The sequence below is a fragment of the Streptomyces sp. NPDC018947 genome, from assembly GCF_044390505.1.
Classification (GTDB): domain Bacteria; phylum Actinomycetota; class Actinomycetes; order Streptomycetales; family Streptomycetaceae; genus Streptomyces.
On record NZ_JBIRZD010000009.1, the window covers coordinates 1 to 56,923 of the forward strand.

General features: G+C 73.4%; 49 protein-coding genes and 1 tRNA gene (1 of these 50 cut by a window edge). 21 read left to right on the forward strand and 29 right to left on the reverse strand.

Features of this window, described 5'->3' with window-relative positions:
• Window positions 1–301 precede the first annotated feature (301 nt).
• From ACH499_RS18155 to ACH499_RS18170, 4 genes are all read right to left on the reverse strand, one after another.
• Window positions 302–976 (reverse strand): LuxR C-terminal-related transcriptional regulator, encoded by a 675-nt coding sequence (locus ACH499_RS18155; protein WP_399016846.1) that lies wholly within the window; start codon window positions 974–976, stop codon window positions 302–304.
• Between the two features lie 319 nt (window positions 977–1,295).
• Window positions 1,296–3,152: a PQQ-binding-like beta-propeller repeat protein gene (locus tag ACH499_RS18160; RefSeq protein WP_399016848.1), complete on the reverse strand. Its 1,857-nt coding sequence runs from the start codon at window positions 3,150–3,152 to the stop codon at window positions 1,296–1,298.
• Between the two features lie 106 nt (window positions 3,153–3,258).
• Window positions 3,259–5,019 carry a PQQ-binding-like beta-propeller repeat protein gene (locus ACH499_RS18165; RefSeq protein WP_399016850.1) on the reverse strand — a complete coding sequence of 587 codons (1,761 nt, stop codon included), beginning with the start codon at window positions 5,017–5,019 and terminating at the stop codon, window positions 3,259–3,261.
• A gap of 239 nt (window positions 5,020–5,258) precedes the next feature.
• Window positions 5,259–7,073 (reverse strand): ABC-F family ATP-binding cassette domain-containing protein, encoded by a 1,815-nt coding sequence (locus ACH499_RS18170; RefSeq protein ID WP_399016852.1) that lies wholly within the window; start codon window positions 7,071–7,073, stop codon window positions 5,259–5,261.
• A gap of 157 nt (window positions 7,074–7,230) precedes the next feature.
• Here ACH499_RS18170 and ACH499_RS18175 point away from each other — a divergent pair, with 157 nt between their 5' ends.
• Window positions 7,231–7,827 carry a Uma2 family endonuclease gene (locus ACH499_RS18175; protein WP_399017187.1) on the forward strand — a complete coding sequence of 199 codons (597 nt, stop codon included), beginning with the start codon at window positions 7,231–7,233 and terminating at the stop codon, window positions 7,825–7,827.
• Window positions 7,828–7,837: 10 nt separating this feature from the next.
• On the opposite strand, the gene ACH499_RS18180 is transcribed toward ACH499_RS18175, so the two are convergent.
• The 6 genes from ACH499_RS18180 to rsmI form a co-directional block, all read right to left on the reverse strand.
• Complete coding sequence (locus tag ACH499_RS18180; protein ID WP_399016854.1) at window positions 7,838–8,731, reverse strand: 4-(cytidine 5'-diphospho)-2-C-methyl-D-erythritol kinase; 894 nt, start codon at window positions 8,729–8,731, stop codon at window positions 7,838–7,840.
• A 7-nt stretch (window positions 8,732–8,738) separates the two neighbouring features.
• Window positions 8,739–9,599: a 16S rRNA (adenine(1518)-N(6)/adenine(1519)-N(6))-dimethyltransferase RsmA gene (gene rsmA, locus ACH499_RS18185; RefSeq protein WP_356198619.1), complete on the reverse strand. Its 861-nt coding sequence runs from the start codon at window positions 9,597–9,599 to the stop codon at window positions 8,739–8,741.
• A 58-nt stretch (window positions 9,600–9,657) separates the two neighbouring features.
• A complete protein-coding gene (locus ACH499_RS18190; protein ID WP_399016856.1) occupies window positions 9,658–10,947 on the reverse strand; it encodes a ubiquitin-like domain-containing protein in 1,290 nt (429 codons plus the stop codon).
• A 99-nt stretch (window positions 10,948–11,046) separates the two neighbouring features.
• The gene (locus tag ACH499_RS18195) at window positions 11,047–11,937 is read right to left on the reverse strand and encodes a TatD family hydrolase (RefSeq protein WP_356198622.1); all 891 of its coding nucleotides are present in this window, start codon (window positions 11,935–11,937) and stop codon (window positions 11,047–11,049) included.
• A 30-nt stretch (window positions 11,938–11,967) separates the two neighbouring features.
• Window positions 11,968–12,399: a hypothetical protein gene (locus ACH499_RS18200; RefSeq protein ID WP_365597172.1), complete on the reverse strand. Its 432-nt coding sequence runs from the start codon at window positions 12,397–12,399 to the stop codon at window positions 11,968–11,970.
• A gap of 269 nt (window positions 12,400–12,668) precedes the next feature.
• Window positions 12,669–13,517: a 16S rRNA (cytidine(1402)-2'-O)-methyltransferase gene (gene rsmI / locus ACH499_RS18205; RefSeq protein WP_356198625.1), complete on the reverse strand. Its 849-nt coding sequence runs from the start codon at window positions 13,515–13,517 to the stop codon at window positions 12,669–12,671.
• Between the two features lie 96 nt (window positions 13,518–13,613).
• Here rsmI and ACH499_RS18210 point away from each other — a divergent pair, with 96 nt between their 5' ends.
• The 3 genes from ACH499_RS18210 to ACH499_RS18220 all read left to right on the forward strand — a co-directional run bounded on the left by ACH499_RS18210 (window position 13,614) and on the right by ACH499_RS18220 (window position 19,016).
• Window positions 13,614–15,359, forward strand: coding sequence for a dolichyl-phosphate-mannose--protein mannosyltransferase (locus ACH499_RS18210; protein ID WP_399016859.1), 1,746 nt, complete (start codon window positions 13,614–13,616; stop codon window positions 15,357–15,359).
• A 139-nt stretch (window positions 15,360–15,498) separates the two neighbouring features.
• Window positions 15,499–17,136: a penicillin-binding transpeptidase domain-containing protein gene (locus tag ACH499_RS18215; RefSeq protein WP_399016861.1), complete on the forward strand. Its 1,638-nt coding sequence runs from the start codon at window positions 15,499–15,501 to the stop codon at window positions 17,134–17,136.
• A 188-nt stretch (window positions 17,137–17,324) separates the two neighbouring features.
• A complete protein-coding gene (locus ACH499_RS18220; RefSeq protein WP_399016863.1) occupies window positions 17,325–19,016 on the forward strand; it encodes a penicillin-binding transpeptidase domain-containing protein in 1,692 nt (563 codons plus the stop codon).
• A gap of 27 nt (window positions 19,017–19,043) precedes the next feature.
• Here the strand turns inward: ACH499_RS18220 and ACH499_RS18225 are convergent, their stop codons facing one another.
• Window positions 19,044–19,421, reverse strand: a complete 378-nt coding sequence (locus ACH499_RS18225; RefSeq protein ID WP_356198630.1) for an SsgA family sporulation/cell division regulator — start codon at window positions 19,419–19,421, stop codon at window positions 19,044–19,046.
• A gap of 200 nt (window positions 19,422–19,621) precedes the next feature.
• Here ACH499_RS18225 and ACH499_RS18230 point away from each other — a divergent pair, with 200 nt between their 5' ends.
• The 4 genes from ACH499_RS18230 (at window position 19,622) to ACH499_RS18245 (ending at window position 23,499) form a co-directional block, all read left to right on the forward strand.
• Window positions 19,622–20,698 (forward strand): energy-coupling factor ABC transporter permease, encoded by a 1,077-nt coding sequence (locus ACH499_RS18230; RefSeq protein ID WP_399016865.1) that lies wholly within the window; start codon window positions 19,622–19,624, stop codon window positions 20,696–20,698.
• A gap of 1 nt (window position 20,699) precedes the next feature.
• The gene (gene cbiQ / locus ACH499_RS18235; RefSeq protein WP_399016867.1) at window positions 20,700–21,461 is read left to right on the forward strand and encodes a cobalt ECF transporter T component CbiQ; all 762 of its coding nucleotides are present in this window, start codon (window positions 20,700–20,702) and stop codon (window positions 21,459–21,461) included.
• Window positions 21,449–22,207, forward strand: coding sequence for an ABC transporter ATP-binding protein (locus ACH499_RS18240; RefSeq protein WP_356198634.1), 759 nt, complete (start codon window positions 21,449–21,451; stop codon window positions 22,205–22,207). The genes cbiQ and ACH499_RS18240 overlap by 13 nt, the downstream gene beginning before the upstream one ends.
• 77 nt (window positions 22,208–22,284) lie before the next feature.
• Window positions 22,285–23,499, forward strand: a complete 1,215-nt coding sequence (locus ACH499_RS18245) for a serine hydrolase domain-containing protein (RefSeq protein WP_399017189.1) — start codon at window positions 22,285–22,287, stop codon at window positions 23,497–23,499.
• 35 nt (window positions 23,500–23,534) lie between these two features.
• Here the strand turns inward: ACH499_RS18245 and ACH499_RS18250 are convergent, their stop codons facing one another.
• The 4 genes from ACH499_RS18250 to ACH499_RS18265 all read right to left on the reverse strand — a co-directional run bounded on the left by ACH499_RS18250 (window position 23,535) and on the right by ACH499_RS18265 (window position 27,597).
• On the reverse strand, window positions 23,535–23,810 hold the full coding sequence (locus ACH499_RS18250) for a DUF1876 domain-containing protein (protein ID WP_356198636.1): 276 nt from the start codon (window positions 23,808–23,810) through the stop codon (window positions 23,535–23,537).
• 162 nt (window positions 23,811–23,972) lie between these two features.
• Window positions 23,973–24,476, reverse strand: a complete 504-nt coding sequence (locus ACH499_RS18255) for a YbaK/EbsC family protein (RefSeq protein WP_399016869.1) — start codon at window positions 24,474–24,476, stop codon at window positions 23,973–23,975.
• Between the two features lie 142 nt (window positions 24,477–24,618).
• On the reverse strand, window positions 24,619–26,844 hold the full coding sequence (locus tag ACH499_RS18260) for an MMPL family transporter (protein WP_356198639.1): 2,226 nt from the start codon (window positions 26,842–26,844) through the stop codon (window positions 24,619–24,621).
• Between the two features lie 117 nt (window positions 26,845–26,961).
• A complete protein-coding gene (locus ACH499_RS18265; protein WP_356198641.1) occupies window positions 26,962–27,597 on the reverse strand; it encodes a TetR/AcrR family transcriptional regulator in 636 nt (211 codons plus the stop codon).
• A 147-nt stretch (window positions 27,598–27,744) separates the two neighbouring features.
• On the opposite strand from ACH499_RS18265, the gene ACH499_RS18270 reads away from it, so the two are divergent.
• A complete protein-coding gene (locus tag ACH499_RS18270; RefSeq protein WP_399016872.1) occupies window positions 27,745–31,263 on the forward strand; it encodes a S41 family peptidase in 3,519 nt (1,172 codons plus the stop codon).
• Between the two features lie 97 nt (window positions 31,264–31,360).
• On the opposite strand, the gene ACH499_RS18275 is transcribed toward ACH499_RS18270, so the two are convergent.
• From ACH499_RS18275 to ACH499_RS18290, 4 genes are all read right to left on the reverse strand, one after another.
• On the reverse strand, window positions 31,361–31,543 hold the full coding sequence (locus ACH499_RS18275) for a hypothetical protein (RefSeq protein ID WP_356198645.1): 183 nt from the start codon (window positions 31,541–31,543) through the stop codon (window positions 31,361–31,363).
• An 87-nt stretch (window positions 31,544–31,630) separates the two neighbouring features.
• On the reverse strand, window positions 31,631–32,524 hold the full coding sequence (locus ACH499_RS18280) for an SDR family oxidoreductase (RefSeq protein ID WP_356198646.1): 894 nt from the start codon (window positions 32,522–32,524) through the stop codon (window positions 31,631–31,633).
• Window positions 32,521–33,540, reverse strand: coding sequence for an alpha/beta fold hydrolase (locus ACH499_RS18285; protein WP_399016875.1), 1,020 nt, complete (start codon window positions 33,538–33,540; stop codon window positions 32,521–32,523). The genes ACH499_RS18280 and ACH499_RS18285 overlap by 4 nt, the downstream gene beginning before the upstream one ends.
• Window positions 33,537–35,069, reverse strand: a complete 1,533-nt coding sequence (locus ACH499_RS18290; protein ID WP_399016877.1) for a flavin-containing monooxygenase — start codon at window positions 35,067–35,069, stop codon at window positions 33,537–33,539. Before ACH499_RS18290 ends, ACH499_RS18285 begins: the two co-directional genes overlap by 4 nt.
• A gap of 187 nt (window positions 35,070–35,256) precedes the next feature.
• On the opposite strand from ACH499_RS18290, the gene ACH499_RS18295 reads away from it, so the two are divergent.
• Window positions 35,257–35,895, forward strand: coding sequence for a MerR family transcriptional regulator (locus ACH499_RS18295; protein ID WP_399017191.1), 639 nt, complete (start codon window positions 35,257–35,259; stop codon window positions 35,893–35,895).
• Here ACH499_RS18295 and ACH499_RS18300 read toward each other — a convergent pair.
• On the reverse strand, window positions 35,883–36,686 hold the full coding sequence (locus ACH499_RS18300; protein WP_399016879.1) for an exodeoxyribonuclease III: 804 nt from the start codon (window positions 36,684–36,686) through the stop codon (window positions 35,883–35,885). The two genes, ACH499_RS18295 and ACH499_RS18300, sit on opposite strands and share 13 nt — an antisense overlap.
• Before the next feature lie 68 nt (window positions 36,687–36,754).
• Between ACH499_RS18300 and ACH499_RS18305 the strand changes: the two genes are divergently transcribed.
• From ACH499_RS18305 to ACH499_RS18315, 3 genes are all read left to right on the forward strand, one after another.
• Window positions 36,755–37,240 carry a GNAT family N-acetyltransferase gene (locus tag ACH499_RS18305; protein WP_356198652.1) on the forward strand — a complete coding sequence of 162 codons (486 nt, stop codon included), beginning with the start codon at window positions 36,755–36,757 and terminating at the stop codon, window positions 37,238–37,240.
• A 123-nt stretch (window positions 37,241–37,363) separates the two neighbouring features.
• A complete protein-coding gene (locus ACH499_RS18310) occupies window positions 37,364–38,131 on the forward strand; it encodes an ABC transporter ATP-binding protein (RefSeq protein WP_399016881.1) in 768 nt (255 codons plus the stop codon).
• Window positions 38,125–40,581, forward strand: coding sequence for an ABC transporter permease (locus tag ACH499_RS18315; RefSeq protein ID WP_399016883.1), 2,457 nt, complete (start codon window positions 38,125–38,127; stop codon window positions 40,579–40,581). Before ACH499_RS18310 ends, ACH499_RS18315 begins: the two co-directional genes overlap by 7 nt.
• A gap of 82 nt (window positions 40,582–40,663) precedes the next feature.
• On the opposite strand, the gene ACH499_RS18320 is transcribed toward ACH499_RS18315, so the two are convergent.
• The 7 genes from ACH499_RS18320 to galU form a co-directional block, all read right to left on the reverse strand.
• Window positions 40,664–40,737: transfer RNA gene (locus ACH499_RS18320), tRNA-Ala, on the reverse strand.
• A gap of 74 nt (window positions 40,738–40,811) precedes the next feature.
• On the reverse strand, window positions 40,812–42,029 hold the full coding sequence (glpR, locus tag ACH499_RS18325) for a gephyrin-like molybdotransferase receptor GlpR (RefSeq protein ID WP_356198656.1): 1,218 nt from the start codon (window positions 42,027–42,029) through the stop codon (window positions 40,812–40,814).
• Window positions 42,030–42,196: 167 nt separating this feature from the next.
• Window positions 42,197–42,850, reverse strand: coding sequence for a GNAT family protein (locus ACH499_RS18330; protein ID WP_356198658.1), 654 nt, complete (start codon window positions 42,848–42,850; stop codon window positions 42,197–42,199).
• Between the two features lie 20 nt (window positions 42,851–42,870).
• Window positions 42,871–43,410, reverse strand: coding sequence for a MogA/MoaB family molybdenum cofactor biosynthesis protein (locus tag ACH499_RS18335; RefSeq protein WP_356198659.1), 540 nt, complete (start codon window positions 43,408–43,410; stop codon window positions 42,871–42,873).
• The gene (gene moaC / locus ACH499_RS18340) at window positions 43,407–43,919 is read right to left on the reverse strand and encodes a cyclic pyranopterin monophosphate synthase MoaC (protein WP_356198660.1); all 513 of its coding nucleotides are present in this window, start codon (window positions 43,917–43,919) and stop codon (window positions 43,407–43,409) included. Before moaC ends, ACH499_RS18335 begins: the two co-directional genes overlap by 4 nt.
• An 85-nt stretch (window positions 43,920–44,004) precedes the next feature.
• Window positions 44,005–45,360, reverse strand: a complete 1,356-nt coding sequence (gene glp, locus ACH499_RS18345) for a gephyrin-like molybdotransferase Glp (protein ID WP_399016886.1) — start codon at window positions 45,358–45,360, stop codon at window positions 44,005–44,007.
• 5 nt (window positions 45,361–45,365) lie between these two features.
• Entirely contained in the window at window positions 45,366–46,268 is a 903-nt protein-coding gene (gene galU / locus ACH499_RS18350; protein WP_356198661.1) for a UTP--glucose-1-phosphate uridylyltransferase GalU, read from the reverse strand.
• A 92-nt stretch (window positions 46,269–46,360) separates the two neighbouring features.
• Here galU and ACH499_RS18355 point away from each other — a divergent pair, with 92 nt between their 5' ends.
• Window positions 46,361–46,975 carry a 5-formyltetrahydrofolate cyclo-ligase gene (locus ACH499_RS18355; RefSeq protein ID WP_399016889.1) on the forward strand — a complete coding sequence of 205 codons (615 nt, stop codon included), beginning with the start codon at window positions 46,361–46,363 and terminating at the stop codon, window positions 46,973–46,975.
• A 73-nt stretch (window positions 46,976–47,048) separates the two neighbouring features.
• Here ACH499_RS18355 and ACH499_RS18360 read toward each other — a convergent pair whose 3' ends face one another.
• Window positions 47,049–49,868, reverse strand: coding sequence for a penicillin acylase family protein (locus tag ACH499_RS18360; RefSeq protein ID WP_356198663.1), 2,820 nt, complete (start codon window positions 49,866–49,868; stop codon window positions 47,049–47,051).
• Window positions 49,869–50,090: 222 nt separating this feature from the next.
• Here ACH499_RS18360 and ACH499_RS18365 point away from each other — a divergent pair, with 222 nt between their 5' ends.
• From ACH499_RS18365 to mscL, 6 genes are all read left to right on the forward strand, one after another.
• Window positions 50,091–51,734 carry a potassium/proton antiporter gene (locus tag ACH499_RS18365; protein ID WP_399016891.1) on the forward strand — a complete coding sequence of 548 codons (1,644 nt, stop codon included), beginning with the start codon at window positions 50,091–50,093 and terminating at the stop codon, window positions 51,732–51,734.
• 244 nt (window positions 51,735–51,978) lie between these two features.
• Complete coding sequence (locus ACH499_RS18370) at window positions 51,979–53,289, forward strand: MFS transporter (protein ID WP_356198667.1); 1,311 nt, start codon at window positions 51,979–51,981, stop codon at window positions 53,287–53,289.
• A 67-nt stretch (window positions 53,290–53,356) separates the two neighbouring features.
• Window positions 53,357–53,662, forward strand: coding sequence for an FmdB family zinc ribbon protein (locus ACH499_RS18375; RefSeq protein ID WP_356198668.1), 306 nt, complete (start codon window positions 53,357–53,359; stop codon window positions 53,660–53,662).
• 94 nt (window positions 53,663–53,756) lie between these two features.
• A complete protein-coding gene (locus ACH499_RS18380) occupies window positions 53,757–54,608 on the forward strand; it encodes an S-methyl-5'-thioadenosine phosphorylase (RefSeq protein WP_399016894.1) in 852 nt (283 codons plus the stop codon).
• A 197-nt stretch (window positions 54,609–54,805) separates the two neighbouring features.
• A complete protein-coding gene (locus ACH499_RS18385) occupies window positions 54,806–55,360 on the forward strand; it encodes an RcpC/CpaB family pilus assembly protein (RefSeq protein WP_399016896.1) in 555 nt (184 codons plus the stop codon).
• A gap of 111 nt (window positions 55,361–55,471) precedes the next feature.
• Window positions 55,472–55,942: a large conductance mechanosensitive channel protein MscL gene (gene mscL / locus ACH499_RS18390; RefSeq protein WP_356198671.1), complete on the forward strand. Its 471-nt coding sequence runs from the start codon at window positions 55,472–55,474 to the stop codon at window positions 55,940–55,942.
• Between the two features lie 40 nt (window positions 55,943–55,982).
• On the opposite strand, the gene ACH499_RS18395 is transcribed toward mscL, so the two are convergent.
• A complete protein-coding gene (locus ACH499_RS18395; RefSeq protein WP_356198673.1) occupies window positions 55,983–56,159 on the reverse strand; it encodes a hypothetical protein in 177 nt (58 codons plus the stop codon).
• 74 nt (window positions 56,160–56,233) lie between these two features.
• Between ACH499_RS18395 and ACH499_RS18400 the strand changes: the two genes are divergently transcribed.
• On the forward strand, window positions 56,234–56,923 hold the 5' portion of the coding sequence (locus ACH499_RS18400; protein ID WP_399016898.1) for a low temperature requirement protein A. The gene runs 555 nt beyond the window's last position; the window shows 690 of its 1,245 coding nt (coding positions 1–690); its start codon is at window positions 56,234–56,236; the stop codon falls past the right edge of the window.

Below are 56,923 nucleotides of genomic sequence, written 5' to 3' on the forward strand. Positions count from 1 at the left end.
TCCGCGCCGTTCCGAGGACGGACACCCCCCGACCCGGCCCCGACCCACAAGACCACCGAACGCGCTACGCGCACCCCCACCAAACCCGCACAGGCGCCGCAGGCACCCCACCCACCGGAGCCGCACAGGCGCCGCAGGCACCCCACCCACCGGAGCCGCACAGGCGCCGCAGGCACCCCACCCACCGGAGCCGCACAGGCCGCCGCAGGCACCCGCACTCCCCACCGAACCCGCACAGGCCGCCGCAGGCACCCCCACCCAAGCGCCGCAGGCACCCGCAGGCACCCGCAGGCACCCCCGCTCAACCGCCGGAGGCGCCCGCCCGGTCCAGCAGCCCCGTCCGCGCGGCCAGCGCCGCCGCTTCCAGGCGGGAGCCGACCCCCAGTTTCATCAGCACCCGCTGGACATGCGTCCGCGCCGTGGACGGTGCGATGCCCATGCCGGCCGCGATCAGCCGGGTGTCCTCCCCCTCGGCGACCCGGACCAGCACCTCCACCTCCCGGGGCGTGAGCATCGACAGCAGCCGCTGCCCCTCGTCGTCGGGCTGGGCCGCCGGATTCAGCAGCTCACCGAAGGCCCCCTGGAGCAGCGCCGGCGTCACCGCCGCCTCCCCGGCCCGCGCCTTCATGATCGCCCGCTCCACCCCCTCGATCCGCTCGTCGTGCCGCACGTACCCCGACGCCCCCGCCGCGAAGGCCGCCGCGATCCCGCGGGGGTTCGGCACGGGCCCCAGCACCAGCACCGCCACCTGCGACCGCTCCCGCTTGATCCGCACCACCGGATCGAAGGTCCCCGGCTCGGCCGGCGCCGCCGTCCCCCACAGGCACACCTCGGGCGCCCGGCTGATCACCAGCTCGGCCGCCCCCGCGGCGGGCGCCGCCGCCGCGAGCACCCGGTGCCCCCTCAGCTTCAGTGCCGAGGCCAGCGCCTCGGCGAGCAACCGGTGGTCGTCGACCACCATGAGCCGCACTCCCATCGAGCAACCCCCACTCCCCCCGGTCCCCCGGCACGGCCGGCACGGACGGCAGGAGAACCCCACCCGGCCCCCCGGCCCCGCCCCTCATGCCCCCGGAAGCTACACGCTGGTGCGCCGTCGCGCTGCCCCTACCGGCGAGAACTGCCCCGGAACGCCGAAATCCCCCGCAATACGGCGCACGACCGACGGCAGACAGCCACCGGCGGACAGCCGTCGGCAGACAGCCGTCGGCGGACACCCGCGCCCGAACGGCCCACGGCCCCGCCCCTGGACAGGGACGGGGCCGTGGGACACGGTCCGAAGGACGACGAGCCCGGCGTCAGCCGCTCGTGCCGAACGCGACCGCGAGGTACTCCTCGTCGGTCGAGCTGGACAGCGAGCTGGCGTACACCTCGGACATGTACAGCCGCCCCTGCGCGTAGATCAGCTCGGAGTACTCGGGCGACATGCTGGTCTCCACGTCGGACACCGCCTCGGTCGCCGGGTTCTCCAGCAGCGTCGTCTGCTTGAACGTCCCGCCGTCGATGCTGACGATCTGGCCGCCCTTGTCGTACGGCGGGCGCTTGTAGGCGATCACGTTGCCGCCGTCCATCCGCAGCGGGGTGATCGTGTAGCCCTCGCCGGCGTCGGCACGCTGGCCGGTCTGCTTGCCGGTGGCCAGGTCCAGCGCGACGACCTCGTTGGTCCGGCTGTACGACTTGCCGCCGCCCTCGTGCTCCTCGGTCGGGATGTAGAGCTTGTCGTTGCCGACGGCCAGCCCGTGGCAGTCCTCGACCTCTGTGATCGTCTCGCAGCTCGCCGCGTAGTCGTCGCCCGGCGCGGAGATGCGCGTGCGCAGCTTGCCGGTCTTGTTGTCGATGGAGAAGAAGTCCGAGATGCCGCTGCCGTCACCGGCGGAGTCGGCGACGTCGGCGACCACGACCAGCGGGTTGGTCGAGACGACGCCCGCGTACTCGATGCCCTGGGCCATCTTGTACTCGGAGAGCACCTTCCCGCTCTTGGGGTCGATGGTCTGGATGTTGAGCTGCCGCGCGCCGTACGTGCCGCACTTGCGGACCGCGACCAGCTTCTCGCCGCCGCCGTAGCCGGTGTCGTAGCAGGTGTCGGTGGCCTTGGGGGACCAGAGCACCTCGCCGGTGGCGATGTCCCAGGCCACGCCGCCGCTGGTGCTGCCCGCGGCGACGGTGCCGCCGCTGATGGTGACGTTGTTGAAGGAGATGGGCCGGCTGCCGTCGCCGGAGGTCTTGGTCCACACCTGCTTGCCCGCGTCCAGGTCGATCACGGTGACCTGCGTGCAGGACTGCGGGCTCGTCTTGGTCGGCATGGCGGGCTTGTGGATGATCACCGTCTTGTGGTCGTCGGTGACCCGCTGGGTGGCCTCGCAGACCGGGCCGGCGAGGTCGATCGTCCACAGCTTGGAGCCCTTGGCCGGGTCGTAGCCGACGACCTCGCCGATGCCGCTCTTGGCGTACACCTTGTCGGTGAGCCAGGAACCGGTCGTCGGGAAGCTCGACTGCTCCTCGGTGACCGGGGGCTGCGGGACCTGGAAGAGCACCTTGGCGCTGGGGTCGGAGGGGGCCTTCTCCTTGCCGCCGGAGGAGGTGCCGCCGCTGCCGCCCTTGCCCTCCGTGCCGCCGTCGCCGCCCGCGGTGGTGGTCTTGTCGTCCTTCTTGCCGGAGGAATTCGCGTACCAGACACCGCCGCCGACGATCAGCGCGATGACGACGACGGCCGACACGATGATCGCGAGCTGCGGGTTGATCTTCCGTCCGCCGCCCGGAGGGCCGGGCTGCGGAGACATGGGCATGGTCGGCGCCTGGTAGCCGTATCCGGGCTGGCCGGGCTGCTGGCCGTAGGGCGGCTGCTGCCCGTAGGCGGGGGTCGGCGCCCCGTACGGGCCGGGCTGCTGGCCGGGGTAGCCGTAGCCGGGCTGGGGCTGCGGCGGGGTCTGCGGGTATCCGTAACCCGGCCCGGACGGCGGCGTCGGCTGGGCCGTCGGCGCCGCGGGGGGCGTCTGGGGGTATCCGTAGCCCGGCTGGGGGGCCTTGCCGAGGTCCGGCGTTCCGCCCGGCGGCGGGCCGGCGGGCGGGGCCGGCTGCGGCGGCTGGTCCTGCGGCGGGCCGAACCCTCCCCCCTGAGGGGGCTGGTGGGGCGGCGGGGGCGGCGGCTGGGTCATGACGTGAGTACCTCGGGGAGCTCAGACGGCGGGGCCGGCCGGACGGACCGGCCCCGGCGGACGGCGAAGGCGCGGATCGCGCAGGAGGGGGAGGAGGCGGAGAAGGTCACTTGCCGTAGGCGAGCATCAACTTCTCCTTCGCGTCGTCGTTCCCGGTCAGGCGGGTGCTGGCGATGTAGAAGCGCCCGTCGGCCCAGTCGATGTCCCGCGAGTAGAAGCTGCCCTCGATGTCCGCGGCGCCCTGCGGGTTCTGCAGCAGCTTGGCCGGGGTGTGGGCGGTGCCGGTGGTCGGGATCGCCACGACCTGGCCGCCCGCGTCGTACGACGGCTCCACGTAGGCGATGAGGCGGCCGCCCTCGGCCTTCATGGGCAGCATCGTCTCGTCGACGGGGGACTTGGCGCGCCACTTCTCCTTGCCGTCGGCGAGGTTGACGGCGACGATCTCGTTGGCGCCGCTGGTCGCCTCGGTCGGCAGGTAGAGGGTGTTGTCGGCGACGACGACACCCGTGCAGCCCTGGAGGTCGCGCTCCAGGATGGCCCAGCCGCACTCGGGGGCGAAGTCCTCCTGGACGCCGACCTGCGCCTGGACCCGGCCGGAGGCGGTGAAGCTGGAGATGTTCCAGACCTTCTTGTCCTCGTTGGTCGCGTAGACGACGAGCGGGGCGACGGAGTAGGCGCGCTCGACCCGCCAGCCCTTCTCGTACTTGTACGTCCACAGGACCTTGCCGGTCTTCGGGTCGAGGCCCTGCACCTCGTCGTGCTCGTTGTCGCCGCCGGCGCCGCAGGAGGCGACCTGGACGAGGCTCGTCGCGTCGGCCGCGAACCCGGCGGGGAAGCAGGCGTCGCCGTAGCGCTTCTTGTCGTACAGCTTCTTGCCGCTGGTGACGTCGTAGGCCGTGCCGGACTGGGAGCGGGCGACCATCAGGGTGTTGCCGCTGACGCCCAGTTCGACGGAGAGCGTGGAGTCGAACAGCTCGCCGTCCGGGACGACCTGCTTCCAGCCCTGCTTGCCGGTGGCGAGGTCGATCTCCTGGAGCTGGTTGCACTCGGCGCGGTCGCTGGACCCGCTCATGTAGGCGACGACGATCTTGTCCTGGGCGGTCTTCTCGGGGGTGACCGCGCAGATCTTCTGCGGGAAGGTGATCGGCGCCCACGTGGGCTTGCCGTCGGTGACGTTGTACGCGAAGAGCTGCTTGTACGCCGCCTTCACCGCGGTCTTGTCGGTGATCCACATGCCCTCGGCGTCGGCGCCGGAACCGGGCGCGTCGGGCGCCTCCTTGTACCAGAGCACCTTGGACTCACCGGCCTGGCGGCCCTCGTTGAGGTCCGCGGTCTCCTCGTCGCCGTCGCCGCTGCCGTCACCGGGATTGACCGGGGCGCCGCCGGAGGCGGCGGGCTTGGCGTCGTCGCTCTTCTGAGCGACGGGCTTCTTCTCCTCGCCGTCGTCACCGGTGCCGGTGACCGCCCACACGGTGCCGCCGATGACGGCCAGGGCCGCGACCGCGGCGGCGATCACGAGGGCCGGCTTGCCCTTGAACGGGTTGCGGGATCCGGAGCCGCCGGGCGGCGGGGTGCCGGGTCCGCCGGGGAAGGGGGGCTGCTGCGGATAGCCGTAGCCGGGCTGCGGACCGTACGGGCCGGGCTGCTGGGGCTGGGCGTACGGACCGGAGTTGTACGGGCCGGGCTGGGCATATGGGGGCTGCTGGGGATAGCCGTATCCCGGCTGGGGCGGCCCGGACGGCGGCGGCGTCTGCGGCGCGCCCTGCGGGGGCGGCGGAGTCTGCGGTGCCCCGAAACCGCCGGGCGGCTGGTCCTGCGGTGCTCCGAAACCGCCCGGCTGCGGCGGCTGGTTGGGCGGCTGGCTCATCAGCGCGTTCCCCCTTATTGCTCACTGATTTTCCGCCACGGCCCGGGGTACGCGCTGGCCCCGGAGTCGTCTTCGGGCGGTCGCTCAGACAGTCTTCAGACGGCCCTTTCTATCACCCGGCCCCGACAGCACACCGGGCCGCGTCCGCCCCTGTTCCCAAGGGAGGACCGGCCCGTGATGCCCCTGTTACGCGCCTTCACGCCCTCTTCACGCAACGCGCGCCCCCCGCACGCGGAGCGTCAGGCGTCCTCGGCCAATTCCAGCCAGCGCAGCTCCAGCTCCTCGCGCTGTCCGGCCAAGGCGCGCAGCTCGGCGTCCAGTTCGGCCACCTTCGCGAAGTCCGTGGCGTTCTCGGCGATGCGCGCGTGCAGCTTGGTCTCCTTCTCGGAGACCTTGTCGAGCTGCCGCTCGATCTTCTGGAGCTCCTTCTTGGCTGCGCGCACGTCGGCGGCGCTCTTCTCGGGCACCTCCGCGGCCGGCTTCGCGGCCGCGGCGGGGGCGCTCGCCGCGGCGGCCTCCTCCATGCGCCGGCGCCGCTCCAGGTACTCGTCGATGCCGCGCGGCAGCATCCGGAGCGCGCCGTCGCCGAGCAGGGCGAAGACCCGGTCGGTGGTGCGCTCGACGAAGAACCGGTCGTGGGAGATGACGATCATCGATCCGGGCCAGCCGTCGAGCAGGTCCTCGAGCTGGGTCAGGGTCTCGATGTCGAGGTCGTTGGTGGGCTCGTCGAGGAAGAGGACGTTGGGCTCGTCCATCAGGAGCCGCAGGAGCTGGAGCCGGCGCCGCTCACCGCCGGAGAGGTCACCGACCGGCGTCCACTGCTTCTCCTTGCCGAAGCCGAAGGTCTCGCAGAGCTGACCGGCGGTCATCTCGCGGCCCTTGCCGAGGTCGACGCGCTCCCGGACGCGCTGCACGGCCTCCAGCACCCGCCAGTCGGGGTCGAGCTCGGCGACCTCCTGGGAGAGGTAGGCCAGCTTGACGGTCCTGCCGACGCGCACGCGGCCGCCCGCGGGCTGCTCCTCGCCCTCGCTGCGGGCGGCCTCGGCGAGGGCGCGCAGCAGGGAGGTCTTGCCGGCCCCGTTGACGCCGACGAGGCCGATGCGGTCGCCGGGGCCGAGCTGCCAGGTGACGTGCTTGAGCAGGACCTTGGGCCCGGCCTGGACGGTCACGTCCTCCAGGTCGAACACGGTCTTGCCGAGCCGGGAGGAGGCGAACTTCATCAGCTCGCTGCTGTCGCGGGGCGGCGGCACGTCGGCGATCAGCTCGTTGGCGGCCTCGACGCGGAAGCGGGGCTTGGAGGTGCGGGCGGGGGCGCCGCGCCGGAGCCAGGCCAGCTCCTTGCGGACGAGGTTCTGCCGCTTGGCCTCCTCGGTGGCGGCGATGCGCTCGCGTTCGGCGCGGGCGAAGACGTAGTCGGAGTAGCCGCCCTCGTACTCGTAGACGTCGCCGCGCTGCACGTCCCACATGCGGGTGCAGACCTGGTCGAGGAACCAGCGGTCGTGGGTGACGCAGACGAGCGCGGAGCGGCGTTCGCGCAGGTGCCGGGCGAGCCAGGCGATGCCCTCGACGTCGAGGTGGTTGGTGGGCTCGTCGAGGACGATCAGGTCCTGTTCCTCGATGAGCAGCTTGGCCAGCGCGATCCTGCGCCGCTCGCCGCCGGAGAGCGGGCCGATGACGGTGTCCAGCCCCTTGGGGAAGCCCGGCATGTCGAGCCCGCCGAACAGGCCGGTGAGCACGTCCCTGATCTTGGCGTTGCCCGCCCACTCGTGGTCGGCCAGGTCGCCGATGACCTCGTGGCGGACGGTGGCCGCGGGGTCGAGGGAGTCGTGCTGGGTGAGGACGCCGAGCCGCAGCCCGCCGGAGTGGGTGACCCGGCCGGTGTCGGGCTCCTCCAGCTTGGCGAGCATCCGGATCATGGTGGTCTTGCCGTCGCCGTTGCGCCCGACGACACCGATGCGGTCCCCTTCGGAGACGCCGAGGGACACGCCGTCGAGGAGTGCACGGGTCCCGTACACCTTGCTGACGTTCTCGACATTGACCAGGTTGACGGCCATTTCTCTCCTGCCTGGGGGATCGATCAGCCTTCAAGCGTAGGCCCTTCGGGGGGCGGGGTGACGCGGACGGGGGTCGTCACTCTTTGTGGTGACGCCTCTCCGACTGTGCGGCTACCGTGGGGAGCGAGGCAGCAGGATCCCGTCCATGGGAGGAACCATGACCGCCGAGTCCGTAGAGCACCGCCACCAGCGCTGGCCGGTGCCGCCCGTGGACGGCTACACCGTGGACGACCTGTTCACCCTGCCGGATCTCCCGCCGCACACCGAGTTGATCGACGGGAGCCTGGTTTTCGTGAGTCCGCAGCGCCGTTTCCACTACCTCGTGATCGACCTGTTGATCAATGGGTTGCGCAGCTCACTCGATCCGGGACTCAGTGTCGAACGGGAGATGACCGTCACCCTCGACAGCCGCAACGGCCCGGAACCCGATATCAGCGTGGTCCGGGCCGACGCGGTCACCGGACTGGATCAGACCAGCTTCCAGGCCAAGGACGTCCTGCTCGCCGTCGAGGTCGTCTCCCCCGACTCCGAGTCCCGCGACCGCACGACGAAGCCCCACAAGTACGCCGCCGCGGGCATCCCCAACTTCTGGCGCGTCGAGCAGGGCGGCACGGACGGCGGGCCGGTCGTCCACGTCTACGAACTCGACCCGATGACCCGTGCGTACGTGCACATGGGCATGCACCGGGACCGGATCAAGGTCGACAAGCCGTATGCCGTCGACATCGACCTGACCGCCGTCGACCGGCTCTGAGCACGGCCTCTCAGACCACGGTCGCCCCCGCCGCCGGCCCCGCCGCCGTGCGGACGTCGCGGCAGGTTCCCGAGGCCCGCAGCACCCCGGCGATGTCGGACGCCGTCCGGGCGTCGGAGGCGAGGAACGCCGTGGTAGGGCCGGAGCCGGAGACGAGGGCCGCCAGCGCGCCCGCGGCGCGTCCCGCGGCGAGGGTGTCGGCCAGTTCGGGGAAGAGGGAGAGCGCCGCGGGCTGGAGGTCGTTGGCGACGGCGAGGGCGAGGGCGGCGGCGTCCCCCTTGGCGAGGGCGTCGAGCACCGCCTGGTCGGCGGCCGGCTCGGGGATGTCCAGGTCCTCGCCGAGGCGGTCGAACTCGCGGTACACGGCCGGGGTGGACAGCCCGCGCGCGGCCAGCGCGAAGACCCAGTGGAACTCCCCGCCCACCTCCAGCTCCGTCAGCCGCTCGCCCCGTCCCGTGCCGAGCGCGGCGCCGCCGACCAGGCTGAACGGGACGTCGCTGCCCAGCTCGGCGCAGATCTCCAGCAGCTCGGCGCGCGAGGCGCCGGTGCCCCACAGGGCGTCGCAGGCGAGCAGGGCGCCGGCACCGTCGGCGCTGCCGCCCGCCATGCCGCCGGCCACGGGGATGTCCTTGGCGATGTGCAGGTGCACGTCGGGGGTGCGGCCGTGGCGCACGGCGAGCGCCTCGGCCGCGCGGGCGGCGAGGTTGGTCCGGTCGAGCGGGACCTGGGCGGCGTCCGGGCCCTCGCAGGTGATGCGCAGTCCGTCGGCCGGGGTCGCGGTGATCTCGTCGTAGAGGGAGACCGCGAGGAAGACGTTGGCCAGGTCGTGGAAGCCGTCGGGGCGGGCGGCGCCGACCGCGAGCTGGACGTTGACCTTGGCGGGGACGCGGACCGTCACGCTCACTTGCTCGTCACTCCTTGTGCTCGGCGATACGCGCGAACTCTTCCACGGTCAGCGATTCTCCGCGCGCCTGCGGCGACACGCCCGCGGCGACGAGGGCGGCCTCGGCGGCGGCGGCCGAACCGGCCCACCCGGCGAGGGCGGCCCGCAGGGTCTTGCGGCGCTGGGCGAACGCGGCGTCGACGACGGCGAACACCTCGCGCTTGGACGCGGTGGTCTTCAGCGGCTCGCTGCGCCGGACGAGTGACACCAGTCCGCTGTCGACGTTCGGCGCGGGCCAGAAGACGTTGCGGCCGATGGCGCCGGCCCGCTTCACCTCGGCGTACCAGCCCGCCTTCACGGACGGCACGCCGTACACCTTGGAGCCGGGTCCGGCGGCGAGCCGGTCGGCGACCTCGGCCTGGACCATGACGAGGGTGCGCTCGATGGTCGGGAAGGTGTCGAGCATGTGCAGGAGGACGGGCACGGCGACGTTGTAGGGCAGGTTGGCGACGAGCGCGGTCGGGGCGGGGCCCGGCAGCTCGGTGACCTGCATGGCGTCGCTGTGGACGAGCGCGAACCGGTCGGCGCGCTCGGGCATCCGGGCGGCGACGGTGGCGGGCAGGGCGCCGGCGAGGACGTCGTCGATCTCGACGGCGGTGACGCGGTCGGCGACCTCCAGCAGGGCCAGGGTGAGCGAGCCGAGACCCGGTCCCACCTCGACCACCACGTCGTCGGGGCGCACCTCGGCGGTGCGCACGATACGGCGGACCGTGTTGGCGTCGATGACGAAGTTCTGGCCGCGCTGCTTGGTGGGGCGTACGCCGAGGGCCGCCGCGAGTTCACGGACGTCGGCGGGACCCAGGAGGGCGTCGGGGGTGGGGCTGCTCACCCCGCAAGGGTAGCCGGGGGCGGCCCCCGCACCGTCCGGGGCGGCCGGGCACCGCCGGTCAGCCCCCCAGCCGTGCCCCGCAGTGCGGCCAGGCGCTCGCCCCGCTGCGCACGTAGAGCTTCTTCGCGCGGTACGTCTGCTCGGCCGGCGTCGCGTCCTCGGGCCGGCCCTCGCCGCCGAGGCCGTGCCAGGTGTGGGCGTCGAACTGGTACAGGCCGCCGTACGTGCCCGACGGGTCGACGGCGCCCGGGCGTCCGCCCGACTCGCACGCGGCCAGGGCCTGCCAGTTCAGGTGGTCGGTGCCCCGCACGGACCGCGGCCGGGGCCGGGTGCCGACCCGCACGATCCGCGGGCTGGGCTCGCGCACCGTCTCGGTGCGCAGCGGGCGCGGCCGCTGCCGGACGCCGTTGACGGTGCGCACGGCGTACGTGGTGCGGCGCAGTCCGGGCCGGCCCGTCTGCTGGACGACTTCGGTGCCCTGGGGCAGGGAGGGGTCTACGGTGCGCTGCTCGGCGAAGGGCAGGAGGTCCTCGCGGACCTCCGTGGAGTCGGTGATGCGCAGCACGGTGACGGTCTGCCCGTCGCGGGGGAAGGCGGCCGCCGGGACGGAGGTGGTGTCCCGGCCCCGCAGGGTGACCCCGGCCTGCTCGACGGCCTCGCGCACGGTCGCGGCGTTGGTGCGGACGGTGCGGGCGCGGCCGTCCGCCATGACGGTGACGACGCGTTCGGTGCGGACGTCCAGCGAGAGTCCCGCGGGGCCGATGCGCCGGGAGGGCGGGGTGGACAGGCGGGCGCCCTCGGCCCGGACGCCGAGCTGACGCAGCGCCCCCGCCACGGTGTCGGCGGTGGTCCACACCTGGCGCCGCTGGCCGTCGAGAGTGAGCAGGACGGGGCGTCCGTGGCGGACGGTGATCTCGTCGCCGCTGGTGAGCGGGGTGCCGGGGGCGGGTTCGACCACGTCGTGGGGCCCGACCCGGACGCCCTCCCCCGCGAGGAGTCCGGTCACGTCGTCGGCGAAGGTGTGCAGGGCGCGGGGCCGGCCGTCGACGGTCAGCTCGACGGCCTTGTCCTCGGCGACGAAGGCGGTGGTGCCGCCGGCCAGGAACGCCACGACCAGGGCCTGCGGCACCAGCCGGCGCACGGTGCCCTGCGCGGGCCCCGCGTACCGTGCCCGGCGCCGGTGGCCGCCCCGGCCGGCCGGGGCGGGGCGGACGACGCCCTGCCGGGGCACCGCGGCGCCCGCCTGTCCGGGGGCGGGCCGGCAGGTCTCCCCGTACGGCGGGGTCGGCGCGCCGTGCACGTCGTACGGTGCGCGGGTCTCGTACGTCTCGAACCGGGTACTGCTCACGCCGACACGCTCCAGGGGTCCGGATGGGCCCCCAGAACCTAGCGGAGCGTCCGTCACTCTCCAAAGCGACGCGACTACTCGGCGTGACGACCTGTCGGGTCAGTAGGCGAAGGCGCGGGCCGTGTTGGCCGCGAGGGCCGTCGCCAGGGTGTCCTCGTCGACGCCGCGCACGGCGGCCATGGCCCGCACCGTGACCGGCACCAGGTACGGGGCGTTCGGGCGACCCCGGTAGGGCACCGGCGTCAGGAACGGGGCGTCGGTCTCCACGAGGACCAGCTCCAGCGGGGCCACGGCGAGGGCGTCGCGCAGGTTCTGGGCGTTCTTGAAGGTGACGTTGCCGGCGAAGGACATGTAGTAACCGGCCTCGGCGCAGATCCGGGCCATCTCCGCGTCGCCGGAGTAGCAGTGGAAGACGGTGCGCTCGGGGGCGCCCTCCTCCTTGAGGACGCGCAGCACGTCGGCGTGGGCGTCGCGGTCGTGGATGACGAGGGTCTTGCCGTGCCGCTTGGCGATCTCGATGTGGGCGCGGAAGGACCTCTCCTGGGCCTCCTTGCCCTCGGGGCCGGTGCGGAAGTGGTCGAGGCCGGTCTCGCCGACGCCCTTGACCTGGGGCAGCGCGGCCAGCCGGTCGATCTCCGCGAGGGCGTCGTCCAGGGCCGCGTCGCCGCCGGGCCCGCGAGCGCCCTGCCTGGACCAGCCGTCGGGGTCGCCGTGGACGATGCGGGGTGCCTCGTTGGGGTGCAGGGCGACGGTGGCGTGGACGGCGTCGTACTCCGCCGCCGTCTCGGCCGCCCAGCGGGAGCCCGCGAGGTCGCAGCCGACCTGGACGACCGTGGTGACACCGACCGACGCGGCCTTCGCGAGGCCCTCGGCGACCGTGCCCGCCTGCATGTCGAGGTGGGTGTGCGAGTCGGCGACCGGTATCCGCAGGGGTTCGGGGAGCGGCGGAGCGTCGTTCCTGTCGGTCCGGTCCGAGGCGTTCGAAGGCATGTCCCGATCCTACGGAAGGTGCGTGCCGCCTCAGCCCGCCCTGCGCTGGAGGTGGAGCGCGCGCAGCAGGTCGGACAGGTGCGGGCGCCGGGGCGCGGGTGTGAGGCCGGGGGCGCCGGGGCCGGGCCGCTCGGGGACCTGCGGTACCTCCAGGGGTCCGGCCGGCGGTACCCGGTGCACGCCGTGGGCGGTGCCGCGCACCGAGGCGACGCGCCCCGGCCGCATGATCCGTACGACGTGGTTGTCGCAGTTGGCGCAGGTGGGCCGGGTCAGCGGGGAGGGCACGATGCGGCCGTCCGTCACGTAGAGCAGGAACTCGTGGCCCTCGGCGTCCCTGTGGTGCTCTATGTCGAACGACTGCTCCCAGCCGTGCCCGCACCGCATGCAGGCGAAGGAGTACGACTCGTGGACGACCTCGGTGGCTCCCGCCCGTGTACCGGTGCGTCCGGTGATCTCGCTCATTCCGGCTCCCGCTTGTCCGCTGGCCTTCGGGGACGGGTGCGTCCCCTTCTTCCAGTGGACGCCTCGCCCGACCGGAATGCACCGGCCCGGCCGAGATATTGGAGCCGTTTTGGGCGTCCCTTGCCCTGACGCCCCCGACGGGCGGCCCGGGGCTTTGCCCGGCGGGCGGAGCGTTTGCCACCGCTTGGGGCGCGCACGGGCACCGGCCGGGCGCGCGGGGCGCGGGGACGTGTCGCGGTCGCGCGCGGGCGCCGGGCCGGCCCCCGGCGTCATCCCCCGGCGTGCTTCGCCGCCACCACCGCGTCGAAGACCTCCCGCTTGGGGACCTGCGCCTCGGCGGCCACCGCGGCGATGGCCTCCTTGCGGCGTTCTCCCGCCTCCTCGCGGACCCGGACCCGGCGCACCAGTTCCTCGGCGCCGACTTCCTCGGGGCCCGTGTCGGGGGCGCCCTCGACGACGACGGTGATCTCGCCGCGCACGCCCTCCGCGGCCCACGCCGCCAGCTCGCCGAGGCCGCCGCGCCTGACCTCCTCGTACGTCTTGGTCAGCTCCCGGCAGACCGCGGCCCGGCGGTCGGCGCCGAAGACCTCGGCCATCGCGGCGAGGGTGTCGTCGAGGCGGTGCGGGGCCTCGAAGTAGACGAGGGTGCGGCGCTCCCCGGCGACCTCGCGGAGCCGGCCGAGCCGTTCGCCGGCCTTGCGGGGCAGGAAGCCCTCGAAGCAGAAGCGGTCGACCGGCAGCCCGGACAGGGCGAGCGCGGTGAGCACGGCGGACGGGCCGGGCACGGCGGTGACCCGGACGTCCCGCTCGACCGCGGCGGCGACCAGCCGGTACCCGGGGTCGGACACGGAGGGCATCCCGGCGTCGGTCACCAGCAGCACGCGGGCCCCGCCCACCAGCTCCTCGACCAGCTCCGGCGTCCGGGCGGACTCGTTGCCCTCGAAGTACGACACGACGCGGCCGCGGGGAGTGACGCCCAGCGCTTGGGTCAGCCGGCGCAGCCGCCGGGTGTCCTCGGCGGCGACGACGTCGGCGCCCGCGAGTTCCTCGGCGAGCCGGGGCGGGGCGTCCTGGACGTCGCCGATGGGGGTGCCCGCCAGTACAAGGGTTCCAGTCACGCCCCCATCCTCCCAGGGGCGGACGGACGGGGACGCATCCGGACCCGTGGGGGTCGTGTGCGGGACGCGCACAGAACGGTTCCCTACGATGGCGCGGTGACGAGTACCGCGTCCTCGACGGACACCCGGCAGGACCTGGCCCCGCACGACGGGGGGCCCACCTGGCAGCAACGGCTGCGCCGCTTCGGCCACGCGGCGGGGCCGGCGGCCGGCGGTGTCCGCGAGCGGCTGGTGCCGCCGTACACGCGGCCCGGCCCGCGGCTGTGGGTCTTCCTCGGCCTGCCGGGGAAGACCGCCGACCGGATCGTGCGCTGGTCGGGCTGGGGCGGACCGCTGCTGGTGGCGCTGCTGGCGGGCCTGCTGCGGTTCTGGAATCTGGGCAGCCCGAAGGCGGTGATATTCGACGAGACGTACTACGCCAAGGACGCCTGGGCGCTCGTCCACCGCGGCTTCGAGGTCAACTGGGACAAGAAGGTCAACGACCTGATCCTGCAGACGGGCGGGGACGTCCCGATCCCCACCGACGCGGCGTACGTGGTGCATCCGCCGGTCGGCAAGTACGTCATCGGGCTGGGCGAGCTGCTGTTCGGCTTCGACCCGTTCGGCTGGCGGTTCATGACGGCGCTGCTCGGCACGCTGTCGGTGCTGATGCTGTGCCGGATCGGGCGCCGGCTGTTCCGCTCCACGTTCCTGGGCTGCCTGGCGGGCGCGCTGATGGCGGTGGACGGGCTGCACTTCGTGATGAGCCGCACCGCGCTGCTGGACAGCGTGCTGATGTTCTTCGTGCTGGCCGCGTTCGGCTGCCTGCTCGTGGACCGCGACAAGGCGCGTGAGAAGCTCGCCGCCGCGCTGCCGGTGGACGCCGACGGCCGGGCGCGTCCCGACGCGGAGGTCGCCGAGACGCTGCGGCTCGGGTGGCGGCCGTGGCGGGTGGCGGCGGGGCTGATGCTGGGCCTGGCCGCGGCGACCAAGTGGAACGGCCTGTACATCATGGCGGCGTTCTGCGTGATGGCGGTGCTGTGGGACGTGGGCTCGCGCCGGGTCGCGGGCGCGCGCCGGCCGCGACGGGCGGTGCTCAGGCACGACCTGGGCTGGGCGTTCCTGTCGACCGTGCCGGTCGCGATCGTCACGTACATCGTGTCCTGGACCGGCTGGATCCTGTCGGCCACCGACGGCACCGGCGGCTACTACCGCGACTGGGCGACGGCGAACGGCCGGACCAGCTCCTGGTCGTGGCTGTTCCCGGACTGGTGGCGCAGCCTGTGGCACTACGAGTCGCAGGTGTACGAGTTCCACACGCACCTGACCTCGCCGCACACCTACGAGTCCAATCCGTGGAGCTGGATCGTCCTCGGCCGCCCGGTGTCCTACTTCTACGAGTCGCCGTCGCCCGGCACGGACGGCTGTCCGGCCGACGCGGGCGAGAAGTGCGCCCGCGAGGTGCTGGCGATCGGCACGCCGCTGCTGTGGTGGATCGGCTGCTTCGCCCTGCTGTACGTCCTGTGGCGCTGGGCCTTCCGCCGCGACTGGCGCGCGGGCGCCATCGCCTGCGGGCTGGCGGCCGGCTATCTGCCCTGGTTCCTGTACCAGGAGCGCACGATCTTCCTCTTCTACGCCGTGGTCTTCGTGCCCTTCCTGTGCCTCGCGGTGGCGATGCTGCTGGGGGCGATCGTGGGCCGGCCGGGCTGCGGGGACACCCGGCGGGTGGCGGGGGCGACGGCGGCGGGCGTGCTGGTGCTGCTGATCGCCTGGAACTTCATCTATTTCTGGCCCCTCTACACCGGCACCGCGATCCCGATGGACGAGTGGCGGTCGCGGATGTGGCTGGACACGTGGGTGTGAGGGGCCGGCCGGGATCTCCGTTCGGCCACCATCCGGAAACATCCGTACCAAGGCCCGACCCCTGCGCCTAGAGTGCTGCCACAACGACTTCTGAACGCGTTCAAACACGCTCGGGGGTCCGACGGGGAGGGGACTGCCGATGGGCAGGGGGGTGAAGGTCGCCGTCGTGGGCGGCGTGTTCGCCGTGATGGTGGGCGGGGCCGCGTACGGCACCTACAACATCGTGTCGGCGCTGGACGGGGACGGCGGGACGGGGCCCGCCGGGGCGTCCGTGAAGAGCGGGCCGCCGAGCGCCGACGAGGTGAGGGAGACCGCGCAGAAGTTCTTCGCCGCCTGGGAGAAGGGCGACGCGGCGACGGCGGCGACGTACACGGACAACGGCCCGGCCGCAGGGACGCTGCTGGCCGCCTTCCGCGACGACGCCCACATCACCGGCGTCGAGATCACGCCCGGCGAGGTGAGCGTGAGCGGGATGACCGTGCCGTTCACGGTGAAGGCGGAGGTCACCTACAAGGGCGCGGCCAAGCCGCTGACCTACCGCAGCGAGCTGACCGTGGTGCGCGGGCAGACCTCCGGGCGGGCGCTGGTCGACTGGCGGCCGTCCGTCGTCCATCCCGGGCTCCAGGACGGCGACACCCTGGTCACCGAGGAGTCGGCGACCCCGCAGATCCAGGCCGTCGACCGCGACGGCACCGTGCTGACCGGGGAGAAGTACCCCTCGCTCGGCCCGGTCCTCGCCGCGCTGCGCGAGAAGTACGGCGACAAGGCGGGCGGCGAGCCCGGTGTGGAGCTGGTGATCCGGCACACCGCCACACAGGCCCCGGACACCCCTCTGCTGCCGGTGACCGAGGGCAGGCCGGGCAAGCTGCGGACCACGATCAGCGCGGGCGTGCAGGCGGCGGCCGAGCGGGCGGTCGGCCGGTTCGACGAGTCCTCGGTGGTGGCGGTCAGGCCGAGCACCGGTGAGGTGCTGGCGGTGGCGAACAACCGCGAGGACGGCTTCAACGCCGCCTTCGAGGGCCGGGTCGCCCCCGGCTCCACCATGAAGATCATCACCGCGGCGATGCTCATCGACAACGGCGTGTCCTCGATGAACGGTCCGGCGCCCTGCCCGGACACGGCGACCTGGCAGAGCCAGACCTTCAAGAACCTCACCGGCATGAAGCCCGACATGAGCGCGACGCTCGCCGACACCTTCATGCGCTCCTGCAACACCGGTTTCATCAAGCTCATCGACGAGGAACCCCTCACGGACGCGTCCCTGACGCGGGAGGCCGAGGAGCGCTTCGGGCTCGGGCGGGACGACTGGCAGACCGGCATCGTCTCGTTCGACGGCAAGGTGCCGGCCGTCGCCGGCCCGGACCGCGCGGCGGGCGCCATCGGCCAGGGCCAGGTCCAGATGAACCCGCTGAACATGGCCTCGGTGACGGCGACCGCCGTCACCGGCGAGTTCCGCCAGCCCTATCTGGTCTCGCCGGAGCTGGACGGCCGCACGCTCGCCACGGCCAAGGGCCTGCCGCGCAGCACCGCCGACCAGCTCAAGCGGATGATGCGGCTGACGGCCACCAGCGGCACCGCCGCGGCGGCCATGTCCGGCCTCGGCGGCGACATCGGCGCGAAGACCGGTTCGGCCGAGGTCGACGGCAACGCCAGGTCCGACAGTTGGTTCACCGGGTTCCGCAACGACATCGCGGCGGCGGCCATGACCGAGGAGGGCGGGCACGGCGGCGACGCGGCCGGCCCGATCGTGGCGGACGTACTGCGCGCGGGCGGCTGACCCGCCCGCCCGGCACCACGGCGGCCCCTTCCCGGCAGGGCGGGGCCGCGCGGAGCGCCCCGGCCTGTCCGCCGGACGCCGCGGGGCGGCGGGAAGCGCCGGACAGGCCCTAGGGTGGTCGCCGTCGCGCGGGGAGCGGCGGCAGCGAGGTCCCGGGGATTCCGGGCACGACGGAGGAACGGGACGCAGTGGGCAGCAGGAGGGCCGCCACCGGGCGGCGCAGGACGAGACCCGCCCTGATCGGCGGAGTGGCCGCCCTCGTCGTCGGCGGCGCGGGCGTCGGCGCGTGGGCGGTGTACGGCGGCGGAGCGGCGGCCGAGGAGACCGCGCGGAGCACCGCCGCGGCGGCCCGGGAGAAGGTGAAGTCGGGCCCGCTGACGGCGGCCGAGGTGACCACGACGGCCCAGCGGTTCCTCACGGCCTGGCAGCGGGGCGACATCGCCGGTGCCGCCGCCGCGACCGACGACGCCGAGGCCGCCACTGCCCTGCTCACCGGCTACGCGAAGGACGCCCGCGTCACGGACGTCACGCTCACCGCGGGCACCCCGGCCGGCGCGAAGGTCCCGTTCTCCGTCAAGGGCACGGTGCGGTACCGGGGCGAGGCCGGGGGCGAGGAGGTCGGCAAGCCGCTCGCCTACGACAGCGCGCTCACCGTGGTCCGCCGGGCCGGCGACGGCGAGCCGGCCGTGGGCTGGCGGGCGTCGGTCGTCCACCCGGAGCTGAAGGACGGCGACAGGCTGGTGACCGGCGAGGCCGGGACACCGCCGGTCAAGGCCCTGGACCGCGACGGCGGCGAGATCACCGCCGCGAAGTACCCCTCGCTCGGCACCGTCCTGGACGGGCTGCGCGAGAAGTACGGCAAGAAGGCCGGCGGCGCGGCGGGCATCGAGCTGCGCGTGGTCCGCGGCAAGGAGTCCAAGGCGGCGAAGGCGTCCGACAAGACCCTGCTGGAGCTGCGCGAGGGCACGCCGGGCACGGTCAGGACGACCCTGGACCCGGCGCTCCAGTCGGCGGCGGAGCAGCAGGTGGCCAGGAAGCCGCGGGCGTCGGTCGCGCTGCTGCGCGCCTCCACGGGCGAGATCCTCGCGGTCGCCAACAGCGGCCACGGCTTCAACACCGCCTTCCAGGGCTCCCTCGCGCCCGGCTCCACGATGAAGGTGATCACCTCCTCGCTGCTCATCGAGAAGGGCCTCGCCTCGGTCGACGAGCAGCACCCGTGCCCGAAGTACTTCAGCTACGGCGGCTGGAAGTTCCAGAACGACGACGAGTTCGAGATAAAGAACGGCACGTTCAGGGCGAGCTTCGCGCGCTCCTGCAACACGGCCTTCATCAGCCAGGCCCCGGAGCTGGAGGACGACGACCTGACCCGGCAGGCGAAGGAGGTGTTCGGCCTGTCGATGAACAACTGGTCCGTCGGCGTGCCCACCTTCGACGGCTCGGTGCCGGTGCAGAGCGCGGCGCCGATGGCCGCCTCCCTCATCGGGCAGGGCGGGGTGCGGATGAACCCGCTGAACATGGCCTCCGTCTCGGCGACGGTCAGGACGGGCAACTTCCACCAGCCGTACCTGGTCGCCCCCTCGGTCGACGGGCGCGAGCTCGCCACCGCCTCGCGCACGATGTCCGCGTCCACGCTGGGGCAGCTCCGCCGGCTGATGTCCTACACGGCGGCGTACGGCACGGCGGCCGAGGCGATGGCCGGGGTGAGCGGTGAGGTCGGCGCGAAGACCGGCTCCGCCGAGGTCGACGGGCAGGAGAAGCCCAACGGCTGGTTCACCGCGTACCGGGGCGACCTGGCCGCGGCGGGCGTGGTCCAGCAGGGCGGCCACGGAGGCGAGACCGCCGGTCCCCTCGTCGCGGCGCTGCTGAAGGCGGGCGGCTGACGTCTCCCGGGGCGGCCCGGTGCCGGCTCAGTGCGGCACCGGCTGCGCCACGGCCGTGTAGGTGCGGCGCAGGAACCGCGTGAGCGCCTTGGTCTCGAACTGCACCACGGAGCAGCCCTGCGGGGTGTGGAACTCGACGACGGCCTGCACCCGTCCGCAGGGCCACACCCGCACCTCGCCGGTCCCGGCGGGGGCCCGCAGGCCCTGTTCGAGCAGGTCGCGGGGGAACGTCCACTCGCGCGCCGCGGTGTTCCGGCCCCGTCCGGGCAGGGCGACGCGGACCGAGCGGGGGTCGTGATCGGGGTCGTACCGCAGCACGACGGGTATGGCGCCGCCGTCGTCCTCGTCGGGGACGTCCGCGTCCGTGAGGATGTGGGCTCGTGCGTACTGTTCGACCACGGACATGGGGTCACCCCTCACGCTCTGTCACTGGCGCGGAAGCCACCGTTCCGCTTCACATCGGGTGTCCCGTATTCCCGGGATGACACCCTTCGGGACACTCACCCCCGCCGCCCCCCGGTGGCACCCCCGGGGATATCTCACATCTGAGATGACGAGGCCGTCGCTCTTGCAAGAGGTTCGCAACAAGCCCCTATCATCGAGCCGTGCATGTACCTGACGGATTCATCGACGCCCCGACCTCCGCCGTGACCGGTGTCGTCGCCGCCGGCGCCATCGCGGTCAGCCTGCGCGGCGCGCGCCGGGAGCTGGACGAGCGGACGGCCCCTCTGGGCGGCCTGGTCGCGGCGTTCATCTTCGCGGTGCAGATGCTGAACTTCCCGGTCGCCGCGGGAACGAGCGGCCATCTGCTCGGCGGCGCCCTCGCGGCGATACTCGTGGGGCCCTACACGGGCATCCTGTGCGTCTCCGTCGTCCTGCTCATGCAGGGCATCCTCTTCGCCGACGGCGGCCTGACCGCGCTCGGCGTGAACATCACGGACATGGCGCTCGTCACCACGGTCGTCGCCTACGCCCTCTTCCGGGGCCTGGTGAAGGTCCTGCCGCGCTCCCGCCGGTCGGTCACCGTCGCCTCCTTCGTCGCCGCGCTCGTCTCCGTGCCGGCCGCCGCCCTCGCCTTCACGGCGCTGTACGGGATCGGCGGCACCACCGACGTCGCCATCGGCAAGGTCGCCACCGCCATGGTCGGCGTGCACCTGCTCATCGGCATCGGCGAGGCCGCGATCACCGCGCTGACCGTGGGCGCCGTCATCGCCGTACGCCCGGACCTGGTGTACGGCGCCCGCGGGCTGCGGCAGCGGCTGAAGCTGCGCGTGGGCGGCGAACTCGTCGACGCGCCCGCGGCCGAACCCGGGCCCGCCGCCCGCTCGCCGCGCAAGGTGTGGCTGGCCGGCCTGGCCACCTCCCTGGTGCTCGCCGGATTCGTCAGCTTCTACGCCTCCGCGAACCCCGACGGCCTGGAGAAGGTCGCCGCCGACAAGGGCATCGACAAGAAGGCCGAGGAGCACGCGAACGCCGACTCCCCGCTCGCCGACTACGGGGTCGAGGACGTGGGCGACGCCCGACTGTCCGGCGGCCTCGCGGGCGTCATCGGCGTCGGCGTGACGGTCGTCGCGGGCAGCGCGGTGTTCTGGGCGGTGCGCAGGCGGCGCGCCGGCGACACGTCGCCGGGCAGCACGACCACCGGCGCGACCACCGGCACGACCGGCGACTCGGGCGTCTGAGATGGGCGCGGGACACGCACACCGGCTCTACCGGCACGGGCACTCCCCCGTGCACGGTCTGCCGCCGCACACCAAGCTCGCCGCGGCCTTCGCCTTCGTGATCGTCGTGGTCTCCACACCCCGCGAGGCGATGTGGGCCTTCGGCCTGTACGCCGTGCTGCTCGCCGCGGTGGCGTACGCGGCGCGCGTCCCGGCCGCCTTCCTGCTCAAGCGGCTGCTGATCGAGGTGCCGTTCGTCGCGTTCGCCGTGCTGATGCCGTTCGTGGCCGAGGGCGAGCGGGTCGAGGTCCTCGGCATGTCGCTGAGCGTCAGCGGCCTGTGGGGTGCCTGGAACGTGCTGGCCAAGGGCACCCTGGGCGTCGCCGCCTCCGTGCTGCTCGCCTCCACCACCGAACTGCGCGAACTGCTGCTCGGCCTGCAGCGGCTGAAGCTGCCGCCGCTGCTGGTGCAGATCGCCTCCTTCATGATCCGGTACGGGGACGTCATCACCGACGAGATGCGCAGGATGCGGATCGCCCGCGAGTCCCGCGGCTTCGAGGCGAAGGGCGTCCGCCACTGGGGCGTGCTCGCCAAGTCCGCCGGAGCGCTGTTCATCCGGTCCTACGAGCGCGGCGAACGCGTCCACCTGGCCATGGTCAGCCGGGGGTACGCCGGTTCCATGCCGGTCATCGACGAGGTGAGCGCGTCCCGCGCGCAGTGGTCGTACGCACTGGCCCTCCCCTGTGCGGCGCTGGTCGTCTGTCTGCTGGGATGGACGCTGTGACTGCTTCCCTGGAGGTCTCCGGCCTCGCCTTCGCCTACCCCGACGGCCACCAGGCCCTGTTCGGCGTGGACTTCTCCGTCGCCCGCGGCGAGCGGGTCGCGCTGCTCGGCCCCAACGGCGCCGGCAAGACGACCCTCGTCCTGCACCTCAACGGCATCCTGACCGGCGGCACCGGCACGGTCACCGTCGCCGGACTGCCCGTCGCCAAGAAGCACATGGCCCAGATCCGGCGCCGGGTCGGCATCGTCTTCCAGGACCCCGACGACCAGCTCTTCATGCCGACCGTGCGCGAGGACGTGGCGTTCGGACCGGCGGCGGCCGGGCTGAAGGGGCCGGAGCTGGAGGCGCGTGTGGACCGGGCCCTCGGCCTGGTGGGCATGGAGGAGTTCAAGGACCGGCCCCCGCACCACCTCTCCTTCGGCCAGCGGCGCCGGGTGGCGGTGGCGACCGTGCTCGCCATGGAGCCGGAGATCCTGGTCCTGGACGAGCCGTCCTCCAACCTGGACCCGGCCTCCCGCCGCGAACTCGCCGACATCCTGCGCTCCCTCGACGTCACCGTCCTGATGGTCACCCACGACCTGCCCTACGCCCTGGAGCTGTGCCCCCGCTCCCTGATCCTCAGCGACGGGGTGATCGCGGCGGACGGGCCGACCGCCGGGCTGCTCTCCGACGACGCGCTGATGCGCGCCCACCGCCTCGAACTGCCCTTCGGCTTCGACCCGCGGTCGGTCACGAGCGGTACATGAGGAATCGCAGGCGGTCGGTGGCTGTTGCACCCACTGTCGCAGGCGATCGGAAGGGGTACGGGGAAGTGGACGCGGACGTGGTGGTGCACGGCACGGTGGCCGGGGGCTTCGAGCCGGTCCGGGACGCGTTCGCCCGGAACTTCGCGGCGCTCGGCGAGCGGGGCGCGGCGGTCGCCGTCTACCGGGACGGCCGCAAGGTCGTCGACCTGTGGGGCGGCACGAAGCACGTCGACGGCGCGGGCGACGCCGGTGACCCGGACGCGGGCTCCGCGCCGTGGCGCCGGGGCACCGCCCAGGTGGTGCGCTCGGTGACGAAGGGCGTCGCCGCCGCCGTACCGCTGCTGCTGCACCAGCGCGGCGAGCTGGACCTGGACGCGCCGGTCGGCGGGTACTGGCCGGAGTTCAAGGCGCACGGCAAGGAGCGGGTGCCGGTGAGGCACCTGCTGAACCACCGGGCCGGGCTGCCGGTCCTGGACCGTCCGCTCACCCCCGCGGAGGCCCTCGACCCGCTGCGGGCCGCCGAGGCCGTCGCCGCCCAGGCACCGGTCTGGGAGCCGGGCACCGACCACGGGTACCACGCGCTGACGTACGGCTGGCTGCTGGACGAGCTGGTGCGCAGGGTGACGGGCGGGCGGAGCGCGGGCGAGTGGCTGGCCGAGGAGGTCACCGGGCCGCTGGGCCTGGACCTGTGGATCGGCCTGCCCGCCGAGGAGGAGGCCGCGGGCCGCGCCGGCCGGGTCGGAGCCGTCGAGGAACCCGAGCCCGAGGGCGGGCTGCGGCTGCGCCCGAAGCGCTCGGTCACCGAGGCCTACGAGGACCCCGGCTCCCTCACCCGCCGCGCCTTCGCCGCGATCACGCCGACGCCCGACCAGAACGACCCGGCGTACCGGGCGGCGGCCCTCCCCGCGGCCAACGGCATCGCCACCGCCGAGGCACTGGCCCGGTTCTACGCCGCGCTGATCGGCGACGTGGACGGCGCCACCCGGCACCCGCGCCTCTTCGACCCGGCGACGCTGCGGCGGGCCCGTTCCGAGGAGTCGGCGGGCCCCGACCGCGTCCTGGTCGTCGGCACCCGCTTCGGCCTCGGTTACATGCTGCACGGCAGCGCGTCCCCGTTCCTGTCCCCCGGCTCCTTCGGCCATCCCGGCCGCGGCGGCTCCCTCGGCTTCGCCGACCCGGAGGCGGGCGTCGCCTTCGGCTACGTCACCAACGGCTTCCGCCGGAGCGTGACGTCCGACCCGCGGGCACAGGCCCTGGTGCGGGCGGTCCGGGCGTCGCTCGACGCGGGCTGAGACGCGGCGCGGGGGGCGCCGCCGCGCCGGACGGCTCAGACGTGGATCGGGTGGGAGATCCGCCCGGACGCCTCGTCGATCTCGCCGTGCGCCTTGGTGAGCAGCATCATCGCCAGCTCGTTCAACGCCCGTGCGCCGGCGACCTCCTCACCGACACGTGGCTGTTCCGCGTCGACCCGGTGACGGGTGGCGTGGCCGTGCGCCCGCACCTCGGTGCCGTCGGGAAGCCGCACCATCGCGACCGCCCGCGTGTGCCGGCCGTCCTCCATGAACTCCATCTCGACGTGCCATCCCACTGCGGTGTGCATCATGACGATCACCTCCGGAACACCTCCTTCCAGGGTGCTCCTCGCGGTCGCCGTACGCACCATCGCGGGCTTGGTCGTCCGGCATGCGGTACGCCTCGGCGACGCCGCCGGCCGTACGCGGCGCGGGGCCCCCGTCCCGTGCGCGGCGCCGGCCGGCCGGTGGACTCACGCGGAGCGCTCGCGCACGTCCACGAGGGTGGCGCCGGCGGCGTCGACGAGGTCTCCCGGTGCCATCGGGAAGACGGCGTACGGGGTGCCGGCCGCCGCCCACACCGTGTCGTGCGCGAGGAGGGACCGGTCGGCGAGGACGCGGGTGCGGCTGCGGTGCCCGAAGGGCGGCACGCCGCCGATGGCGTACCCGGTGGTCTCGCGCACGACGTCGGCCTCGGCCCGCGTGACCTTGCCGGCGCCCAGCTCCTCGCGGACCCGGTCCACGTCGACGCGGGAGGCGCCGTCCATGAGGACCAGCACCGGGACCCCGTCCGCGGCGAAGATCAGCGACTTGCAGATCTGGCTCAGCTCGCACCCGATCGCGGCGGCCGCCTCGGCGGCGGTCCGGGTGGAGTCCGGGAAGCGCCGGATACGGCCGGCCAGGTCGTCCAGTCCGAGCGTCCTCAGGGCTTCGGCGAAACGGGGGTGCGCGGCGGTGCCGCCTTCGGTCGTCGTCATGCCGGGCACGGTAGCGGTGCCTGTACGGCACACGCGACCGCTTACCGGATGCCGGCCGGGCCGCCGGGGACGAGGAAGCCGGTGAGGGCAGCCCCGTCCCCACGGAACCCTCACCGGCTGGTCTGTCGTCGGGTGCGGCGCGTCAGGTGCGGGCCAGCTCCCTGTCCTCGTCGGGGTCGGTGTGCCTGCCGGCCGTGCGCAGGCCCTCGCCCTCGACGTCCACGTTGGGCAGGGCGCGGTCCAGCCACTTCGGCAGCCACCAGGCCTTCCTGCCCAGCAGGGCCAGGACGGCCGGGACGATGGCCATGCGGACGACGAACGCGTCGAAGAAGACGGCGATCGCCAGGCCGAAGCCGATCATCTTGACCATGGACTCGCTGGAGCCGATGAAGCCCGCGAAGACCGCCATCATGATCACCGCGGCCGCGGTGACGACCCGGGCGCCGTGCCGGAAGCCGGTGACCACGGCCTGGTTCGGCTTCTCGCCGTGGACGTACGCCTCCCTCATCCGGGTGACCAGGAAGACCTCGTAGTCCATCGCCAGGCCGAAGACCACGCCCACCATGAAGATCGGCATCATCGACATGACCGGGCCGGTCTCCTCGACGCCCATCAGGCCGGACAGCCAGCCCCACTGGAAGACCGCGACGACCGCGCCGAGGGCCGCCATGACCGAGAGCAGGAAGCCGAGGGCCGCCTTCAGCGGGACCAGGATCGAGCGGAACACCACGATCAGCAGCAGGAAGGCCAGGCCGACGACCAGGACCAGGTAGGGCAGCAGGGCGTCGTTCAGCTTCTGGCTGACGTCGATGTTCATGGCGGTCGCGCCGGTGACCAGGGTCTCGGCGCCGGTGTCCGCCTTGATGTCGCCGCCCGTGTCACGGATGGCGTGCACCAGGTCCTCGGTCTGCACGGAGGACGGCTTGGAGTCCGGGATCACGGTGATCGTCGCGGTGTCGCCGGCCTTGTTGGGCGCGGGCGGGGTGACCGCGACGACGCCCTCGATGCCCTTGATCGAGTCGGCGACGTCGCTGAACGCGTCCTTCGGCGCGTCGGCGCCCTTGGCGTCCACCACCACCATCAGCGGCCCGTTGAAACCGGCGCCGAAGCCCTCCGACAGCAGGTCGTACGCCCGGCGCTGGGTCGTGGAGGTCGGCTGGGCGCCGTCGTCCGGCAGGCCCAGCTCCAGGGAGGTGGCGGGGATCGCGGCGGCGCCGAGGCCGAGGACGCCGAGCAGGAGGACGGCGACGGGCCGGCGGACGACGAAGCTCGCCCAGCGGGTGCCCATGTTGGGCCTGGCCGCGCCGGCCTCGTTCCTCGCGGCCGCGCGGGCCCCGCCCAGCAGCTTGCTCTTCTCCCCGGCCGGCTTGACCTTGCGGCCCGCGTAACCGAGCAGCGCGGGCACCATCGTGAGCGCGATCAGCACGGCGATGGCCACCGTGCCGGCCGCCGCGACGCCCATCTTGGTCAGCATCGGGATGTTGACGACCGCCAGGCCCACCAGGGCGATGACCACGGTGAGGCCGGCGAAGACCACGGCGGAGCCCGCGGTGCCGACGGCCCGGCCGGCCGCCTCCTCGCGTCCGCGGCCCTCGGCGAGTTCGGCGCGGTAGCGGGAGACGATGAACAGGGCGTAGTCGATGCCGACGGCGAGGCCGATCATCATGGCCAGGATCGAGGTGGTGGAGCCCAGCTCCAGCACGTTCGCCAGCGCGGTAATGGTCGAGACGCCGATGCCGACGCCGATCAGGGCCGTCAGCAGCGGCAGCCCGGCCGCGACCAGCGAGCCGAAGGTGATGACCAGGACGACGGCGGCGACCGCGATGCCGATGATCTCCGTGGAGCCGGTCTCCGGGACGGCCTGCAGCGCGTCACCGCCGATCTCGACGGTCAGCCCGGCGTCGCGGGCCTGCTGCGCGGCGTCCTCCAGGGCGTCCTTGGTGGACTCCTCCAGCTCCATGCCGGAGACGTCGTAGCGCACCGACGCGTAGGCGATCGTGCCGTCCTTGCTGACGGCGTTGCCCTGGTAGGGGTCGGCGACGGAGGTGACCTCGGAGCCGTCCGCCAGTTCGTGGACGGTCTTCTCGACGGTCGCCCTGTGACCGGCGTCCGTCATCTTCTGCCCGTCGGGCGCCTTGAAGACGACGCGTGCGGTCGCCCCGTCGGCGCTCTGGCCCGGGAAGCGCTGTTCGAGCAGGTCGAAGGCCTTCTGGGCCTCGGTGCCGGGTATCGAGAAGGACGAGTTGCCGGCGGGCGGGGCGCTGGCCGCGCCGACACCGGCGAGGGTCAGCAGCGCCACCCAGATCAGGGCGACGAAATGCCGTCGCCGGAAGGCGAGGCGGCCGAGTTTGTAGAGGAATGTGGCCACGAGGGCGTACTCCCGGTCAGGTCGTTGAGTCTTCAGGGCAGGTGTGATCAGCCCGACGACGTGAGCGGTGACGTCAGGTGGGGCTCGGCCGGGGACAGGCCGGGAAGAGCCGGACGATCAGGCGGAGCCGGACGGTCCGGAGGCTTCCGAGGGGCCGCGGGGAGCGACACCGAGAGCGGGGAGGATCACGGCGTCGACGTACGAGGTGAGGAAGTCACGGGTCGGCGGCCGGTCGTCCAGCAGGGTGCGCGTGGCGAAGCCGCCGACCAGCATGTGCACGAGGAAGTCCAGGGCCGGACAGTCCGCTCTGATCTCCCCCCGGTCGACCGCGCGTTGCAGCAGCCGCCGGAACTCCGCCATCTCCGGTTCGATGAGCTGTTCCCGGAACGCCTGGCGCAGATCCGGGTTCTGGTGGAGCGCCATGGCCACGCCCCGCATCAGCGCGGAGTTCTGGGCCATGGTGCAGTCGTCCTCGCGGGACATCAGGGCGTGCAGGTCGCCGCGGAGCGAGCCGGTGTCGATCTCGCCGGTCTTCCCGGGCTTGCCGTGCCGGATCGCCTTGACGACCAGCTCGGGCTTGCCGCCCCACTGGCGGTAGAGCGTCGCCTTGCTGGACCGGGTGCGGGCGGCCACGGCGTCCATGGTCAGGGCGTCGTAGCCGACCTCCCGGAGCAGGTCGAGCACCGCGCCGTACAGCTCGGCCTCGCGCTCGGGGGTGATCCGACTGCGGCGCGCGGTGGCGGCCTCGGTCATCTCGCTCCCCTCTCCGTTCAGAACGACACCGTTTCGTACAGGTCGAGGGTACCCCGGGCGGCTAGCGAAACGAAACGGTTTCGTTCGTGTTCTGGATCACGGTTGTCAGCTACCCATAAGTTGCCGGTGCCCAGCCCCCGGCAAAGCATGGGACGGGTGAGTTATCTGCGCCTTCCCCACCTCAGTGGCGACCGGTTGTGCTTCGTGGCCGAGGACGACCTCTGGCTCGCCGACCTCGACGGTCCGGGCCGGGCCTGGCGCCTCACCGTCGACCGCACCAAGGCCGGCCACCCGCGCTTCTCGCCCGACGGCCGCCACATCGCGTACACGAGCTGGCGCACTCTCGTGCCGGAGGTCCACCTCCTGCCGGTGGACGGCGGCCCCGGACGGCAGCTCACGCACTGGGGCGGCTTCGACACCCGCGTCTGCGGCTGGACGCCGCCCGACCCCGACGGCAGCAGCGCCGTCCTCGCCGTCGCCTCCCACGGCGAGCCCTTCTCCCATCTGACCTGGGCCTACAAGATCGCCCTCGACGGCGAGCCCGGCCGCAAGCTGCCCTGGGGCCCGGTGGCGGACATCCAGGCCGCCGACCTGGCGGGCGAGCGCAGGACGCTGCTGCTCACCGGCACCCCGCCGCACGAGCCCGCCGCCTGGAAGCGCTACCGGGGCGGCGCCACGGGCCGGCTCTGGCTGCACGGGCAGCGCCTGCTCGCGGATCTGGAGGGGCACCTCCACTCGCCCATGTTCGCCGGGGGCCGCATCGCCTTCCTCTCCGACCACGAGGGCGTCGGCAACCTCTACTCGTGCGCCCACGACGGCTCCGACCTGCGCCGCCACACCGACCACGACGCCTTCTACGCCCGGCACGCCTCCAGCGACGGCACGCGGGTGGTGTACCAGTGCGCGGGCGACCTGTGGATCGTCGACGACCTCTCGCCGGGCTCGGTGCCGCGCCGGCTCGACGTCCGGCTGAGCGGACCGCGCGCGGGGCGGCGTACGTACCAGGTGCCCGCCGCCCAGAACGTGGGCGGCCTCTCCGTCGACGAGACGGGGCGCGCGAGTGCCGTCGTCGTCCGCGGCAGCCTGTACTGGCTCACCCACCGGGACGGCCCGGCGCGCAGCATCGCCGACCCCCCCGGGGTACGGGTCCGGCTCCCGGAGATGCTCGGGGAGAGCGGACGGATCGCGTACGTGACGGACGCGGACGGCGAGGACGCCGTGGAGACCGCCTACCTGCCGCGGGCGACGGGGGGCCGGGCGCCCCGCCGGCTGGCCTCGGGCCGGCTCGGCCGCGTGCTGGAGCTGGTCTCGGACCCGGCGGGCGAGCGCCTCGCCGTCGCCTCCCACGACGGCCGGCTGCTGCTGCTCGACGTCCCGGACGAGACGGAGTCGGCGGCGGTGCTGGACGTCTCCGACGGGGCCTCCGGCGGTCCGGGTGAGGCGGACGCGGGGAGCGGGCGGGGCACGGGCGGCCCCGACGCGGGCGGCGAACCGGGGAGCGGCCCCGGCGCGGGCGGTGGGGCCGCCGCCGCCGAGGCGGCCGGCACCGGACAGGCCCCCGGCACGGACCCAGGCACCGGACAGGCCCCCGGTGCGGGCGACGGCGCCGGCGTCGGTGGGACGGGCGTGCCCGGCCGGCCGTTCACCGCCGTCACCGAGCTGATCCGGTCCGACAACGGCCCGGTCCGCGACCTGGCCTTCTCCCCCGACGGAGCCTGGCTGACCTGGTCCCACCCGGGCATCGGCCGCTCGCTGCGGCAGATCAAGCTGGCCCGGATCACCGACCCGGACGAGCCCTTCGTCATCGACGTCACCAACGGCCGCTTCGAGGACGAGAACCCCGTCTTCACCCGCGACGGCCGCTACCTGGCGTTCCTGTCCTGGCGCGGCTTCGACCCGGTGTACGACGTGCACACCGGGGACCTGTCCTTCCCGCTCGGCTGCCGCCCGTACCTGGTGCCGCTGTCCTCCGCGACCCCCTCCCCCTTCGCGCTGAACCCGGAGGGCCGCCCGGCCGCCGGCGGACTCGACCCGCTGGAGGACGAACCGGGCGAGGGCGGCCCGGTCACCGTGGAGGCGGAGGGGCTGGAGAACCGGGTGACCCCCTTCCCCGTGGCCGCCTCCAAGTACTCGGCGCTGCACCCGGTCGCGGGCGGCGGCCTGGTCTGGCTGCGCTGGCCGATCTCGGGGGCACTCGGCGAGACGTTCGCCAACCCGGACGACCCGAGCGAGCGCCCCACCCTGGAGCACTTCAGCCTCGCCAAGGCGAAGAAGTCCGAACTGGTCGGCCACCTCGACTGGTTCCGGGTCAGCGGCGACGGCACCCGCCTGGTCGTGCTGGACGAGGGCGACCTGCGCGCCGTACCGGCGACCGAGGCGGGCGACGGGGACTCGACCACCTGGATCGACCTGCGCCGCATCCTGCACGAGGTCGATCCGCCCGCCGAGTGGCGCCAGGCGTACGACGAGGCGGGCCGCCTGATCCGCGCCTACTTCTGGGACCCCGGCATGTGCGGCATCGACTGGGACGCGGTGCTGGACCAGTACCGCCCGCTGGTCGAACGGGTCGCCTCCCCCGACGACTTCGCCGACCTGCTGCGCGAGGTGCTGGGCGAACTGGGCACCTCGCACGCCTACGTCGCCGCCGCCCGGCGCAACGAGGGCCCGGCGCACTACCAGCGCTGGCAGGGCCTGCTCGGCGCCAACTTCGTGTGCCGGGACGGCCGCTGGGTGGTCAGGCGGATCCTGCCCGGCGACTCCTCGGACTCCAAGGCCCGTTCCCCGCTGGCCGGTACGGGCATCCGCGAGGGCGCCGTGCTGACGCACGTGGACGGCCGCCCGGTCGACCCGGTGGCGGGCCCGTCCCCGCTGCTGGCCGGCGCGGGCGCGACGACCGTCGAGCTGACCTTCGCGCCGGCCGGGGACGGCACGGGCCCCGCCCGCCGGGTCGCGGTCGTCCCGCTGATCGACGAACGCCCGCTGCGGTACCAGGACTGGGTGACCAAACGCCGCGAGGTGGTACGGCGGTTGAGCGGCGGACGCTGCGGCTACCTCCACATCCCCGACATGGGCGGCTCCGGCTGGGCGCAGTTCAACCGCGACCTGCGCATGGAGGTGTCGCGGCCCGCGCTGATCGTGGACGTGCGCGGCAACGCGGGCGGGCACATCAGCGAGCTGGTCATCGAGAAGCTGACGCGCACCATTCTGGGCTGGGACCTGACGCGGGACGCCCAGCCGGTGTCGTACACCTCCAACGCGCCGCGCGGACCGGTGGTGGCGCTCGCGGACGAGGCGACGTCCTCCGACGGCGACATGATCACGGCCGCGTTCAAACTGCTGCGCCTCGGCCCGGTGGTCGGCCAGCGCACCTGGGGCGGCGTGGTCGGCATGACCGGCCGGCACAGCCTGGGCGACGGCACGGTCATCACGGTGCCGATGAACGCGGCGTGGTTCGACGCGTACGGCTGGTCCGTGGAGAACTACGGCGTCGCCCCCGACGTGGAGGCTCTGCGCACCCCGCTGGACTGGGCCGAGGGCCGCTACCCGGTGCTGGACGAGGCGGTGCGGCTCGCGTTGGAGCTGCTGGAGACCAACCCGCCCGCGACGCCGCCGGGTTACGCGGACGTACCGGACCGCTCCCGGCCGCCGCTGCCGCCCCGGCGGTGACGGCCCCGGAGGGCGGCGACTCACCGTCCCCGCTCATGGAAGAGGCGCCCTCCGCACGGCGGAAGGCGCCTCCTCGGATCGGCTCAGCGGCCGCGCGTCAGGCGTCGTAGTTCTCCTCGAACCGCTCCTCCGCGTCCCGGCGGCGCGAGGACGGGTCGGCCTGGTCCTCGTCGCGACGGCGGTCGCGGTTGTGCATCTGGTCCTTCGCCTGCTCGGCACGCTGCTTGCCCTGCTGCTGCATGCGCTCGGCCTTGTCCTGGAACTGGTCCTTGATACCCATGTGGGTTCACTCCTGTTGGTCTTTCGGGCCGGCCGGATCGGCCGGGCCCGATCAGATTCACACGGGCGGTGACCCTGCGCATGTCGATCAGTGACGCTCCGTGGCGGACGTCGAACGGTGCTGTTCGTCGGCCGCTCCGCCCGCGCCGACCAGCCCCGTGCCCACGCCGCTCAGCCGGTCCGCGAAGCGCCGCACCTCGCGCTGGCCGACGGTGCCGATGAGCGCCGGCAGGTACCCGCGCACCCCCTGCATCCCGCGCAGCCACCACTGTCCGTACACATGGCCCGACCGGCGCTCGATGCCCTCCACGAGCCGGTCCACCGCCGGGCCCAGCGGATACGTCTTGTTCGACGGCCACGGCAGCCGCCGCCTCAGCTCCCGCATGACGTCGTCCTGGTCGGCGCCGCGCACCATGTCGGTGTCGGTCCACGACAGATAGCCGACGCCGACCTTCACGCCGCGAGGGCCGACCTCGGCGCGCAGGCTGTGCGCGTACGCCTCCACACCGGACTTGGAGGCGCAGTAGGCCGTCATCATCGGCGCGGGCGTGATCGCGGCCAGGGACGCGATCTGGAGCAGATAGCCGCGGCTGTCGAACAGCGCCGGCAGGAAGGCGCGGGCCGTCACCGCCGAGCCGATCAGGTTGACCTCGATGACCCGGCGCCAGGACTCGGGGTCGGAGGCGGCGAACGGACCGCCGGTGGCGACGCCCGCGTTGGCGACGACGATGTCGACCCTGCCGAACCGCTCCCGGACCTCACCGGCGACCCGGGCCATCGTCTCGTGGTCGGTGACGTCGGCGTGCCAGACCTCGCTGTCGGTGTGCAGCCGGGCCGAGACCTGCTTGAGCCCGTCCGGCTCCAGCCCGACCAGGGCGACCTTCACCCCGCGCGCGGAGAGCTTGCGGGCCAGCAACTCCCCGACGCCCCGCGCCGCTCCGGTGACGACGGCGACCCGGCCTTCCAGACTCACCCTGCTCATGCGCTCTCCTCGGCGTGTACGGCGTGCGTGTCTGCGGATTCCGCGGATCCTACGGACCGCCCCGGCCCCGCGGGCTTCGCGGATGCGGCGGGCTTCGCGGATGCCCTGGGCGTGACCGGTATGTGTTCGGCGGCGAGCGCGCGTATCTTCTCCGTGACCAGTTCCGGCGCCTCGACGGGCGTCATGTGACCGAGTCCCGGAAGTTCCGTCAGGCCCACGCAGTTGGGCAGCGCCTCGGCCAGCGAGCGGGCGTGCACGGGCGGGGTCAGCCGGTCCGCGGTGCCGACGATCACCTCGACGGGCACCCTCAACTCCCGTACGCCGTGGTCGAGGTCGAGCAGGTCCAGCACCTCCGACCAGGCGTGGCGCACCGCACGCGGGCAGGCGTGCACGATGCGGGCACACGCCTCGACCATGTGCGGGGCCGAACCGGGGCCCATCGTCCCGTACTTGAGGATCCTCAGCGCGACGGGCGTGACCGGCCCGAGCGGGGCCCTGGAGCCGAGGACGCGCCGGGTCAGCCAGGTGCGCACCCGGCCCTCCCGCAGCGGCAGCACGGTGGCGGACGCCACCAGCCGCGAACTGCCCGTGCTGCACAGCAGGACGGCCGCGGCGTGCTCCCGCACGGCGGGCCGCGCGGCGGCGGCCATGACCGTCATCCCGCCCATGGAGTGCCCGGCGATCACGGCCCGTTCGCCGGGCGCGAGGGTGGCCCTGAGCACCGCTTCCAGGTCGTCGGCGAGGGCGTCGGTGCCGCACGTACGGCTCGCCGGGCTGCGGCCGTGGCCGCGCTGGTCGTAGGCGATGACCCGGTGTCCGGCGGACAGGGCGCGGATCTGCGCCGCCCAGAAGGCGGTCGAGCAGGTCCAGCCGTGGGCCAGGACGACCGCGGGGGCGTTCTCGGGTCCGTGCACCTCCACGTGCAGCCGGGCCCCGTCGGCGGAGGTGACGGTCAGCACATGGGCGGGCACGGGCGGGGCGTAGGGACCGGAGGCGACGTACGCGATGCGGCTCACGCGCCCACCTCCGCGCTCGTGCCGGCGGGGGACTTCGCGGCCGCGGGTGCTGCGCGCAGCACCTCGTACTCGGCGAGGTCCACCCTCCGCGTCGCACGCCGGAACTCGGAGGTGGTGCCGGGCCAGATGGTGGTGTTGCGGCCGCTCGGGTCCAGGTACCAGCTCGTGCAGCCGCCGGTGTTCCACACGGTGCGCTTCATGCGCTCCTGCACCCGGTGGTTCCAGCCGCGCACGGCGGCGGGGCGGGCGTCGAGGGCGACCCTGCCGCCGAGGACGTCGAGCTGGCGCAGGTAGTCGGCCATGTAGTTCAACTGGGACTCGATGACGAGGATCATGGACGAGTTCCCGAGGCCGGTGTTGGGACCGATGATCGTCATCCAGTTGGGGAAGCCGGGCGCCGAGGCTCCCCGCAGGGCCTCCATGCCGCCCTTCCAGGTCTCCGCGAGCGTCCGCCCGTCCGCGCCCACGACCCGCTCGGCGATGGGCATGTCGGTGACGTGGAAACCGGTGCCGAAGATGATCACGTCGGCCTCGGCCTCGCTGCCGTCGGCGCCGACGAGGGTGCTGCCGCGCACCTCGCCGAGTCCGGCGGCGACCACGTCGACATTGGGCCGGGCGAGCGCCGGGTAGTACTCGCTCGACAGCAGGATCCGCTTGCAGCCGATGCGGTAGTCGGGGGTGAGCTTGGCGCGCAGGGCCGGGTCCTTGATGGCGGAGGCCATGTTGCGCTTGGCGATCCGCTCGACGAATCCCAGCTCGTTCGGGTGCTTGGTGAAGGCCTGCACCTGGAGTTCCCGGATGCCCCACAGCAGGCCCCGGCGCAGCTTGGTGGTGACGGGCAGCGCCCGGTGCAGGGCGCGCTCGGCGCCGCTGATCGCCCGGTCCATGCGGGGCATCACCCAGGCCGGGGTGCGCTGGAAGAGGGTGAGGCGGCCGACCTTCGGCTGGATGGCCGGGACGATCTGGATGGCGGAGGCGCCGGTGCCGATCACGGCGACGCGCTTGCCGGTGAGGTCGAGGTCGTGGTCCCAGCGGGCGGAGTGGAAGACCCTGCCGGGGAAGGAGTCGAGGCCGGGGACGTCCGGGACCTTGGGGTCGGACAGCGGGCCGGTGGCCGAGACGACGACGTCGGCCGTGAGGCTCCCGCGCGCCGTCTCTATCTCCCACCGCAACCGCTCCGCGTCCCACGCCGCCCGCTCCACCTCCGAGCCGAAGCGGATGTGGGGGCGCAGCCCGAAGGTGTCGGTCACGTGCTCCAGGTACGCCCGGATGTGCCGCTGCCCGGAGAAGGTGCGCGGCCACTCCGGGTTGGGCGCGAAGGAGAACGAGTAGAGGTGGGACGGCACGTCGCAGGCGCACCCCGGGTAGCTGTTGTCCCGCCAGGTGCCGCCGACGCTGTCGGACCTCTCGAGGACGACGAAGTCGGTGATCCCCTCGCGGCGCAGCCGCACGGCGGCCCCCAGCCCGCCGAAGCCGGACCCGATCACCGCCACCCGCACGTGTTCTCGAACCTGCTCGTGCTCGGCCATCACGAAGCCTCCACGCGTCGCCTAGAACTCCGCCAGTGAACACTGGCGCAATGGGGAGAGTAGAGCAGCTCCGTACTGATGGGTAGGGGGCGCGGCAAGGAAAGTTACCGCCGGTACGACATAGGCTTCCGGCGTGGCAGAAGACGCTGGAGACGCCGGACGACCCGCAGGCCCGCGCGAGTACCGCATGGAGGAACTGGCCCGGCTGGCCGGCATCACCGTGCGCACCCTGCGGTTCTACCGCGAGCGCAAGCTGATCCCGCCGCCCCGCCGCGAGGGCCGCATCGCCTGGTACGACGACCACCACCTGGCCCGCCTGCGCACCATCGCGGCGCTGCTGGAACGCGGCCACACCCTCAGCGGCATCGCGGAACTCGCCGACGCCTTCGACCACGGCCGCGACGTCGGCGATCTGCTCGGCATCGGCGAACCCACCGAGGAGACCCCGGTCCGCCTCACCCCCGAGGAACTCGCCGCCCGCTTCGAGGGCGAGGTCACCCCGGACAACCTCGCCGCCGCCATGGAACTGGGCTACCTGGGCACCGACGGCGACGAACTCGTCCACATCAGCCACCGCCTGCTGGACGTCTCCTCGGCGCTGGTCCGCGAGGGCATCCCCCTCGCCGAGGTCCTGGACGCCGGCAGACGCGTCCGCGACCACGCCGAGGCCCTCGCCGACATCTTCACCGAGCTGATCCTGCGCCACGCCACCGCCCAGGACGTCCCCCGCCTGCGCCCCCTGGCCCGCAGCGTGGTGGAGGCGGAACTCTCCCTCGCCCTGGACCGGAGACTGCGGGAGAAGCCGGACGAGGGTCAGCGCCCGTAGACGACGGTCACCGGCGCATGGTCCGACCAGCGCTCGGCGTGCGTGGCGGCCCGCTCGACGTACCCCTTCACGGCCCGGGCGGCCAGCCCCGGCGTCGCCACGTGGTAGTCGATCCTCCATCCCGAATCGTTGTCGAAGGCCCGCCCCCGGTACGACCACCACGAGTACGGTCCCTCCGCGTCGGGGTGCAGGGCGCGCACCACGTCGACGTAGCCGCCGTCGGAGGGGTCGAGGACGCGGCCGAGCCACTCCCGTTCCTCCGGGAGGAAGCCGGAGTTCTTGGTGTTGCCGCGCCAGTTCCTCAGGTCCGCCTGCCGGTGGGCGATGTTCCAGTCGCCGCAGACCACGACCTCGCGGCCCTCGGCGGCGGCGCGTCCGCCCAGTTCCTTGAGGTAGGGCAGGAACTCGCCCATGAAGCGGATCTTCTCGTCCTGGCGCTCGGTGCCGACCTCGCCGGAGGGCAGGTAGAGGGAGGCCACCGTCACACCGGGCAGGTCGGCCTCGACGTACCGGCCGCTCGTGTCGAACTCGGACGAGCCGAAGCCGATGCGGACGCGGTCGGGTTCCCGGCGGGTGTAGAGGGAGACCCCGGCGCGGCCCTTCGCGGCGGCGGGGGCGTGCGTCACGTGCCAGCCGTCGGGGGTGCGCACGTGCTCGGGCAACTGCTGGGGCTCGGCCCGCACCTCCTGAAGGCAGAGCACGTCGGCGGAGGTGTCCGCGAGCCACTCCACGAAGCCCTTCTTCGTGGCGGCGCGCAGACCGTTCACATTCACGGAGGTCACGGTGAGCATCAGCGCACGATACCGGCACACTGGACGATGTCCGTCTCCGGATTGCGCATCGACATACGGTAGGAAGCATGAACATACGCCGGGTCCCGTTCGACCACCCCGACGCCGTGAAGCTGAACGACGAGGTCCAGGCCGAGTACGACCTCCGCTACGGCGACGGCGGCGACGCCACCCAGCTCGACCCCGCGGACTTCACGCCGCCGAACGGCCTGTACCTGATCGCGTACGACGAGAACGACGTTCCGGTGGCCTCCGGCGGCTGGCGCAGCCAGGACGCGAACGACGAGGGCAATCTCGACGGTGACGCCGAGCTGAAGCGGATGTTCGTGATCGAGCAGATGCGCGGCCGGGGGCTGGCCCGGCGCATCCTGGCCGCCCTGGAGGAGGACGCCCGCGCGGCCGGCCGGTCCCGCATGGTCCTGGAGACCGGCACCAAGCAGCCGGAGGCCGTCGCCCTCTACGTCTCCAGCGGCTACGAGCCCTGCGAGAAGTTCGGCTACTACCGGTTCCACGAGGAGAGCCTCTGCTACGCGAAGGCCCTCCAGGTCCCGTAGGACGTACTCGGGAGGGTATGCCTGGCCCCACCCCAGGTCTCGCCCCTGCCGCACCGACCCGGCGGCCCCTGTCGCGGTTTCGTGGACCCCACGCACACCGGACGAGTGGGGGCAGCGGAAGACATGGGTATCGCGGGCAGCGGAACCGGCGCGGTCGAACTGCGCGGCGTCAGCAGGAGATACGGGACGGGCGGTGGCGAGGTGGCCGCCCTCGACGGGGTGTCGCTCGCCTTCCCGGCCGGCACCTTCACCGCCGTCATGGGCCCCTCCGGCTCGGGCAAGTCGACGCTGCTGAGCTGTGCGGCCGGCCTGGACCGGCCCACCGCGGGCTCGGTACGGCTCGGGGGGACGGAGCTGACCGCGCTGAGCGAGCGGCGGCTGACGCTGCTGCGCCGGGAGCGGATCGGGTTCGTCTTCCAGGCGTTCAACCTGCTCCCGTTCCTGACGGCCGAGCAGAACGTCGCGCTGCCGCTGCGCCTGGCCGGACGGCGCCCGCGCGGCGCCGAGGTGCGGGAGGCGCTGCGGCGGGTCGGGCTCGGTGAGCGCGCCCGGCACCGGCCGTCCGAGCTGTCGGGCGGTCAGCAGCAGCGGGTAGCGCTGGCGCGGGCGCTGATCACCCGGCCCGAGGTGCTGTTCGGCGACGAGCCGACCGGCGCGCTGGACACGCGCACCGGCCGCGAGGTGCTGGCGCTGCTGCGGGACATGGTCGACGCGGAGGGCCGCACGGTCGTCATGGTCACCCACGACCCGCTGGCCGCCTCCTGGGCGGACCGGGTCGTGTTCCTGGTCGACGGCCGGGTGCACGGCGAGCTGGCGGGTGCCCCGGCCGGGGAGATCGCGGCCCGCATGACGACGCTGGAGACCGCCGGTCAGGAGGCCCTGTCGTGCTGAGCCTCGCCCCGCGCACCCTGCGCGTGCGCTGGACCTCCTTCGTGGGCGGCTTCGTCGCCCTGGCGCTCGGCGTCGCCCTGCTCACCGTGACCGGCCTGGCCCTGGCCTCCTCGTCGGACGCGCCCGAGCGCGCCCCGGAGCGGTTCGCGGCGGCACCCGTGGTGGTGCGGGGGCACGACACGCTGCGGGTGCCGACCGCGAACGGCGTCCGCACCGAGCCGCTGGCGCATCCGCGTCCGGTGCCGCCGGGGACGGTGGCCGCGCTGCGGGCGCTGGGCCGGGTCACCGAGGACCGTTCCTTCCCCGTGCGGGTCGAGGGCGGGCCGCGTGATCTGGTGGGCCACCCGTGGTCGACGGCGGCCTTCGCCCCGTACGCGCTGAGCGCGGGGCGGGCTCCGGGGGCGGACGGCGAGGTGGTGGTCACGGGCGACTGGGCGGCCGTGGGCGAGCCGCTGCGCACCCCCCAGGGCACCCTGCGGGTCGTCGGCACCGTGGACGGCCCGGACGTCGAGCGGGCCGTCTTCCTCACCGACGCCCGCGCGGCCCGGCTGTCGCCGTCGAGCACGCAGATGGTGGTGGACGCGGACCCGGCGGAGGTACGGCGGGTGGTGGGCGACCGTGCCCAGGTCCTGACCGGTGCCGCGCGGCGGCTGGCGGACGCGGCGCCGGACCGGGACCGGGAGGCGGTGACGGCGCTGCACGCCCTGTTCGGCACGGCGGGCGGGGTGGCCGCCTTCGTATCGGTGTTCGTGGTGGCGTCGACGTTCTCCTTCACGGTGGCGCAGCGGCGCCGCGAGTTCGGGCTGCTGCGCCTGGCGGGCGCGACGCCGGGCCAGGTGCGCCGGCTGGTGACCGCCGAGGCGCTGCTGGTCGGGGTCCTCGCCTCGGCGACGGGCTGCGCGCTGGGCGGGCGGGCCGCGCCCCGGCTCGCGGCGTGGACGGTGGAGCAGGGGCTGGCGCCGGGCTGGTTCGGGATCGGGGACCGGGTGTGGCCGTATCACCTGGCGTTCTGGACGGGCCTGCTGGTCGCCCTGTGCGGGGTGGTGGCGGCGTCCTGGCGGGCGGGACGGACCCGGCCGGCCGAGGCGCTGCGCGAGGCGTCGGTGGACAGGGGCGTGCTGACGCGGGGCCGTCTGGTGTGCGGTACGACGCTGCTGCTGACGGCCGCGGTGACCCTGGCCGTGACGCTGCTGGGCGATCCGGGCGACCTGCTGCACCGCAAGACGTACGTCAGCCGTCCCCTGCTGCTGATCACTGCGGTGGCGCTGCTGGCCCCGGCGCTGGTGCGCCCGCTGATCCGGCTGCCGGCCCGGTTGCCGTGCCGGCCGCGCGGTGCGGGCGGGATGCTGGTGCGGGAGAACGCCGCCGCGTCGGTCCGGCGCACGGCCTCGGTGGCGGCGCCGGTCCTGGTGACGGTGGCGCTGACGGGTTCGCTGCTCGGGGCGGCGGCGACGCTGAACGGGGCGCGGGCGGCGGAGGCGCGGGAGCGGACCGTGGCGGACCTGGTGGTGCGGGCGGAGGGCGGCCTCGACGCGGACGCCCTGCGGCGGCTGCGGGCGGTGCCGGGCACGGCGGCCGTGTCGCCGACCGCGCCGACGGCGGTGTACGTCGTGGAGGAGGGCGTGGCGCTGGTCCGGTCCGAGGCGCGGGCGGCCGACCCGGAGGCGCTGGCGGCGACCGCGCGGATCCCGCTGACGGCCGGCCGGATCACCGATCTGGACGACGACTCGATCGTGGTCGACGAGGAGTGGGAGCGGCACACGGTCGGGCAGCGCGTGACGGTCCGGCTCGGCGACGGCACCCGGCGTTCGCTGCGGATCGCGGCGGTGATGCCGGTCGGCACCGGTGACAACGGGGCGTACGTGACCCCGGCGAACGCGCGGGGCGCGAGCGTCGACCGGGTGGAGGTGACGGTGGCGCGGGGCGCGGACCGAGCGGCGGTGGCGGCGGGGCTGCGCGAGGCGGTGCGGTCCTCGGGCGGGGAGGTGCTCACCCGGGGGGCGTGGCTGCGGGCGACGGCGCCCGGCACGGACGGCACGTCGCGGGCCGGCTTCCTGCTGGTGCTGGGGCTGGCCCTGGTGTACGCGGGGATCGCGCTGGCGGCCACCCTGGTCATGGCGACGTCCGACCGACGGCGGGAGCTGGCGGCCCTGCGTCTGGCGGGCGCCACCCGGGGACAGGTGCTGCGGCTGGTGGCGGCGGAGTCCCTGGCGGTGGTGGCGGTCGGCACCGTCCTGGGGCTCGCGGTGACGGTCCTCGACCTCCTGGGCATGCGGGCCGCCCTGCTCCTGCTCTCGGCCCCGGCCGTCTCCCTCCCCCTGCCCTGGACGGCCCTGGGCGCGGTGTCGGGCGCGTGCGCGCTCGTGGCGGTGGCGGCGTCGGTGCTGCCGGCGGCGGTTGCGCTGCGACGGGGGGCGGGTGACGAGCTGTCAGTCCGGGCGGCGGGCTGATCCCTGCCGGTGCCCGGCGGCCCGGGGGCCGGGACACGATGAAGCCCCAGTCAGTGATCCCTGACTGGGGCTTCATGATGCGTGGACCTGAGGGGATTTGAACCCCTGGCCCCCTCGATGCGAACGAGGTGCGCTACCGGACTGCGCCACAGGCCCTTGCAACGAGTGAAACTTTAGCACCCCGATCGGCCTGCTCAAAAATCGCTTCCCGGCGACGGGGTCCGGGCGTCCTATTCGTTGGCCGCCCGGGGGCGGTCGCCGTCCTCGTACTGGTCGAACAGCGGGGTCCGGCCGCGTTCGCGGGCCCGGCGGGCGGAGGCCGCGCGGCGGGCGCCGCTGCGGCCGGGGCCCTCGGGCCGGTCCTCGGCGCGGTCGGCCGTGCGGTCGGGCTCGGGCGGGGTCGCCGTGTCGTCCCGGTCGGGGGCGACGGCGCTGGAGCGGGCCGAGCTCCAGGCGTCGGGCGCCGCGAGGTCCACGTCGGGTGTGGCGCGGGGGGCGACCGGCGCGGTCACGTAGGTGGGCAGGGGCACGGGCACGGGGTCCCAGCTCTCGCCCTGGCCGGGCCGCCGCTGGCGTTCGCGCTGCTGGTCGACCCACTCGGCGTGGTCGGTCTGCTCCACCAGGGCCCGGCGGTCCGCGGCGAGCGCGGAGAGCCCGGGGTCGGGCTCGGCCTCGGGTGCCTCGTCCGGCTCCTCGGTGTCGGGGGCCTCGGTGAGGTCGGCGGGGGCGCGCCGGCGCGGCCGGCGGTCGCGCTCGCGCAGCCGCCGCGCGGCGGCCTCGGCCTGGCGGCGGTCCATGTGGAAGGCGAACCGGCGCCGTTCCTGGGACCGCAGGTAGGCGATGTACGCGCTGAGCAGCACCGCGGGCACGCCGGGCGCCCACAGGAAGGCCAGCCCGCCGACCGCCGCGACGACGGTGCCGAGCGTGAAGGCGAGGAACAGCACCACGGTGGTGCGCCGGCGTCGGGCGAGCACCTTGGTGCGCCGGGCGCGGGCCGCCGCCGGGGAGGCGGGGGCGCGCCGGGCCGCGGGCGTCCCCTTGCCGGCCGGGGCCGCGCCGGGCTCGGAGCTCCGGCCGGGCCGGACGCGCCCGGTGCGCGTGTCCGCCTCGGCGCGGTCGGGTTCGGCGTGTTCCGCGGGGTGCCCCGGGTCGGCCGGCCGGGTGTGCAGGCCGGTTCTGGACACGGCGAACGCCCGGACGTCCACCGAGTCGGTGACGGCGTCCGGGGCGTCGGCGTCGGGCTCCGCCTCGTCGGCGGAGCGCGACCGCAGGTCCTTGGCGTACCGGCGCTCCATGCCCGCCCTTCCGGACAGCAGCCGGATGGCTGTGCTGAAGCGTTCCGTCGGACGGGCTTCGTTCAGCTCGTCCTGCCTACGGAGCCACATCGGCACCAAGTAGGCGGCCCAGGCCCCGACGATAACTGCGTAGATGAGGCCGCTGCTGCTCACGCCTCACACGGTAGAGGGGTTTGCATGGGGCCATCCGCCAATTGAGCCGGTGTGTCGCACGATCTGGCTGATATTTCGAACTTTTTTTGCGATCGATGCGATCGGCCGACGGTCGGGGCCGCGAATTATCCGGTTGGGCCCGGTGCGACCCGATCAATTTCGAACGTTTATTCAATTCCACTGCCGGGCCGGGCGTGATTCCCGGGGGTTTCGCGTGAACTCCGGCCCTGCGCCTGGTCCCGTGACCGGTGCCAGCGGCGCAGCATCCCCTCCGGGACCTCTTCCGCGGTGAGCGCGAACACGAGGTGGTCCCGCCATCCGCCGTCGATGTGGAGATAACGCGGCCGGAGGCCCTCCTCGCGGAATCCGAGTTTCTCCACGACCCGGCGGCTCGGCCCGTTCTCCGGGCGAATGCAGACCTCGACGCGGTGCAGTCCCACGGTGCGGAAACAGTGGTCCACGGCCATCGCCACCGCCGTCGGCATCACTCCGCGCCCGGCCACCGCCTCGTCCACCCAGTAGCCGACGTGCCCGGAGCACATCGAGCCCCAGGTGATCCCCGCCACCGTCAACTGCCCGACCAGCCGCCCCTCGTACTCGATCACGAAGGGCAGCATCCGGCCCGCGTTCGCCTCCGCCCTGAGGTGGCGGACCATCTGGCGGAAGGTCGGCCGGTGCGCGAGCGGACCGCCGGGCGCGGGCGGCGGAATGGTCGCCTCCCAGGGCCGCAGCCAGTCGCGGTTGCGCCGGTTGACCTCGCGCCACGTCCGCTGGTCGCGCAGCTTTATCGGCCGGAGGACGATGTCGCCGTCCACCAGCACGACCGGCCAGGAGGGAGTGTTCAGCTCGCACCCCCACCGCTGCCCGGCCGGGGATGGTCACCACCGCGGAGCTGGTCCACGGCGTGCGTCAGCAGCGGCTCCAGGACCGCGAGGCCGTCCTTCACGCCGCCGCTGGAACCCGGCAGATTGACGATCAGCGTCCCGCGCGCCACCCCGGCCAGTCCCCGGGAGAGCGCCGCGGTGGGCACCTTGTCCCGGCCGTGGGCCCGGATGGCCTCCGCGATGCCGGGGACCTCGTGGCCGATCACCGCGCGGGTCGCCTCGGGGGTGCGGTCGGTGGGCGAGATACCCGTGCCGCCGGTGGTGACGATCACGTCGTAGCCCGCGTCGACGCCCGCGCGCAGGGCGGCCTCGACGGGGTCGCCGTCCGGGACCACCTGGGGCCCGTCCACGGCGAAGCCGAAGCGCCGCAGGCCCTCGGCGACCAGCGGGCCGCCCTTGTCCTCGTAGACACCGGCGGCGGCCCGGTTGGAGGCGGTGACGACCAGGGCGCTGTAGGGGGCGAGCAGGGCGCCGCCCGCCGACGTGTCGAGTGTCATGACCGGCTCCAGTCGCCCGACTTGCCGCCCGTCTTCTCCTCCACGCGCACGTCCGTGATGACCGCCTTCTTGTCGACCGCCTTGACCATGTCGATCACGGTGAGCGCGGCGACGGAGACCGCGGTGAGCGCCTCCATCTCGACACCCGTGCGATCCGTCGTCCGCACCGTCGCGGTGATCTCGACGGCGTCGTCCGCGACCGACAGGTCCAGTTTCACACCGGAGAGCGCCAAGGGGTGGCACAGCGGGATCAGGTCGGGGGTGCGCTTGGCTCCCATGATGCCCGCGATCCGCGCGGTGGCCAGGGCGTCGCCCTTGGGAACGCCCTCGCCGCGCAGCAGTTCCACGACGCGGGGCGCGACCAGGACGCGTCCGCTCGCGCGCGCGGTGCGCGCGGTGACGTCCTTGGCGGACACGTCGACCATCCGGGCGGCGCCCGCCTCGTCGATGTGCGTCAGCCTGCCCTGCGTGTCCTGGCCGTCCTCGGTGGGTCGGTCCTGCGTGCTCATGCTGTGTGGCGCTCCCGGTCCGGGCCCGTCGCGGTGCGGCGCGTGGGCCTGCTGTGCGCGACACGGTACCGCCAACCGGGCCCGGTCAGCGGAGCAGGACCACCTCGACCTCGGCGCCGGGCTCGACCGACTCGGTGTCCTCCGGGACGACGATCAGCGCGTCGGCCTGCGCGAGCGCGGCCACCAGATGGGATCCGGCGCCGCCGACGGGGGTGACCGAACCGTCGCCGAGCCGGCCGCGCAGGAACTGCCGTCGGCCCTTCGGCGAGGTCAGCGCCGTGTCGGCGGCGAGCGTGGCGGTGGCCGTCGGGCGGTGCACGTCGGGCAGGCCCATCAGGGTGCGGATCGCGGGGCGGACGAACAGCTCGAAGGAGACGTACGACGACACGGGGTTGCCGGGCAGGGCGAGCAGCGGGGTGTGGTCGGGGCCGATGGAGCCGAAGCCCTGGGGCTTGCCGGGCTGCATGGCGAGCTTGCGGAACTCCACGCCGCTGCCGGGCTCGTCCTCGTCGGCGACGTGCTCCAGCGCCTCCTTGACCACGTCGTACGCGCCGACGCTGACGCCGCCGGTGGTGACCATCAGGTCGGCGCGGACGAGCTGGTCCTCGATGGTGGAGCGCAGGGTCTCGGCGTCGTCGGCGACCGCGCCCACGCGGTAGGCGATGGCGCCGGCGTCGCGGGCGGCGGCAGTGAGGGCGAAGCTGTTGGAGTCGTAGATCTGACCCGGGGCCAGTTCCTCGTCGGGCTGGACGAGTTCGCTGCCGGTGGACAGCACCACCACGCGCGGGCGGGGGCGCACCCGGACCCGGCCGCGGCCGATCGCGGCGAGCAGGGCGATCTGCGCGGGTCCGAGGACCGTGCCGGCGCGCAGCGCGCGGTCGCCCGCCCGCACGTCGCTGCCCGCCGTGCGCACGTGCGCGCCCGCCTCGGCCGGCCGGTACACGCGGACCTGGCCCTCGGCGCCCTCCGGGGCGAGGCTGCGGGCGCGCATCCCGGCGGCCGGGCCCTCCCCGAGGCCGCCGTCGGTCCACTCGACGGGGACGACCGTCTCGGCGCCGGGCGGCAGGGGGGCGCCGGTCATGATGCGGGCGGCCTGGCCGGGGCCCACCGTGGGCGGTTCGGCCTGGCCGGCGGCGACGTCGCCGACGACCTCCAGGACGGCGGGGAACTCCTCGCTCGCGCCCGCCACGTCGGTGACCCGCACCGCGTACCCGTCCATGGAGCTGTTGTCGAACGGCGGCAGCGAGACCGGCACCGTGACGTCGTCGACCAGGACGCATCCCTGGGCGTCGAGCAGGTGCAGCTCGATGGGCTCCAGGGGGCGGACGGTGGCGAGGATGTCGTCCAGGTGGTCCTGCACCGACCAGAGCCCGCCCGGGCCCGGGCGGTCGTCCGGGGCGGAGTGGTCGTGGCCGGTGGCACGGTGCGCGGCGCTGCTCAACGTCGTTACATCTCCTCGGCTACGTAACTGCGGAGCCAGGTCCGGAAGTCGGGGCCCAGGTCCTCACGTTCGCACGCCAGTCTGACGATGGCACGCAGGTAGTCGCCCCGGTCGCCGGTGTCGTAGCGGCGGCCCTTGAAGACGACGCCGTGCACCGGGCCGCCCACCGTCTCGTCCTCGGCGAGCTGCTGGAGGGCGTCGGTGAGCTGGATCTCGCCACCGCGGCCGGGCTCGGTCTTGCGCAGTATGTCGAAGATGTGCGGGTCGAGGACGTAGCGGCCGATGATGGCGTAGCTGGAGGGGGCGTCGGCCGGATCGGGCTTCTCGACCAGTCCGCTCACCTTGACGACGTCGCCGTCCTCGGTGGCCTGCACGGCCGCGCAGCCGTAGAGGTGGATCTGCTCGGGCTCGACCTCCATGAGGGCGATGACGCTGCCGCCGTGCTGCTCCTGCACGTCGATCATGCGCTGCAGCAGCGGGTCGCGGGGGTCGATCAGGTCGTCGCCGAGCAGGACCGCGAAGGGCTCGTCGCCCACGTGCGGGGCGGCGCACAGCACGGCGTGGCCGAGACCCTTGGGGTCGCCCTGGCGCACGTAGTGGATCATGGCGAGGTCGCTGGACTCCTGGACCTTGGCCAGGCGTCCGGCGTCGCCCTTCTTCTGGAGGGCGGACTCCAGTTCGTAATTGCGGTCGAAGTGGTCCTCGAGGGGGCGCTTGTTGCGGCCAGTGACCATGAGGACGTCTCCGAGACCCGCGGAGACGGCTTCTTCGACCACGTACTGGATCGCCGGCTTGTCGACGACCGGCAGCATCTCCTTGGGAGTGGCTTTGGTAGCCGGCAGGAACCGGGTACCGAGCCCGGCTGCGGGGATGACAGCCTTGCTGATCCTGGGGTGGGACTGAGTCATGACCGCCACCCTATCCGGTGACTTCGGGAGAACCTGTGACCCCGGATCGCCGTCGCCCGTATGAGCAGATCAGAACAGTACAGGAGGGGCATGTGAGCCTCACCGGACGGGCCGACGAGCCCGGCAAGCGGTCCCTGCGGCGGGAGTTCATCGCCGCGCGCAACGCCTTGACCTCGGACGACGTGCGCGAGGCGGCGGACGCGCTGGCCGAGCGGGCACTCTCGCTGCCCGAGGTGGCCGGGGCGCGGACGGTGGCGGCGTACGTGTCCGTGGGCGCCGAACCGGGCACCCTCGCGCTGCTGGACGCGCTGCGCGCGCGGGGCGTGCGTGTGCTGCTGCCGGTGCTGCTGCCCGACAACGACCTGGACTGGGGCGCCTACCGCGGCGAGGAGTCCCTCGTGCGCGTGCGGCACGGCGGGCGGATGACGCTGTCGGAGCCCGCGGGCGAGCGCCTGGGGCCGGACGCCGTGACGGCCGCCGACGTCGTGCTGCTGCCGGGGCTGGCGGTCGACGAACGCGGGATGCGGCTGGGGCGCGGCGGCGGCTCCTACGACCGGGTCCTCGCGCGTCTGGAGCGGGCGGGCGCGCGTCCGGCGCTGCTGGTCCTGCTGTACGACCGGGAGGTCGTCGCGCGCGTCCCCGAGGAGCCGCACGACCGGCCGGTGGACGCGGTGGTGACGCCGTCGGGGGTGCGCCGGTTCCGCTGAGGCACGCGGACGCGCGCACGAGAAAGGCCTCCACGCGTGCGTGGAGGCCTTTCTCACATCGGGGCCGGCCGTCCTACGGCTTGAGCACCAGGGTGTCGCTGGTGCTCTCGCCGACCGCCTTCTCGGTGAACGCCCAGGGCAGCAGTTCGCCCTCGGCCCACTTGTCCGTCTGGTCGGTGTAGTGGGCGCTGTAGGCGTGCCCGGAGGCGCCGGTGAGGTTGATCCACCGGGACTTGTCGAGGTCACCGAGGTTGACCACCATCCGCATGGACGGCACCCACACCACTCCGTAGCCGCCGGCCGCGTTCCAGCCGGTGGCGTTGACCGCCGCCTCGCCGCCGCTGAGCTTCCACGGACCGCGGTTCAGCGCGTACTTCAGGAAGCCCGGGCCCTCGGTGCCGAGGGTCTGGTTCTTCAGGAACAGGCGGTGCAGCCGGCCCCAGCTCCAGGTGTCGATGTCCTTGCCGAGCTCGGCGGTCAGCTCCCAGCGGGCGTCGACCATGGCGCGCTTGAACAGGTCGTCGCGATTGTGGTCGGCGCCCTTGCGGGTGCCGGAGGCGGGCGTGGTCCACCAGTCGCTCTTCGGGTCGTCCAGCAGCTTGCGGACGACCTCGAACCAGCGGTCGCCGCCGTCGGGCTGGGCCTGGCCGGCGTCGCGCTGACCGCACTCGTAGACCTTGTTCACCTCGTCCGCGGGCCCGGTGGTGTTGACCGGGTCCACCCACAGGCACTGGCCCTCGACCCGCAGTTCCTTGGGCAGCTTGTTGCCGAAGGCGAGCTTGAGGATGTTGCGCCAGACCGCGTTGAAGTAGGCGGCGGCGGCCGAGTCGGCGTCCTGGGTGTAGTCCCAGCCCTCCAGCAGCTTCTGTGCCTCGCGCACGTCCTTGTCGGCGATGTCGATCTTCAGGAGCTGGGGCACCAGCAGCTTGGCCATCTCGCTGCTGTTGTCGAGCTGCATCTGCCGCATGTCGTCCGTGGAGATCTTGCCGTCGTCCTTGATCTTCTGCTCGATCAGGGCGGTGATCCGCTGGCTGCGGGTGCCGTAACCCCAGTCCGTGGTGAGGGAGTACGGGTAGGCCTCCTCGTCGATCACGGCCTGGTTGGCGGTGACGATGTAGCCGCGCTCGGGGTCGAACTCGTACGGCAGCTCGTCCGCGTCGATGTACTTGCCGGTCCAGTGGTACTTGGAGTCCCAGCCCGGCGCCGGGACGGAGCCGTCGTGGTCCTCGGCGCGCACCGGGATCCTGCCGGGCAGCGTGTAGCCGATGTGGCCCTCGGTGTCGGCGTAGACCAGGTTCTGGGACGGCACCTCGAACAGGGCCGCGGCCTCGCGGAAGTCGTCCCAGTCCTTGGCCCGGTCGATCGCGAAGACGGCGTCCATCGTGGTGCCCGCGTCCAGCGCCGTCCAGCGCAGGGAGACGCCGTAGCCGTCGGCGCGGTCGGGCGCCGCGCTGTCGACGGTGGCCTTCTTGCCGACCTTGACCAGCTCGTCGTCGCGGTCGGACAGCAGGGGCCCGTTGTCGGTCTCCCGGACGACGATCTTCTTCGAGGCGCCGCCGGCGACCTTGATGGTCTCCTCGCGGGTCTTGAAGGGGACCACCTTGCCGTCGTACTGGTAGCCGTCGCCGGTGATCTTCTCCAGGTACAGGTCGGTGACGTCGACGCCGGAGTTGGTCAGGCCCCAGGCGATGTCCTTGTTGTGGCCGATGACGACGCCGGGCATGCCCGCGAAGGTGTAGCCGCTGACGTCGTAGCGGCACTTGTCGGAGACCGTGCGGCAGTGCAGGCCCATCTGGTACCAGACCGAGGGCAGCGAGGGCGACAGGTGCGGGTCGTTGGCGAGCAGCGGCTTGCCGGTGATGGTGTGGTCGCCGGAGACGACCCAGGAGTTGGAGCCGATGCCGTTGCCGTTCACGCCGACGGCGGTGGGCAGGTCGTCCAGGACGTTCTGGAGACCCGCGAGTTGGCTCTCGAGGGCGCCGCCGCTGCCGGTGCTCGCACCGGTGCCGGTGCCGGTGCCGATGCCCGTACCGGCGCCCGTGCCCGTACCGGTTCCGGTTCCGGTGCCCGTACCCGTGTCCGTGCCCGAGTCGGACGAGGAGCCGCCGGCCTCGAAGGTCTCCGTCAGCTCGTCGTACTGGCCTTCCTGGACGATGGCCTTGTTGCGGCTGTACGGGTACGCCGGGTACAGGTCGGCGATCTGCTTCGGGCCGAGGCGGCTGGTCATCAGCGCGCGGTCGACCTCGTCCTGCATGTTGCCGCGCAGGTCCCAGGCCATCGCCTTGAGCCAGGCCACGGAGTCGACCGGGGTCCACTCCTGCGGCTTGTAGTCGTTGGTGAAGCCGAGGGCCGCGTACTCCAGCGAGATGTCCGCGCCGTCCTTGCCCTGGAGGTAGGCGTTGACGCCCTTCGAGTAGGCCTGGAGGTACTTCTTGGTGGAGTCCGACAGCTTCTCGTCGTACTCCTTCTTCGCCACCCGGTCCCAGCCCAGGGTGCGCAGGAACTCGTCGTTGTCGACCTGGCCCTTGCCGAACATCTCCGACAGGCGCCCGGAGGTCATGTGGCGGCGCACGTCCATCTCGTAGAACCGGTCCTGCGCCTGGACGTAGCCCTGCGCCATGAACAGGTCCTCCTCGGAGGAGGCGTAGATCTGCGGGATGCCGTAGCCGTCGCGCTTGACGTCGACCGGTCCCGACAGGCCCGCGAGCGTCAGCGAGCCCTTCGTCTGCGGGAAGGACGCGCGGACGGTGCTGATGGACCAGTACGCCCCGTAGGCGAGGCCGCCGATGATGGCCAGCACCAGCACGAGGACGAGAAGGCGTGCTTTGCGCCCCTTCTTCCTGCCGGACTTGCCGGGCTGCTGACCCGAAGAGGCGGTTTTGGTGGGGGGCATCGCTGTCCTTGCTGTCCTAACACGAGCGGCAGGGGCGGGCTGTGCTTTGTACTGAACGCTGGGGCAACTCTAGGCGCCCCGCCCCGGCCCCCTTGACGCGGAGTCGGGTACCGGCGCGCACGGGCGTTCGATCTTGCCAAGGTGAGCGTCAAGAAAACGTCAAGAGTTAGGTAAGGTAACGAAGTAGTCGGCCGCGGAGTCCCGCGGCTTCGTGTGCCATGTATGTGCGCTCACGCGCGCTGTGTCCGCACACCGTCCCGCGCCTGCCGGCGTGCGCACGAACCACCGCGCACCCGCGCGTGGGCAGTCTGCGCACCGCAACGCGTGGGCGCCGTGCGCCAGGGAAGGGAACGGCCGCTGACTGTCCAGCACCTCAACCAGCTTCTGCTCGTCTGCTCGCTCGTCCTGCTGATCGCCGTCGCGGCGGTCCGGATCTCCTCGCGCAGCGGGCTCCCCAGCCTGCTCGTCTACCTGGCCATCGGCGTCGCCATGGGCCAGGACGGCATCGGCGAGATCCGCTTCGACAGTGCCGAACTCGTCCAGGTCATCGGATACGCGGCCCTCGTCGTGATCCTGGCCGAGGGCGGTCTGGGCACGAAGTGGAAGGAGATCAAGCCCGTTCTGCCCTCGGCCTCCGTGCTGGCGCTGGCCGGGGTCGCGGTGAGCGTCGGCGTGACCGCCGCGGGCGCGCACTATCTGACCGGGCTGGAGTGGCGGCAGGCGCTGATCGTCGGTGCGGTGGTGTCCTCCACGGACGCCGCGGCGGTCTTCTCGGTGCTGCGCAGGATCCCCCTCCCGGCACGCATAACCGGCACGCTGGAGGCCGAGTCGGGCTTCAACGACGCCCCGGTGGTCATCCTCGTCGTCGCGTTCTCCACGGCCGGCCCGATCGAGCACTGGTACGTGCTGCTCGGTGAGATCGCCCTGGAGCTGGCCATCGGCGCCGCCATGGGGCTCGCGGTGGGCTGGCTGGGCTCGTGGGGGCTGCGGCACGTGGCGCTGCCCGCCTCCGGTCTGTACCCCATCGCCGTCATGGCCATCGCCGTCGCCGCCTACGCGGCCGGCGCGCTGGTGCACGGCAGCGGCTTCCTCGCCGTCTACCTGGCCTCGATGGTCATGGGCAACGCCCGGCTGCCGCACTGGCCCGCCACCCGAGGCTTCGCCGACGGGCTCGGCTGGATCGCCCAGATCGGCATGTTCGTGCTGCTCGGCCTGCTGGTCACCCCGCACGAACTCGGCGACGACATCGTCCCCGCCCTGCTCATCGGGCTGGTGCTGACCATGGTGGCCCGTCCGCTGAGCGTCGTGCTGTGCCAGCTTCCCTTCCGGGTGCCCTGGCAGGAGCAGGCCCTGATGTCGTGGGCCGGGCTGCGCGGCGCCGTGCCCATCATCCTGGCCACCATCCCCATGGTGGAGGGCGTCGAGGGCAGCCGCCGCATCTTCAACATCGTCTTCGTGCTGGTGGTCTTCTACACCCTGATCCAGGGGCCGACACTGCCCTGGCTGGCCCGCAAGCTGCACCTGGGCAAGGGCGACGAGGCCGCCGACCTCGGCATCGAGTCGGCGCCGCTGGAGCGGCTGCGCGGGCACCTGCTGTCCGTCACGATCCCCGAGGGCTCCAAGATGCACGGCGTCGAGATCAGCGAACTGCGGCTGCCCGCCGGCTCCGCCGTCACGCTGGTCGTGCGCGACGGCACGTCGTTCGTGCCGCTGCCGACGACGGGGCTGCGGCGCGGGGACGAACTCCTCGTGGTCGCCACCGATCCCGTCCGGGACGCGGCCGAGGCCCGGCTGCGCGCGGTCGGCCAGGGCGGCAAGCTCGCCGGCTGGCTGGGCACCGCCGGTGCCACGGCAAAGAGCAGGTGAACGGGGTGTGCCTGCTCACTTTCACAGGTGATGCCCCGCTTGATCCCTGTACGATGAAGGAAGCACCTGATCGAACCAACTCTGCCTGAAGCAGAGCTGGCGCGACCGTATGGCGGCCGGAACGCCCCGTGAGCCGGGGCCGGCATCTACCGCAGTCCGCGCAAGAGGACAGCTCTCGGCGCTCCCGCACGGCACCGGCCGGCAGGCGGGACCGGCGCTACCAGGCGGCAGAAAGGCACGGGCCGTGGCATCCACGGTCACCCCGTCGAAGAAGTCCCCGGAGGAGTCGCGGCACCCCGCCTCCTCCCGCCCCGGATACGGACAGCTGCTGCGCACCCGCGGTGCCTGGACGTTCCTGCTCCCCGGCTTCGCGGCACGCCAGCCGTTCGCCATGCTGACGATCTCCATCGTGCTGCTCGTGCAGCACACCACCGGCTCCTACGGCGTCGCGGGTGCCGCGGCCGCCGTCACCGGCGTCTCCATGGCCCTGTTCGCCCCCTACAGCGGCCGGCTCGCCGACCGATTCGGGCAGCGCGCCGTGCTGCTCCCCGGCGTGCTCGTGCACAGCCTGTCCGGCCTGACCCTGACCGTGCTGGCGCTCACGGACGCCCCCCTGTGGGCGCTGTTCGCGGCGGCCGTGCCCACCGGTGCCTCGGTGCCGCAGATCGGGCCCATGGTCCGCGCCCGCTGGGGCGTGAAGCTCGGGGGCTCCCCGCTGATGAGCACGGCCGCGGCCTTCGAGTCGGTCACGGACGAGCTGACCTTCGTCCTGGGCCCGCTGGTGGCCACCGCCCTGTGCACGGCCGTCGACCCGGCGGCCGGCCTGGTCACCGAGGCGGCGCTGACCCTGGTGGGCGGTCTGCTGTTCGCCGCCCAGAAGAGCACCCAGCCCCGGGTCGCCGGGCTCGGCGACGGCCACGCGCGCGTGGAGCACGTTCCGGCGCTGCGCGTGCCCGGTGTGCGCGTACTGGCCGTGATCTTCCTGGGCATCGGTTCGGTCTTCGGCGGCATGCAGGTGTCCCTGGCCGCGTTCACCGAGTCCATCGGGGAGCCCGGCATGAACGGCGTCCTGTACGGCGTCTTCGCCGCCGGCAACATGCTCTCCGGCCTGGTCTGCGGTGCCGTCGCCTGGAAGGCCGCCCCGCAGCGGCGCCTGCTCGTCGGGTACACCGCCCTCGCGGTGACCGCCTCCGGCCTGTGGGCCGCGCAGTCGCTGCCGGTCCTGGCCGGCCTCGGCCTGCTCGTCGGCATGTGCATCGCGCCCGCACTGGTCACGGGCTACACGCTGGTCGAGGACCTGGTCCCGGCGGGCGCCCGCACCGAGGCCTTCACCTGGCTGACGGGCGCGGTGGCGCTCGGCCAGGCGGCGGCCGTCACGATCGCCGGGCAGTTCGAGGACCGGCTCTGGGACGGCGCCGGATTCCTGGTGCCGATGGGCGGCACGGTGCTCGCGCTGGCCACGCTGGTGGCCCTGCGCACGCGCCTGGCGACCCCGTCCCGCAGCCGCACGGTCGCACGTGGCGTCGGTCACCGCCTGCCCGCCGCAGTGGACTGATCCCTCGGAATACGTCACTATGGAGCGTCGTTAGCACTCATCGAGTGAGAGTGCCAGGAGGAACACAGTGCCGACCTATCAGTACCAGTGCACCGAGTGCGGCGAGGGCCTCGAGGCGGTGCAGAAGTTCACCGACGACGCCCTGACCGAGTGCCCGAACTGCAAGGGCCGCCTGAAGAAGGTGTTCTCGGCGGTCGGCATCGTCTTCAAGGGCTCCGGCTTCTACCGCAACGACAGCCGCGGCAGCTCGTCCAGCAGCTCGCCGGCGTCGTCCTCGAAGTCGTCGTCCTCCACGTCCTCGTCCTCCTCGTCCTCGGACTCGGGTTCGTCCTCGTCCTCGGGCAGCTCCGCCAGCAGCACCACCGCCGCCTAGGCGGGCGCCCTCTCGGGTTCCGCGAGACCCTGTCGTCGTACGACGACGGGGTCTTCGGCGTTCCCCGGCTCCGGGCGGCGGCTAGGGTGCGGGCATGGCGAACAAGGCGAAGGTCCCCGGTGCCGGGATAGGCGTGATCGGCGGCTCCGGTTTCTACTCGTTCCTCGACGACGTGACCGAGATCCAGGTGGACACCCCCTACGGGCCGCCCAGCGACTCCCTCTTCCTCGGCGAGGTCGCCGGACGGCGGGTCGCCTTCCTGCCCCGGCACGGGCGCGGCCACCATCTGCCGCCGCACCGGATCAACTACCGGGCGAACCTCTGGGCACTGCGCTCGGTCGGCGTGCGCCAGGTGCTCGGCCCCTGCGCGGTGGGCGGCCTGCGCCCCGAGTACGGGCCGGGCACGCTGCTGGTGCCCGACCAGTTCGTCGACCGCACCACGTCCCGCCCCTCGACGTACTTCGACGGGGTGCCGCTGCCCGACGGCACGGTGCCCAGGGTGGTGCACGTGTCGCTGGCCGACCCGTACTGCCCCACCGGGCGGGCCGCCGCGCTGAAGGCGGCCCGGGGGCGGGAGTGGGAGCCGGTGGACGGCGGCACCCTGGTCGTGGTCGAGGGGCCGCGCTTCGGGACCCGTGCGGAATCCTTGTGGCACCGGGCGCAGGGCTGGTCGGTGGTGGGCATGACCGGCCATCCCGAGGCGGCGCTCGCCCGGGAGCTGGAGCTCTGCTACACCTCGCTGACCCTGGTCACCGATCTCGACGCCGGGGCCGAGACAGGCGAGGGCGTCTCGCACGAGGAGGTGCTGCGGGTGTTCGCGGCCAACGTGGACCGGCTGCGGGGCGTGCTCTTCGACACCGTGGCGGCGCTGCCGACGTCCGGCGAGCGGGACTGCCGGTGCGGTGAGGCGCTGGGCGGGATGAATACGGGGATCGCGCTGCCGTAGGGGCGGCCGGGCGGGCGGCCTGGGTACGGCAGTGGGGGCGGGCTCGGCGCCGCTGGGGGGCGGCGGCGGGGGGAGCGTCACCTTCGGGTGAGGGAGTTGTCCACAACCGGTCGGTAGCGCATGGGCTCCGGCGGGATCCGGCGGGAAGCCCCATCGTGGGTGCGCAAGCAGTTCTCCCGTCGCAGGTGGTGATCACCGTGTCCCGTCCCGTCGTTCCCTCCCCTCTTCCGCCCGGTGCCGACGCTCCGCCGACGTGCGAGGTGCCGCCTTTCGACCCCGTGCGGGTGCGCGGCGGATCGCATCGGCTCCACCGGCTCGTACGGCACCGGCGGCGTGCCGTGGCCGCCGGCCTCGCGGTCACCGCGGCGGCGCTCGTGGCGGCGGGCCCGCTTCCGGGGGCCGGCGCGCAGGACGGGGGCCGGGCGCGCGGGCATCCGGTGACCGACCGGGCACGCGAGCGGCAGGCCCCGCGACCGGTGGCGGCGCCCGTGCGGATCGCCGACGCCGGGACGGTGCGGCTGCTGTCGCCCGGTGACCGGGTGGACGTCGTCGCGTCCGAGGACGGCGGGGGCGCCTCCGTGATCGCGCGGGGTGCGCGGGTGGTGGAGGTGCCGGAACCGGTGGCGGGGGCGGCCGGGGACGGGGCGTCGCCGGAGGCCGGGGCGCTGGTGGTGCTCTCGGTGCCGCCCGCCACGGCGCACCGGCTGGTCGGCGCGGGCGCCCGGGCACGGCTGGCGGTGGCGTTGTGCTGAGCCCGCCGAGCCGCTCGACGGTGGAACCGGACTGGACAGCACCGCCGGGTACCGGCGTAGGTTGCGGAGCGATTTGTTCCACAACCTGGTCGTGTGAGGAGTGCCCCCGAGGTGAGCGAGAAGAAGGATCCGAGCGTCTGGCAGGGCTTCAAGGCCTTCCTGATGCGCGGGAACGTCGTCGATCTTGCGGTCGCGGTGGTCATCGGCGCCGCCTTCACCAACATCGTCAACTCGATGGTGAAGGGGATCATCAACCCGCTGGTCGGCGCGTTCGGCACGCAGAACCTGGACAGCTACAGCTCCTGCCTCAAGGGCCCGTGCACCGGCACCGGGGACAGCGCGACCGGTGTGCGCATCCTGTGGGGATCGGTGCTCGGCGCCACCCTCACGTTCGTGATCACCGCGGCGGTCGTCTACTTCCTCATGGTCCTGCCCATGTCCAAGTACCTGGCCCGCCAGGAGGCCCGGCGCAAGGCACGGGAGGGCACGCAGGAGATCGTCGAGGTCTCCGAGCTGGAGGTCCTCAAGGAGATCCGCGACGCGCTCGTCGCGCAGCGCGGTGCGGGACACGACCGCGTCTAGCGGGAGAGGTCCGGCGGTGGCGGACGAACGGCCGGGCGGCTCAGAGGTGGTGCGGCGGCTTCTCGTCCAGGAAGCGCTTCAGGTCGGCGGCGCCGTCGGCCTCGGGCCGCTCGCCCCAGCCGCGGTCGGTGTCGTCCGAGGACTGCTGGTCGAGCGGGTCGTCGAAGACCAGCGCGGGCTTCGGCGTACGCGGCTCGGATTCGGGGGCGGTGCTCATGCCTCCAGGGTACGGCCCGGCCCTGTCCCCCCGCCCACGAGCACTTCCGCGCCGTCTCTGCTGTGCTGGGGGGCATGATGTCCAGTCCCCCTTCCCCAGCCGAGTCCCCCGGCGCCTCCGACAGCGCGCCCGGCGGCCCGTCCGACGGGCACCGGCCGCTGCGCAGGCTCACGGCGCGGGCCCGGCACGAGTCCCATCGCGTCGCCTCGCCGCTGGAGCTCTTCTTCGACCTGTGCTTCGTCGTGGCCGTCGCCCAGGCGGGCGCCCAGTTGGTGCACGCGGTCGCCGAGGGACATCCCGGCCAGGGCATCCTCAACTACGCGATGGTCTTCTTCGCCATCTGGTGGGCATGGATGAACTTCACCTGGTTCGCCTCGGCCTACGACAACGACGACGTGCTCTACCGGATCGTCACGCTGGTGCAGATCGCCGGCGTCCTGGTCCTCGCCGCCGGGATCTCCCGGGCCTTCCAGGACCACGACTTCCTGGTCATCGTGCTGGGTTACGTGATCATGCGGGTGGCCATGTCGGCGCAGTGGCTGCGCGCGGCACGCGGCGCCCGGCCCAAGGAGCGGGTGATGGCCCGCCGGTACGCCGGCGGTGTGCTGCTCTGCCAGATCGGCTGGGTGGGACTGCTGTTCGTGCCGGACGCCGGGCGGCCGTGGCTGTTCCTGGTGATGGCGGTGCTGGAGATGTGCGTGCCGGTCTTCGCGGAGAAGAACCACCAGTCGGCCTGGCACCCCCACCACATCTCCGAGCGCTAC

What these genes read in the sequence shown, in the direction of transcription:
- ACH499_RS18155 (WP_399016846.1), bottom strand. Translation starts at nt 976, where the DNA reads ATGGGAGTGCGGCTCATGGTGGTCGACGACCACCGGTTGCTCGCCGAG.
- ACH499_RS18160 (WP_399016848.1), bottom strand. Translation starts at nt 3,152, where the DNA reads ATGACCCAGCCGCCGCCCCCGCCGCCCCACCAGCCCCCTCAGGGGGGA.
- ACH499_RS18165 (WP_399016850.1), bottom strand. Translation starts at nt 5,019, where the DNA reads ATGAGCCAGCCGCCCAACCAGCCGCCGCAGCCGGGCGGTTTCGGAGCA.
- ACH499_RS18170 (WP_399016852.1), bottom strand. Translation starts at nt 7,073, where the DNA reads ATGGCCGTCAACCTGGTCAATGTCGAGAACGTCAGCAAGGTGTACGGG.
- ACH499_RS18175 (WP_399017187.1), top strand. Translation starts at nt 7,231, where the DNA reads ATGACCGCCGAGTCCGTAGAGCACCGCCACCAGCGCTGGCCGGTGCCG.
- ACH499_RS18195 (WP_356198622.1), bottom strand. Translation starts at nt 11,937, where the DNA reads ATGCCTTCGAACGCCTCGGACCGGACCGACAGGAACGACGCTCCGCCG.
- ACH499_RS18200 (WP_365597172.1), bottom strand. Translation starts at nt 12,399, where the DNA reads ATGAGCGAGATCACCGGACGCACCGGTACACGGGCGGGAGCCACCGAG.
- ACH499_RS18215 (WP_399016861.1), top strand. Translation starts at nt 15,499, where the DNA reads ATGGGCAGGGGGGTGAAGGTCGCCGTCGTGGGCGGCGTGTTCGCCGTG.
- ACH499_RS18225 (WP_356198630.1), bottom strand. Translation starts at nt 19,421, where the DNA reads ATGTCCGTGGTCGAACAGTACGCACGAGCCCACATCCTCACGGACGCG.
- cbiQ (WP_399016867.1), top strand. Translation starts at nt 20,700, where the DNA reads ATGGGCGCGGGACACGCACACCGGCTCTACCGGCACGGGCACTCCCCC.
- ACH499_RS18240 (WP_356198634.1), top strand. Translation starts at nt 21,449, where the DNA reads ATGGACGCTGTGACTGCTTCCCTGGAGGTCTCCGGCCTCGCCTTCGCC.
- ACH499_RS18250 (WP_356198636.1), bottom strand. Translation starts at nt 23,810, where the DNA reads ATGATGCACACCGCAGTGGGATGGCACGTCGAGATGGAGTTCATGGAG.
- ACH499_RS18255 (WP_399016869.1), bottom strand. Translation starts at nt 24,476, where the DNA reads ATGACGACGACCGAAGGCGGCACCGCCGCGCACCCCCGTTTCGCCGAA.
- ACH499_RS18265 (WP_356198641.1), bottom strand. Translation starts at nt 27,597, where the DNA reads ATGACCGAGGCCGCCACCGCGCGCCGCAGTCGGATCACCCCCGAGCGC.
- ACH499_RS18270 (WP_399016872.1), top strand. Translation starts at nt 27,745, where the DNA reads ATGGGACGGGTGAGTTATCTGCGCCTTCCCCACCTCAGTGGCGACCGG.
- ACH499_RS18275 (WP_356198645.1), bottom strand. Translation starts at nt 31,543, where the DNA reads ATGGGTATCAAGGACCAGTTCCAGGACAAGGCCGAGCGCATGCAGCAG.
- ACH499_RS18280 (WP_356198646.1), bottom strand. Translation starts at nt 32,524, where the DNA reads ATGAGCAGGGTGAGTCTGGAAGGCCGGGTCGCCGTCGTCACCGGAGCG.
- ACH499_RS18290 (WP_399016877.1), bottom strand. Translation starts at nt 35,069, where the DNA reads ATGGCCGAGCACGAGCAGGTTCGAGAACACGTGCGGGTGGCGGTGATC.
- ACH499_RS18295 (WP_399017191.1), top strand. Translation starts at nt 35,257, where the DNA reads ATGGAGGAACTGGCCCGGCTGGCCGGCATCACCGTGCGCACCCTGCGG.
- ACH499_RS18300 (WP_399016879.1), bottom strand. Translation starts at nt 36,686, where the DNA reads ATGCTCACCGTGACCTCCGTGAATGTGAACGGTCTGCGCGCCGCCACG.
- ACH499_RS18305 (WP_356198652.1), top strand. Translation starts at nt 36,755, where the DNA reads ATGAACATACGCCGGGTCCCGTTCGACCACCCCGACGCCGTGAAGCTG.
- ACH499_RS18310 (WP_399016881.1), top strand. Translation starts at nt 37,364, where the DNA reads ATGGGTATCGCGGGCAGCGGAACCGGCGCGGTCGAACTGCGCGGCGTC.
- ACH499_RS18335 (WP_356198659.1), bottom strand. Translation starts at nt 43,410, where the DNA reads ATGACACTCGACACGTCGGCGGGCGGCGCCCTGCTCGCCCCCTACAGC.
- moaC (WP_356198660.1), bottom strand. Translation starts at nt 43,919, where the DNA reads ATGAGCACGCAGGACCGACCCACCGAGGACGGCCAGGACACGCAGGGC.
- galU (WP_356198661.1), bottom strand. Translation starts at nt 46,268, where the DNA reads ATGACTCAGTCCCACCCCAGGATCAGCAAGGCTGTCATCCCCGCAGCC.
- ACH499_RS18360 (WP_356198663.1), bottom strand. Translation starts at nt 49,868, where the DNA reads ATGCCCCCCACCAAAACCGCCTCTTCGGGTCAGCAGCCCGGCAAGTCC.
- ACH499_RS18365 (WP_399016891.1), top strand. Translation starts at nt 50,091, where the DNA reads ATGTGCGCTCACGCGCGCTGTGTCCGCACACCGTCCCGCGCCTGCCGG.
- ACH499_RS18380 (WP_399016894.1), top strand. Translation starts at nt 53,757, where the DNA reads ATGGCGAACAAGGCGAAGGTCCCCGGTGCCGGGATAGGCGTGATCGGC.
- ACH499_RS18395 (WP_356198673.1), bottom strand. Translation starts at nt 56,159, where the DNA reads ATGAGCACCGCCCCCGAATCCGAGCCGCGTACGCCGAAGCCCGCGCTG.